The organism is Stenotrophomonas sp. STEN046, assembly GCF_056759755.1.
In genome coordinates this window covers 54,867-112,135 of sequence record NZ_JBRRDR010000004.1, presented here as the reverse complement: position 1 = coordinate 112,135, position 57,269 = coordinate 54,867, and the positions used below count along the sequence as shown (strand labels likewise).

50 protein-coding genes (1 of these 50 only partly in view) are annotated in these 57,269 nt (G+C 66.7%); 19 read left to right on the top strand and 31 right to left on the bottom strand.

What is annotated here, in order from left to right:
• The first annotated feature begins 25 nt into the window (after window positions 1-25).
• Complete coding sequence (gene fis / locus ACVOLJ_RS03680) at window positions 26-301, top strand: DNA-binding transcriptional regulator Fis (RefSeq protein ID WP_006397198.1); 276 nt, start codon at window positions 26-28, stop codon at window positions 299-301.
• A 123-nt stretch (window positions 302-424) separates the two neighbouring features.
• Here fis and ACVOLJ_RS03675 read toward each other — a convergent pair whose 3' ends face one another.
• Genes ACVOLJ_RS03675 through ACVOLJ_RS03645 form a run of 7 tightly spaced genes read right to left on the bottom strand, consistent with a single transcriptional unit; the run spans window position 425 to window position 6,906 of the window.
• Window positions 425-1,420: a phosphatidate cytidylyltransferase gene (locus tag ACVOLJ_RS03675; RefSeq protein ID WP_475278513.1), complete on the bottom strand. Its 996-nt coding sequence runs from the start codon at window positions 1,418-1,420 to the stop codon at window positions 425-427.
• On the bottom strand, window positions 1,417-2,046 hold the full coding sequence (locus tag ACVOLJ_RS03670; RefSeq protein ID WP_025878621.1) for a lysophospholipid acyltransferase family protein: 630 nt from the start codon (window positions 2,044-2,046) through the stop codon (window positions 1,417-1,419). The genes ACVOLJ_RS03675 and ACVOLJ_RS03670 overlap by 4 nt, the downstream gene beginning before the upstream one ends.
• A 12-nt stretch (window positions 2,047-2,058) precedes the next feature.
• A complete protein-coding gene (locus ACVOLJ_RS03665; protein ID WP_475278514.1) occupies window positions 2,059-2,496 on the bottom strand; it encodes a hypothetical protein in 438 nt (145 codons plus the stop codon).
• Complete coding sequence (locus ACVOLJ_RS03660) at window positions 2,493-3,827, bottom strand: phosphatase PAP2/dual specificity phosphatase family protein (protein ID WP_481563474.1); 1,335 nt, start codon at window positions 3,825-3,827, stop codon at window positions 2,493-2,495. The genes ACVOLJ_RS03665 and ACVOLJ_RS03660 overlap by 4 nt, the downstream gene beginning before the upstream one ends.
• On the bottom strand, window positions 3,827-5,578 hold the full coding sequence (locus ACVOLJ_RS03655; RefSeq protein ID WP_475278516.1) for a bifunctional alpha/beta hydrolase/class I SAM-dependent methyltransferase: 1,752 nt from the start codon (window positions 5,576-5,578) through the stop codon (window positions 3,827-3,829). Before ACVOLJ_RS03655 ends, ACVOLJ_RS03660 begins: the two co-directional genes overlap by 1 nt.
• A gap of 37 nt (window positions 5,579-5,615) precedes the next feature.
• Window positions 5,616-6,236 (bottom strand): CDP-alcohol phosphatidyltransferase family protein, encoded by a 621-nt coding sequence (locus tag ACVOLJ_RS03650; RefSeq protein ID WP_475278517.1) that lies wholly within the window; start codon window positions 6,234-6,236, stop codon window positions 5,616-5,618.
• A 46-nt stretch (window positions 6,237-6,282) separates the two neighbouring features.
• A complete protein-coding gene (locus tag ACVOLJ_RS03645; RefSeq protein WP_481563473.1) occupies window positions 6,283-6,906 on the bottom strand; it encodes a hypothetical protein in 624 nt (207 codons plus the stop codon).
• 187 nt (window positions 6,907-7,093) lie between these two features.
• Here ACVOLJ_RS03645 and purH point away from each other — a divergent pair, with 187 nt between their 5' ends.
• From purH to purD, 3 genes are read left to right on the top strand one after another with little or no spacing between them, the layout of a single operon-like run.
• The gene (gene purH / locus ACVOLJ_RS03640) at window positions 7,094-8,677 is read left to right on the top strand and encodes a bifunctional phosphoribosylaminoimidazolecarboxamide formyltransferase/IMP cyclohydrolase (RefSeq protein WP_475278519.1); all 1,584 of its coding nucleotides are present in this window, start codon (window positions 7,094-7,096) and stop codon (window positions 8,675-8,677) included.
• A gap of 17 nt (window positions 8,678-8,694) precedes the next feature.
• A complete protein-coding gene (locus ACVOLJ_RS03635) occupies window positions 8,695-9,573 on the top strand; it encodes a hypothetical protein (RefSeq protein WP_481563472.1) in 879 nt (292 codons plus the stop codon).
• A 58-nt stretch (window positions 9,574-9,631) separates the two neighbouring features.
• Window positions 9,632-10,915, top strand: a complete 1,284-nt coding sequence (gene purD, locus ACVOLJ_RS03630) for a phosphoribosylamine--glycine ligase (RefSeq protein WP_475278521.1) — start codon at window positions 9,632-9,634, stop codon at window positions 10,913-10,915.
• Window positions 10,916-10,966: 51 nt separating this feature from the next.
• Here the strand turns inward: purD and ACVOLJ_RS03625 are convergent, their stop codons facing one another.
• The 8 genes from ACVOLJ_RS03625 to rhlB form a co-directional block, all read right to left on the bottom strand.
• On the bottom strand, window positions 10,967-11,287 hold the full coding sequence (locus ACVOLJ_RS03625; protein WP_475278522.1) for a hypothetical protein: 321 nt from the start codon (window positions 11,285-11,287) through the stop codon (window positions 10,967-10,969).
• A gap of 90 nt (window positions 11,288-11,377) precedes the next feature.
• On the bottom strand, window positions 11,378-12,253 hold the full coding sequence (gene rpoH, locus ACVOLJ_RS03620; RefSeq protein ID WP_481563471.1) for an RNA polymerase sigma factor RpoH: 876 nt from the start codon (window positions 12,251-12,253) through the stop codon (window positions 11,378-11,380).
• Window positions 12,254-12,507: 254 nt separating this feature from the next.
• Window positions 12,508-13,233 (bottom strand): uracil-DNA glycosylase, encoded by a 726-nt coding sequence (gene ung / locus ACVOLJ_RS03615; RefSeq protein ID WP_481563470.1) that lies wholly within the window; start codon window positions 13,231-13,233, stop codon window positions 12,508-12,510.
• On the bottom strand, window positions 13,230-14,072 hold the full coding sequence (locus tag ACVOLJ_RS03610; RefSeq protein ID WP_475278525.1) for a response regulator: 843 nt from the start codon (window positions 14,070-14,072) through the stop codon (window positions 13,230-13,232). The genes ung and ACVOLJ_RS03610 overlap by 4 nt, the downstream gene beginning before the upstream one ends.
• Window positions 14,073-14,079: 7 nt before the next feature.
• Window positions 14,080-15,027, bottom strand: a complete 948-nt coding sequence (gene ftsX / locus ACVOLJ_RS03605) for a permease-like cell division protein FtsX (RefSeq protein ID WP_475278526.1) — start codon at window positions 15,025-15,027, stop codon at window positions 14,080-14,082.
• 3 nt (window positions 15,028-15,030) lie between these two features.
• Window positions 15,031-15,717, bottom strand: a complete 687-nt coding sequence (gene ftsE / locus ACVOLJ_RS03600; RefSeq protein WP_475278527.1) for a cell division ATP-binding protein FtsE — start codon at window positions 15,715-15,717, stop codon at window positions 15,031-15,033.
• Between the two features lie 99 nt (window positions 15,718-15,816).
• Window positions 15,817-16,611: a class I SAM-dependent methyltransferase gene (locus ACVOLJ_RS03595; protein WP_481563469.1), complete on the bottom strand. Its 795-nt coding sequence runs from the start codon at window positions 16,609-16,611 to the stop codon at window positions 15,817-15,819.
• A gap of 167 nt (window positions 16,612-16,778) precedes the next feature.
• Entirely contained in the window at window positions 16,779-18,506 is a 1,728-nt protein-coding gene (gene rhlB, locus ACVOLJ_RS03590; RefSeq protein WP_475278529.1) for an ATP-dependent RNA helicase RhlB, read from the bottom strand.
• A gap of 510 nt (window positions 18,507-19,016) precedes the next feature.
• On the opposite strand from rhlB, the gene trxA reads away from it, so the two are divergent.
• From trxA to ACVOLJ_RS03575, 3 genes are all read left to right on the top strand, one after another.
• Window positions 19,017-19,346 carry a thioredoxin gene (trxA, locus tag ACVOLJ_RS03585; RefSeq protein ID WP_025878607.1) on the top strand — a complete coding sequence of 110 codons (330 nt, stop codon included), beginning with the start codon at window positions 19,017-19,019 and terminating at the stop codon, window positions 19,344-19,346.
• Window positions 19,347-19,575: 229 nt separating this feature from the next.
• Window positions 19,576-21,339 carry a transcription termination factor Rho gene (gene rho, locus ACVOLJ_RS03580; protein WP_475278530.1) on the top strand — a complete coding sequence of 588 codons (1,764 nt, stop codon included), beginning with the start codon at window positions 19,576-19,578 and terminating at the stop codon, window positions 21,337-21,339.
• A 205-nt stretch (window positions 21,340-21,544) separates the two neighbouring features.
• Window positions 21,545-23,119, top strand: coding sequence for a sensor domain-containing diguanylate cyclase (locus ACVOLJ_RS03575; RefSeq protein ID WP_475278531.1), 1,575 nt, complete (start codon window positions 21,545-21,547; stop codon window positions 23,117-23,119).
• Window positions 23,120-23,158: 39 nt separating this feature from the next.
• Here ACVOLJ_RS03575 and ACVOLJ_RS03570 read toward each other — a convergent pair whose 3' ends face one another.
• From ACVOLJ_RS03570 to ACVOLJ_RS03515, 12 genes are all read right to left on the bottom strand, one after another.
• Entirely contained in the window at window positions 23,159-24,031 is an 873-nt protein-coding gene (locus ACVOLJ_RS03570; protein WP_481563468.1) for an energy transducer TonB, read from the bottom strand.
• A gap of 89 nt (window positions 24,032-24,120) precedes the next feature.
• A complete protein-coding gene (locus ACVOLJ_RS03565) occupies window positions 24,121-25,008 on the bottom strand; it encodes an energy transducer TonB (protein WP_475278533.1) in 888 nt (295 codons plus the stop codon).
• Window positions 25,009-25,070: 62 nt separating this feature from the next.
• Window positions 25,071-26,801, bottom strand: a complete 1,731-nt coding sequence (gene aceK / locus ACVOLJ_RS03560; protein ID WP_481563467.1) for a bifunctional isocitrate dehydrogenase kinase/phosphatase — start codon at window positions 26,799-26,801, stop codon at window positions 25,071-25,073.
• Between the two features lie 179 nt (window positions 26,802-26,980).
• Entirely contained in the window at window positions 26,981-27,340 is a 360-nt protein-coding gene (locus ACVOLJ_RS03555) for a hypothetical protein (RefSeq protein ID WP_475278535.1), read from the bottom strand.
• A gap of 51 nt (window positions 27,341-27,391) precedes the next feature.
• Window positions 27,392-27,808, bottom strand: a complete 417-nt coding sequence (locus ACVOLJ_RS03550) for a roadblock/LC7 domain-containing protein (RefSeq protein WP_481563466.1) — start codon at window positions 27,806-27,808, stop codon at window positions 27,392-27,394.
• Window positions 27,801-28,349, bottom strand: a complete 549-nt coding sequence (locus tag ACVOLJ_RS03545) for a GTP-binding protein (RefSeq protein WP_475278537.1) — start codon at window positions 28,347-28,349, stop codon at window positions 27,801-27,803. Before ACVOLJ_RS03545 ends, ACVOLJ_RS03550 begins: the two co-directional genes overlap by 8 nt.
• Window positions 28,342-29,289 (bottom strand): hypothetical protein, encoded by a 948-nt coding sequence (locus ACVOLJ_RS03540; protein WP_475278538.1) that lies wholly within the window; start codon window positions 29,287-29,289, stop codon window positions 28,342-28,344. The genes ACVOLJ_RS03545 and ACVOLJ_RS03540 overlap by 8 nt, the downstream gene beginning before the upstream one ends.
• A 308-nt stretch (window positions 29,290-29,597) precedes the next feature.
• Window positions 29,598-31,820, bottom strand: a complete 2,223-nt coding sequence (locus tag ACVOLJ_RS03535; RefSeq protein ID WP_481563465.1) for an NADP-dependent isocitrate dehydrogenase — start codon at window positions 31,818-31,820, stop codon at window positions 29,598-29,600.
• A 374-nt stretch (window positions 31,821-32,194) separates the two neighbouring features.
• Entirely contained in the window at window positions 32,195-32,698 is a 504-nt protein-coding gene (locus ACVOLJ_RS03530; protein ID WP_475278540.1) for a hypothetical protein, read from the bottom strand.
• Window positions 32,699-32,753: 55 nt separating this feature from the next.
• Window positions 32,754-33,047, bottom strand: coding sequence for a LysM peptidoglycan-binding domain-containing protein (locus ACVOLJ_RS03525; RefSeq protein WP_108751066.1), 294 nt, complete (start codon window positions 33,045-33,047; stop codon window positions 32,754-32,756).
• A 207-nt stretch (window positions 33,048-33,254) separates the two neighbouring features.
• A complete protein-coding gene (gene queF / locus ACVOLJ_RS03520) occupies window positions 33,255-34,073 on the bottom strand; it encodes an NADPH-dependent 7-cyano-7-deazaguanine reductase QueF (protein WP_481563464.1) in 819 nt (272 codons plus the stop codon).
• A 533-nt stretch (window positions 34,074-34,606) separates the two neighbouring features.
• Entirely contained in the window at window positions 34,607-35,926 is a 1,320-nt protein-coding gene (locus tag ACVOLJ_RS03515; RefSeq protein WP_475278542.1) for a M20 family metallopeptidase, read from the bottom strand.
• A 186-nt stretch (window positions 35,927-36,112) separates the two neighbouring features.
• On the opposite strand from ACVOLJ_RS03515, the gene ACVOLJ_RS03510 reads away from it, so the two are divergent.
• The 12 genes from ACVOLJ_RS03510 (at window position 36,113) to ACVOLJ_RS03455 (ending at window position 54,269) form a co-directional block, all read left to right on the top strand.
• A complete protein-coding gene (locus tag ACVOLJ_RS03510) occupies window positions 36,113-37,357 on the top strand; it encodes an efflux RND transporter periplasmic adaptor subunit (RefSeq protein ID WP_475278543.1) in 1,245 nt (414 codons plus the stop codon).
• Between the two features lie 74 nt (window positions 37,358-37,431).
• Entirely contained in the window at window positions 37,432-40,665 is a 3,234-nt protein-coding gene (locus ACVOLJ_RS03505; protein WP_481563463.1) for an efflux RND transporter permease subunit, read from the top strand.
• Window positions 40,666-40,696: 31 nt separating this feature from the next.
• On the top strand, window positions 40,697-43,801 hold the full coding sequence (locus tag ACVOLJ_RS03500; RefSeq protein WP_481563462.1) for an efflux RND transporter permease subunit: 3,105 nt from the start codon (window positions 40,697-40,699) through the stop codon (window positions 43,799-43,801).
• Between the two features lie 253 nt (window positions 43,802-44,054).
• Window positions 44,055-46,112, top strand: coding sequence for a TonB-dependent siderophore receptor (locus ACVOLJ_RS03495; RefSeq protein WP_481563461.1), 2,058 nt, complete (start codon window positions 44,055-44,057; stop codon window positions 46,110-46,112).
• A 134-nt stretch (window positions 46,113-46,246) separates the two neighbouring features.
• On the top strand, window positions 46,247-48,424 hold the full coding sequence (yccS, locus tag ACVOLJ_RS03490) for a YccS family putative transporter (RefSeq protein WP_481563460.1): 2,178 nt from the start codon (window positions 46,247-46,249) through the stop codon (window positions 48,422-48,424).
• A gap of 124 nt (window positions 48,425-48,548) precedes the next feature.
• Entirely contained in the window at window positions 48,549-49,346 is a 798-nt protein-coding gene (locus tag ACVOLJ_RS03485; protein WP_481563459.1) for an SDR family NAD(P)-dependent oxidoreductase, read from the top strand.
• 118 nt (window positions 49,347-49,464) lie between these two features.
• Window positions 49,465-51,354 (top strand): MFS transporter, encoded by a 1,890-nt coding sequence (locus ACVOLJ_RS03480; protein ID WP_475278549.1) that lies wholly within the window; start codon window positions 49,465-49,467, stop codon window positions 51,352-51,354.
• Window positions 51,355-51,438: 84 nt separating this feature from the next.
• Window positions 51,439-52,221 (top strand): HEAT repeat domain-containing protein, encoded by a 783-nt coding sequence (locus ACVOLJ_RS03475; RefSeq protein ID WP_475278550.1) that lies wholly within the window; start codon window positions 51,439-51,441, stop codon window positions 52,219-52,221.
• Entirely contained in the window at window positions 52,221-53,174 is a 954-nt protein-coding gene (locus ACVOLJ_RS03470) for a hypothetical protein (RefSeq protein WP_475278551.1), read from the top strand. Before ACVOLJ_RS03475 ends, ACVOLJ_RS03470 begins: the two co-directional genes overlap by 1 nt.
• Before the next feature lie 81 nt (window positions 53,175-53,255).
• Window positions 53,256-53,378 carry a hypothetical protein gene (locus ACVOLJ_RS03465; protein WP_303637005.1) on the top strand — a complete coding sequence of 41 codons (123 nt, stop codon included), beginning with the start codon at window positions 53,256-53,258 and terminating at the stop codon, window positions 53,376-53,378.
• A 112-nt stretch (window positions 53,379-53,490) separates the two neighbouring features.
• Window positions 53,491-53,850 (top strand): CD225/dispanin family protein, encoded by a 360-nt coding sequence (locus tag ACVOLJ_RS03460; RefSeq protein ID WP_475278552.1) that lies wholly within the window; start codon window positions 53,491-53,493, stop codon window positions 53,848-53,850.
• Entirely contained in the window at window positions 53,850-54,269 is a 420-nt protein-coding gene (locus ACVOLJ_RS03455) for a DUF2752 domain-containing protein (protein WP_481563458.1), read from the top strand. The genes ACVOLJ_RS03460 and ACVOLJ_RS03455 overlap by 1 nt, the downstream gene beginning before the upstream one ends.
• Before the next feature lie 93 nt (window positions 54,270-54,362).
• On the opposite strand, the gene ampE is transcribed toward ACVOLJ_RS03455, so the two are convergent.
• The 4 genes from ampE to ACVOLJ_RS03435 form a co-directional block, all read right to left on the bottom strand.
• A complete protein-coding gene (ampE, locus tag ACVOLJ_RS03450) occupies window positions 54,363-55,250 on the bottom strand; it encodes a regulatory signaling modulator protein AmpE (RefSeq protein ID WP_481563457.1) in 888 nt (295 codons plus the stop codon).
• Between the two features lie 146 nt (window positions 55,251-55,396).
• Window positions 55,397-56,302, bottom strand: coding sequence for an NAD(+) diphosphatase (gene nudC / locus ACVOLJ_RS03445; RefSeq protein WP_481563456.1), 906 nt, complete (start codon window positions 56,300-56,302; stop codon window positions 55,397-55,399).
• A gap of 101 nt (window positions 56,303-56,403) precedes the next feature.
• Window positions 56,404-56,796 (bottom strand): iron-sulfur cluster insertion protein ErpA, encoded by a 393-nt coding sequence (erpA, locus tag ACVOLJ_RS03440; protein ID WP_475278556.1) that lies wholly within the window; start codon window positions 56,794-56,796, stop codon window positions 56,404-56,406.
• Between the two features lie 31 nt (window positions 56,797-56,827).
• Window positions 56,828-57,269 carry the 3' portion of a bactofilin family protein gene (locus tag ACVOLJ_RS03435; protein ID WP_475278557.1) on the bottom strand. 23 nt of this gene lie beyond the right edge of the window, so only the last 442 of its 465 coding nucleotides appear in the window; its start codon lies beyond the right edge, outside the window; the stop codon is at window positions 56,828-56,830.

Here is a 57,269-nt window from a genome sequence, read left to right as displayed (position 1 = left end):
TGGACCAACCAGATCGGGAACCCCCTTGAACGCTGTCCTCTCTCGTCCTGACAACAGTCGTGGCGCTGCCCGGCCACCGCTGCGTGAACACGTGGCCCAGTCCGTGCGCCGTTACCTGCGCGACCTCGATGGCTGCGATGCGGACGATGTCTACGAGATCGTGCTGCGCGAGATGGAAATCCCGTTGTTTGTGGAAGTGCTCAACCATTGCGAAGGCAACCAGAGCCGCGCAGCGGCGATGCTGGGCATCCACCGCGCCACGCTGCGCAAGAAGCTGAAGGAATACGGCATCAGCGCGTAGGCTGATGCCCGCCGGGCATGGCCCGGCGCTACCAACCCCGGTTCACCGCGGTTGCGCTAGATCCACGCCCTGCGTGCGCACCACCAGTAGATCCACGCCATGCGTGGATGAAGCCCGGCGAATTCAACCGCCGCCGCCAGCCTTCCAGTAGTACCGCACCACATGGAAGAACACCGGTGCGGCAAAACACACCGAATCCAGCCGGTCGAGCATGCCGCCATGGCCCTCGATCATGTTGCCCCAGTCCTTGATGCCGCGGTCGCGCTTGATCGCCGACATCACCAGGCCGCCCCAGAATCCCATCAGGTTGATCAGCAGCGACAGGCCGAACGCCTGCAGTGGCGTGAACGGGGTGATCCACCACAGCGCCGCACCCAGTGCGCTGGCACACAGCACGCCGCCCACGAAGCCCTCCACCGTCTTTGAAGGCGACAGTTTCGGCGCGATCAGGTGCTTGCCCAGCAGCTTGCCCCAGATGTACTGCAGCACGTCCGAGGACTGCACCACGATCACCAGGAAGGCAAACAGCAGCACGTTGCGCGCCGGGTCGTAGCCGGGCACGCGCAGGTTCAGCAGCAACGGCACGTGTGAAATGCAGAACACGCAGATCATCAGGCCCCACTGCACCTTGGAGGTACGTTCCAGGTAGTGGGTGGTATCGCCGCCGATGGTGGCCAGGATCGGCAGGAACAGGAACGCGTAGACCGGGATCAGCAGCGTGTACATGCCGTACCAGTCGATCCACACCAGGTAGTACTGCCACGGCAGCACGATGTAGAAGGCGGCAAGCAATGCGTAATAGTCACCTGACCGGGTCGGCGCCAGGGTGATGAACTCGCGCAGTGCGAACAGCGAGATGATGGCAAACAGCACGATCACCCCGGCACGCCCGAAGAACAGCGCCAGCCCGACCACGATCGCCATCACCCACCACGCGCGGATACGCGACACCAGGTTGGCGATAACAGCGCTGGGCGCGCCGCGCTGGCGCCACCGCAGCGTCTCGGCCACCAACGTGGCCAGCACCAGCACCGCGCCCACACCGGCAAACAGCAGGCCGGTCTGCTGGCCGACGCTGCGTGCGGCAAGGTCACCGGATACATCGATCATGAAACTCATGCGCGGCCCCCGTTCGGCGCCAGCGCCAGCAGCGCCTGCCGGCTGCGCGCAAGGAACGCCGCCTTGTCCTCGTCGGCCTGCAACCGCAACGGCGTACCGAAGGTGGCCGTGCACAGCAACGGCAACGGCAGGAAACGCCCTTTGGGCATCACCCGCTTCAGGTTGTCGATCCACACCGGGACGAACTCCAGCTCGGGTCGCTGCCGGGCCAGGTGATAGATGCCGCTCTTGAACGGCAGCAGCGGCTCATCGCCGATGTTGCGCGTACCTTCCGGAAACAGGATCAACGAACAGCCCTCGTCCACCGCATCACGCAGTACCTGCAGCGGATCCTGATGGCGGTTGCCCGCCTCGCGTTCCACCAGTACGCCATTGAACACCGCATCGATCAGGTACCGACGCAGGCCATCGCGCTGCCAGTACTCGGCGGCGGCCACCGGCCGCACCTGTCGCCGCAGTGCCGGCGGCATCGACGACCAGATCAGCACGAAGTCGCCATGGCTGGCATGGTTGCCGTAGTACACGCGATGCTCGCTGGACGGCGCACAGCCGACCCACAGCGCGCGTGCACCGGTCACCACATGGATGGCCGCACTGCAGGCCCGGGCGATCAACTCAGCAAACATCATCGTCTCCCATCAGGTCTGCGGCCACAGCACGGCCAGCAGCAGTGCGGCAAACTGCAGCAGCGTAGCCGCGAACTGCCGTACCAGCAGGCGGCGCATGCCCATCCAGCGTGCGTCCCAGCCGCGCAGCGGCGCCTGCGCGTCCAGCCTGCGCAGGCCGGCCGTGTGCAAGGCCTGGTCCACACGTTGCGCGGCCAGCTCACCCTGCAGGCCTTCCTGCTGCAGCAGGCGCAACAGGCTGGCATCAAGATGCACACGCACCGCGTAGTACGCCTGCAGTACGCCGGCCACCACACTCAGCAACAGCAGGCCGGCAGCCACCATCGCCAGCCCGGGCTCGATGCCCAGCAACACCAACGCTACCAGCAGCAACCCCAGCGACAGTGCCGCAGGCAGGCGTCCCTGGCGCAGCAGCAGGTGCATCATCGGCAGATCGGGTCCGGCACTCATGCTGTTCTCTCCTGCGCGGCGGCGGCCGCGATGGTCTGCAGATGAACCTCGTGCAGCACGATGGACGGCCGCGCGGCACGCACCCTGGCCACCGCATCGGCCACGTTGCCCACACGACTACTACGCAGCAACCAGGTCGCCACGCTGGCGGCACTGCGCGAATAACCCAATGCACAGCAGACCAGCACCGGCCCCTGCGCGCGCAGGCGCTCGATGGCATCGGCAGCGTCGCGCAGCTGCGCGGGGGTCGCCACCACCAGGTCCAGCATCGGCACGCCGGCATACGCTGCACCCGGCGCGCAGCAGGAAAGCTCGGCACAGGTATCGATCACGCCCCGCAGCGGCGCCGGCAGCGCGTTGCACGGCAGGCGTCCCAGCCAGACATCATCGGCCACCTGGACCGGCTGCGGCGCGCGTCGCGTCCACAGCCGCGAATTGATCCAGGCAGCGGCCAGATACGGCGCCAGCAGCCAGCGCGCGGCCATCGTCAGCCGGCCATCGCTGCGCTTCTGGAACACGGCCGTGCCCAGGCCGGCGTAGGCCAGCGCCACCAGCAGCAGCGATACCACCGGCCACAGCAGCCAGAGTGCGGCACCGCGCAGCATCACCACCGGCACCAGCAGCAGGCCGGCACCAAGCAGGTAGAACGCTGCCAATCGCCAGCGCCTGGGGTCACGTGCGGTCTGCCAGGCGCGCAGGGGCGGCATGCCCTGCTCCGGCCACAGCCACACGCACAGCCAGCCGGCCAGCAGCCCGGTGGGAATGTCGATGAAGTGATGCTGGAAGGTGGTGAGCACCGAAATGCCGATCAGCAGCGCCCAAGCGTGCAGCACCCAGCGCCAGGCGCCATGCAGGTACTGCGCGAACTTCACCCACAGCACGATCAGCAGCACGATGTGCAGCGAGGGTGCCTGGTTGAACGGCTTGTCGAAGCCCAGCAGCACATCGAACAGCCAGCCGAACACACCGCCGATCTCCGGCCGTTGAAAGCTGAATCTCAGGGGCCACAGCAGGAAACACGCCACTGCGATCACCTGCGCGCTGAGCAGGCGAAGCGCATGCCGGTCCAGTTCCAGCCGGCGCCTGCACAGGAAGAACGAGATCGCATAGAACAGGTCGATCGACCAGTACGGCACGATTGTCCACGGCACGAACGGAATCTGCGTTTCCCAGGCGAACGCCATCACCGGCAGTTCGGCATGGCGTCCGGCCATCCAGTTGGCAAAGCCATAACTGGCGAAGAAGAACGGTCCCAGCAGTGCCAGCCACAACAGGGCGCGTCGCCAGGGACGCGCCTCGCTGGCCAGTGGGGTTGCTGCCAGCGTCGCCATCACGCGATCCGGCGCGCCAACGACACGGTGAAGATGCCGAAGTCATCGATGCGCTGGGCCACCTTCTGGAAGCCGGCCAGACGCACCAGCTCATCCATCTCGTGCTGGGTGCGACGGCGCATCACCCATGCCACGCCATCGCGATGGCTGGTCAGCGCACGCGCGATGAACTCCAGCTGCGGATGCCACGGCTGGCCGGTGTAGGCCAGATAGCCGCCGACCGGCACCGTCGCGGCAATCCCCTGCAGCGAGCGCAGCACCGCATCGTTGTCCGGGAACAACTCATACAGGCCCGATACGACTGCCAGCGTAGGTGCGGGGTCCACGGTCGCCAGCTGCGCCGGATCGAACGCGTCGCCCTGTTCGAAGCGGGCAATGTCGGTCGCGCCGAGGCGCTCGATCAGCGCCCTGCCCTGGGTGACGTTCAGATCGCTGAAATCACGCAGCACGATGCGGTCCGCACGCTGCTCGCCCGTTCCCAGCGCTTCCAGCACATAGCGGCCATGGCCGGCGGCCACGTCCAGCACGCGTACCGGCGCGCCCTGCCCGCGCAGGCGCTGGGCAGCATCGCGCAGCAGTTCCTGCAGATGCTTGCCGCGTACACGGATGCCACGCCAGCCGATCGCATCCAGATAGTTGCGGTCGACCATGCGGCCCAGCGGCCCCTTGCCGCGCGCCTGGTCGCGATAGATGTAATCCAGCGTGCTGCCCGAATCGAAACCGGTCTGCAGGCCCAGCGCGATGCCTTCAGACAGCGTGCCGCCGAAGCGCAGGCCGCCACGCACCACGCGCCAGCGCAGGTCAGCCAGGCTGTTGCGCTCTGGCGGCCAGGCCAGGATCTCTGATTCCTCGAAGGTCGGGCCATGCCGATGCGCGTCGCGCCGTGAAAGTTCGCGCAGCGGCTCGGCAAAGCGCGCCTGGATGAAGCTGCGGATGCGCGCCAGCGCCGGTGCACGGTCACGCTCGCCCAGGGTGTCGTGGAAGAAGCCGGGCAGATGCACGCGCTCCTTGATCGGGCTGGACAGGCGCTCGTAGAAGCGATCCTGCGGACCGCGATGGACCACGAAATCCGAGCCGGAGACCAGCAGCTGCACCGGTACGCTGATCGCCTGCGCATCGGCCACGATGCGGTCGGCCGCCTCGTACAGGCCCAGCAGCACGCGCACCGAAATCGGCCGGGTGATCAGCGGATCGGTGCGGTAGCTTTCCACCCGCGCCGGATCGTGCGTGAGCCACTGCGGCTTGACGTAGCTGTTGACGAAGAAGTTGCCGCGCAGCTTCTGCATCAGCGTCAGCCCAGCGCGTGCGAACGGCACGTACAGCTTCACCTTGAACGCCGGCGAGGCCATCACCAGCGCACGCAGGCGCGGTGCGTAATCGTGCACCCAGGTCGCGGCCACCACCGCGCCCACGCTCTGCGCGATGACCACGATGTCTTCCACCGCGATGCCGTGCTCGGCGCCGATGTGGGCGATGAAGCTGTCCAGGTCGCGTACCAGCGCCGGAAAACCGGGCGCATCGCCGCGGGTGCCGGGCGAGCGGCCATTGCCGCGCGCGTCCCAGGCAAAGAAGGCGGTGTCGGGCAGGTCGAGCTCATCGACCAGATGGGTCACCCGTCCCGAATGCTCGTGCCCGCGATGCAGCAGCACGATGGCCTTCGCTGGCGTGGTTGTCGTGGTGCCCGGCCAGTACCGGTAAAACAGCGGTACCTGGTCGAAGCTGTGGAATTCCCGTTCCTGCGCCTGACGCATGCAATCTCCGTATTGGTATGGCGTGTAGTCTTGCTGTTTACCGCTGCGGAGTCGCCGCGGCTTCCTTCAGTCCCTGCCGCACGCGGTTGATCATCGTCACCGCACACAGCACTGCCGCAAGCGTGGCCACCGCGCTGACCGTGGTCGCACCGGCCCAGCCGAACGCCAGCGCCAGGCCCAGCACACCGATCACGAAGGCGCGGTCGCTCTTGCCCATCGGGCCGTCGTAGCGTCGGCTGGCACCGACCATCAATCCCAATACACCGGCGTACTCGCTCAGGGCCGCGGCCCAGGCCAGCAGCCACAGCGCCTGCGCATGCACGCCCGCCACGCTGAGCAGGCTCAGGTACAGCGCCGCATCGGCGATCACATCGCACAGCTCATTCAGATAGGCGCCCAGCTTCGACTGCTGGCCGAACTCGCGCGCCAGCATGCCGTCGACGGCGTTGAGTGCCATGCGCAGCAGCATCCACAGCGGCAGGGCCAGGTACAGCAGCGGTCGGGTGGGCGCGTAGTACCAGACCCCGGCAGCCACCAGCAGCGAAACCACGGCCGCAGCCACGGTCACCGTGTTGGCGGTGATCCCCATGCGGTACAGCCCGCGTACGGCCGGACGCAACAGGTCCTGGAAACGTCCTTTCAATGCATAGATCGACACGATCTGAACCCGCTAATCCTTGGCAGTGCGGGCACAGCCTACCCCATCAAATGCAGGTACCGGCAAATTCCGGCCGAGCCAGCCAGTCCTGCCACGGCAGGTCGGGATCGATATGCCGGCGCAGCCAGGCCACATCGGGGCGCTGCTGCAAGGCATTGCGTACCGCCTGTGCGGCCCGTAGCTGCGCCCCCGCATCGGCGAACCCGCCCTGCAGCATCAGCAGCCGGTACACGCCACCGGGTGAGCGCTGGAAGTGGATGATGCCGCCGGCAGGCAGCACGATCGCGCCCTCATCCAGGCCACCGGCATACAGATGCAGCTCGAAGGGGTCCAGCCAGCGCCGCGCGTGCATCACCTGCAGCAGCTCGGCCAGGCTCGGCGCGCGCCGATGCAGCCCGATGGCATCGCCGTACCAGCGCTTGTCGTCGTCCAGGTAGACCTTGAACGTCAGCCGCCGCCAGCGCCGGTGCTCGCGGCGCTGTACGTCCCAGGACAGGATCTCCGCATGTTCGCCCCAGCGCTCCCCGGCTTCGGCCTGCAGCGTGGGTACGTCGGCCGGGCCGACCCATGCCGCGCCCTGGCCGCAGCGCGCGTGGCGCACATAGCGGGCCAGCAACAGCAGCGCGCCCTCGGCGTCGAGAGCGGCCTGCAGGCGGGTGGCGACGGTCATGGAGCGGCATCCTGCGCGTGGAACAGGACGCACCGTGCCGTCCCAGACCGCCGCTGGCAAGCCCGCCGGCGGTGCCCCTCGCGGCCAACCCGGCCCTGCACGCGGCGAATCTGCCCCTGCGGCACCCGCCAACGCCCCCCACCGCCTACAATATCGGCCCCGCTCCGCTGCCGATTGCCCTGTCCCCATGACTGCTGATCTGTTGCCCGTCCGCCGGGCCCTCCTCTCCGTTTCCGACAAGACCGGCCTGGTCGAGCTGGCCACCGCGCTGGCTGCACGCGGCGTGGAGCTGCTCTCCACCGGCGGTACCGCCAAGGCGATCCGCGATGCGGGCCTGGCCGTGAAGGATGTGGCCGACGTCACCGGCTTCCCGGAAATGATGGATGGCCGGGTCAAGACCCTGCATCCGATGGTGCACGGCGGCCTGCTAGGCCGTTCCGGGCTGGACGATGCGGTGATGGCCGAGCACGGCATCGGCGCCATCGACCTGCTGGTGCTGAACCTGTACCCGTTCGAATCGGTCACCGCCAAGGCCGACTGCAGCCTGGCCGACGCGGTGGAGAACATCGACATCGGCGGCCCGGCGATGCTGCGCTCGGCGGCCAAGAATTTCGCCCGCGTGGCCGTGGCCACCGACCCGTCGCAGTACGCTGAACTGCTGGCCTCGCTGGAGGCCAACAACGGCCAGCTGAGCGCCGGCACCCGCTTCGCGTTCTCGGTGGCCGCGTTCAACCGCGTCGCCCAGTACGATGCGGCCATCAGCAACTACCTGTCTGCGGTCACCGCCACCGACGCTGCCGTGCCGGTGCGCGCCGAGTACCCGGCGCAGATGAATTCCACCTTCGTGAAGGTGATGGACCTGCGCTATGGCGAAAACCCGCACCAGAGCGGCGCGTTCTACCGCGACCTGCACCCGGTGCCGGGCACGCTCGCAACGTTCCAGCAGCTGCAGGGCAAGGAGCTGAGCTACAACAACCTGGCCGATGCCGATGCAGCGTGGGAATGCGTGCGTCAGTTCGATGTGCCGGCCTGCGTCATCGTCAAGCACGCCAACCCGTGCGGCGTGGCCGTCGGCGCCGGCAATGGCGATGCCTATGAGCTGGCCTATGCCACCGACCCGACCAGCGCTTTCGGCGGCATCATCGCCTTCAACAAGCCGCTGGACGCGGCCACCGCGCAGGTCATCCTGGACCGCCAGTTCGTGGAAGTGCTGATCGCCCCGGACTACGAGCCGGCTGCGCTGGAATATGCGCAGAAGAAGGCCAACGTGCGCGTGCTGCGCATTCCGCATGGCGACGGCCTGAACAACTTCGACAACAAGCGCGTGGGCTCGGGCCTGCTGCTGCAGTCCTCGGACAACCGCGGCATGACCCGCGACGAATTGAAGGTGGTCAGCAAGCTGGCACCGACCGACAAGCAGTTCAGCGACCTGCTGTTCGCCTGGAAGGTCGCCAAGTTCGTGAAGTCCAACGCGATCGTCTACGCCAGGGACAACCGCACCATCGGTGTCGGCGCCGGCCAGATGAGCCGCGTGTATTCGGCACGCATCGCCGGCATCAAGGCGGCCGACGCGAACCTGGTGGTCGAAGGTTCGGTGATGGCCTCCGATGCGTTCTTCCCGTTCCGCGACGGCATCGATGCCGCTGCTGCTGCCGGCATCAAGGCCGTGATCCAGCCGGGCGGTTCGATGCGCGATGCTGAAGTGATCGCCGCCGCCGACGAACATGGCCTGGCCATGGTGTTCACCGGCGTCCGCCACTTCCGCCACTGATACCGGGATCGACACGGATGTCTGCACTGTCCTTGAAACCGCTTGCCATGCTGGCCTTCGCTGGCACCGCCCTGCTGGCCGGCTGCAAGCCAGCCGCCGAGCCGGCCGCCGACGCCAAGCCCGAACAGGCGCCGGCGGCGGCGGCCGAACCTGCCACGCATGTCAGCCGCACCGCGCGCCTGCAGGCGTTCCTGGCCACGCGCTATGGCAGCAATGCCAAGCTGTCCGGTGAATGGCGCGGCAGCTGGACCCAGGATGATGAAACCCGCCCCATCGACTGGCAGGTCTGCGCCGAGCAACCGGTGGTGACCGGTGACAGCTGGCAGCAGCTGCTGGCGGTGTGTGGCGCGCTGGCCGATGGCGCGCACATCGACCCGGGAACGATCGACTTCTTCGTGCTGCGGCCCAAGGGCGATGGCTTCGAGGTGACCAGCGAACTGACCGGCGAACGCTTCGGCAGCGGCGGCCAGCCGGGCTCGGCCAGTGTCATCCGCGCCGGCAGCGACTTCTACGGCTTCCGTGTCGAGGACGGTTGGTTCGGGCAGGGCTTCTCGCTGCTCTCGCAGACGCTGGTGCTGCCAGGCCCGAACGGACTGGTCGCCACCGGCAACGTGCGCAGCCACATCGACAACGATGCCCAGTACGAATGTGAGAACGTCGACGCGGCCACCGACCCCGACACCGCCAATGACTGCCGCACCCGTCGCTTCAGCATCGATTTCGCGCTGCGTTTCGACGACAGCGACCGCAGCGCACGCGTCTGGCCGCTGCTGATCGAAGAAAGCGGCAACACCTGTGGCGGCAAGCGGGTGCAGCAGCAGCACCGCTTCACCCTGGACCCGAAGACCTGGACCTATTCCTTCCCCGAATCGCTGCGACGCGAAGGCTGCGAGTGAACCACGCGCGCCGCCGGGGATATCGACCTTCCCTTCCCACGCAATCTGGAATCTCGTGATGAACGTACTTGTCATCGGCTCTGGCGGCCGCGAACACGCCCTGGCATGGAAGCTGGCCCAGTCCTCCCGTGTCACCGAAGTGATCGTGGCACCCGGCAACGCCGGCACCGCCAGCGAAGACAAGTGCCGCAACGTGGCGGTCAAGGTCACCGACATCGACGGCCTGCTCGCACTGGCCCAGGCCGAAGGCGTGGCGCTGACCGTGGTCGGCCCGGAAGTGCCGCTGGTGGCCGGCGTGGTCGACCGCTTCCGCGCTGCCGGCCTGCGCATCTTCGGGCCGACCGCCGCCGCCGCGCAGCTGGAAGGCAGCAAGGCCTACGCCAAGGATTTCCTGGCCCGTCACAACATCCCCACCGCGTTCTACGCCGTGCACACCGACGTGGACGCCGCGCTGGCCTACATCCGCGAGAAGGGCGCACCGATCGTGGTCAAGGCCGATGGCCTGGCCGCCGGCAAGGGCGTGATCGTGGCGATGACCCAGGCCGAAGCCGAAGACGCGGTGCGCGACATGCTGTCGGGCAACGCGTTCGGCGATGCCGGCGCACGCGTGGTCATCGAGGAGTTCCTCGATGGTGAGGAAGCCAGCTTCATTTCGATGGTGGACGGCGTACACGCACTGCCGATGGCTACCTCGCAGGACCACAAGCGCGTCGGCGACGGCGATACCGGCCCCAACACCGGTGGCATGGGCGCGTACTCGCCGGCTCCGGTGGTGACGCCGGAGGTGCATGCGCGCGTCATGCGCGAGGTGGTCAACCCGACCGTGCAGGGCATGATTGCCGATGGCATCCCGTTCACCGGCTTCCTCTACGCCGGCCTGATGATCGACGCCAGCGGCGCACCGAAGGTGATCGAGTTCAACGTGCGCTTCGGCGACCCGGAAACGCAGCCGGTGATGCTGCGCCTGCAATCGGACCTGGTCGAGCTGCTGGAAGCGGCCATCGATGGCCGTCTGGACCAGATCGAGGCGCAGTGGGATCGGCGCCCATCGCTGGGCGTGGTGCTGGCCGCGAAGCCGTACCCGGAATCGCCGATCACCGGCGATGTGATCTCCGGCCTCGACGAGGTGCCGGCCAGTGCCAAGGTGTTCCATGCCGGTACCACGCTGGATGCGCAGGGCCAGGTGCTCAGCGCCGGCGGCCGCGTGCTGTGCGTGGCTGCACTGGGTGACAGCGTGCGCGAGGCACAGGCGAACGCGTATGCCGGCGTGGCCAAGGTGACCTGGGCCAATGAGTTCCACCGCAACGACATCGGCTGGCGGGCGATCGCACGCGAGGGATGAACCTCGCATTGCATCCGCCAACACGGACGGCCCGGCAATGCCGGGCCGTTGTCATCGGATGCGGAATGCGGCGCGCAGCGTCACCTCTTCACGGTCATCGCCATCCTCATGACAGAGCACCAACGCTCCGCCCAGCGCATCGCACAGGAGCGCGTGCAGATGATCGGAACGGACGTTGACCTGCAGCCATAGGGAACGCTCGCTTTCGCGCGTCAACCGCACGTCGTAGTCGGCTTCGCTGCACAGTGCCGGATCCCTGAGCCAGAGCTCGCCGCCGTGCGCGGCGACACAGGCGGCATCCCCGGCCAGTGCATCCATCGCCCGCCGCATCGCCGTTGCATCATCGAACACCAGTCTGTACTCGTAGCTCATTTCGACCATCCAGCACGTGCGATCCTGCACGACGGAAAAAGAAAGGCCCGGCAGTGCCGGGCCTCTTCAACATCGCAGCGCCTGACCACCTTACGCGGTGAACAGCGCCTTCATCTTCTTCAGCGCATTCGCCTCGACCTGGCGGATACGCTCGGCCGACACGCCGTACTCGTCGGCCAGTTCCTGCAGCGTCACCTTGCTGTCGGCATCCAGCCAGCGACGACGGATGATGTCGCGCGAACGCGCATCCAGTTCGGCCAGGCCTTCGCGCAGCAGCTGCATCTGGTTGTCTTCGCTGTCGGCACGCTCGTACGCCATCGACGGGTCTTCGTCGTTGGCCACCAGGTACGCAGCCGGCGACGGCGGCGCATGATCGTTGTCCTCGTCGGTCGGCGCATCGAAACCGATATCGCGGCCGGACAGGCGCGACTCCATTTCCATGACCTCGCGCTCGGACACGTTCAGGTCCTTGGCCACCGCGCTGACTTCGGCCGCGTTCATCCAGCCCAGGCGCTTCTTCGACTTGCGCAGGTTGAAGAACAGCTTGCGCTGCGCCTTGGTCGTGGCGACCTTCACGATGCGCCAGTTCTTCAGGATGAACTCGTGCATCTCGGCACGAATCCAGTGCACGGCGAAGGACACCAGGCGCACGCCCATGTCCGGGTCGAAGCGCTTGACCGCCTTCATCAGGCCGATGTTGCCTTCCTGGATCAGGTCACCCAGCGCAAGGCCGTAGCCGTTGTAGCCACGGGCCACATGCACCACGAAGCGCAGGTGCGAATGCACCAGCTCGCGGGCAGCGTCCAGATCGTTGCCGTCGCGGAAGCGACGGGCCAGGTCCTGTTCGTTATCGACCGACAGCACCGGGATCTGGTGCACGGCACCGATGTAGGCGTCCAGCGAACCGAGCGCACTGGGAATCGGCAGATTGTTTGCCACAAGGGCAGTAGAGGTGTTCTGGCTCATAGGCACCCATCTTAGCAGTCCGGGATTTGGACTGCTAAAGGAGGAAAAAGTTCCAGCGTTCCGTGAATGCAACACTGGCCCCAAACAGAGCCCTACCGTAACGCGATTTGATGACAGTGGCGAGTGCGCTTTTCGGGATGGACAATCCCTTTCAATTCAGCCCGTTAGCATCAGAAACCCGGCCAATTCGGGTCAAAACCAGCTGAACGGGCGGTCTTTCCACCCATTCAGCTGCGGGGAACGTTGCCCGTCGTTCAGCCCGAGGCGGCCAGCGCCGCCCGCGGCGGAAGCGACCAGTCGATCGGGGCCTGCCCGCGACGCTGCAGGTACTCGTTGGCCATCGAGAAATGGCGGCAGCCGAGGAAGCCGCGATGGGCCGACAGCGGCGAGGGATGCGGCGACTTCAGCACGCGGTGGCGGCCGCCATCGATGACCTTGCCCTTCTGCTGCGCGTACGCGCCCCACAGCATGAACACCAGGCCCTCGCGCTCGCGGTTGAGCACATCCACCACGTGGTCGGTGAAGCCTTCCCAGCCACGTCCCTGGTGGGCGCCAGCCTTGCCCTCTTCCACCGTCAACACCGCATTGAGCAGCAGCACGCCACGTTGCGCCCAGGGAATCAGGCAGCCGTGATCGGGCCGCGGCAGGCCGAGGTCACCCTCGATCTCCTTGTAGATGTTCAGCAGCGACGGCGGCACCGCTGTGCCGGGCTGCACCGAGAAGCTCAGGCCGTGCGCCTGGCCGCGGCCGTGGTACGGGTCCTGGCCGAGGATGACTACCTTCACCTGATCGAACGGGGTCGCATCGAACGCGGCGAAGATCTGCGGGCCCGGCGGGAACACTGCCGCGCCACTGGCCTTGCGCTGGCGCAGGAAACTGGACAGCTCGCGCATCTGCGGCTGCAGCAGGTAATCACCGACACGCTGCTTCCAGCTCGGTTCCAGCTGGATCGCCGGGGTGTCCACTACTTCATCGATCATTTCAACACGGGTCCATCAGTCAATCGGGCCAGCCGCAGCTGGAACAGCACCTTGGTGACCAGCAGGCGTTCTTCGATGGGCTTGAGCACCAGGTCGTTGGCACCGGCCTGCAGCAGGCCGGTCTGGTTGTGCGGATTGCCATCGCCGGTCATCACCAGCACCGGCAGCCGGCGCTTGCCGTAGCCGAAGTCCACGCGCACGCGCTGCACCACGTCACGACCGCTCAGTTCCCCCTTCAGGGTGACGTCGGTCAGCACCAGATCGATGCGATGCCGGCTGCGGCCCAGCGATTCGGCCGTCAACAGGATGAACGCCTCTTCAGCGCTGACCACGTGCATCACGTTGAGCTGCTGGCGCTCGAGCATGCGCTTGGTCGCCTCGGCCACCACCCGGCTGTCCTCGATATACAGGATGGTCGCGCCGGGAATGGTCTGCGGCTGTACATAGCCGCGCACGAAGGTCGCCAGGGCTTCGTGCCCCAGCGACTTGTCGAAATAATCGGTGACGTATTCGGTGAAGCGGCGCTGTTCGAGATGCTGCTGGGCGTCACCGGAGACCACGATGACCGGCACGTAGGCCTGGCCGGCGGCTTCGCGGACCATCCGCGCCAGTGCCAGGCCGTCGCCATCGCGCAGGGTCAGCGAGGTGGTGACCAGATCGACCGGCCCCTGCGCCAGTGCATGCTGTGCGTCCTCGATGCTGTCGCAGCCGATCACCTCCACGCCCGGCAGATCGCGCTGCAGGACATCGGCAATCAGTTTGCGTACCAGCTTGGAACCGTCGACCACCATCACCCGCGTCGCGGGCCCTTCAAGGTGCTTCAGCGCTTGCGGTTGCATGCCGGTCTCAGGTGTCGGTCGGTCGGGTCTGGCGGAGGAAGTGGCCGGTGACCAGCCAGGCGCCCAGCCACCCCAGCAGCAGGGTGCCAAGCAGGACCAGGCTGCCGTGCAGCAGGTCCAGGCCATGCAGCACGAACGGGCTGCCATAGCTGCGTGACAGTTCGGCCAGCGGTGCACGCAGCGCGGCACCGGCAATGCCGATCAGGCCCAGCGCCACCGCACCGGCGCCCAGGCCGTACCACGCACCCAGGTACAGGAACGGGCGGCGGATGAAACCGTCGCTGGCACCCAGCAACTGCAGCACGCCGATTTCCTCGCGGCGGGCCTGGATGTCCAGGCGCACGGTATTGCCGACCACCAGCGCAGCGCCTACGCCAAGCAGCACCGACAGCACCTGCACCAGCCGTGCGCCGAACGCCAGCCATGCATCCAGGCGCTGGCGCCACAGTGCATCATGCTGCACCAGGTCGGCACCCGGCAGGCTTTCCAGCGCACGCGCCAGGCGCGCATCGTCCTGGCCCTGGCCGGGGGTGATCACCAGCAGTGACGGCAGCGGATTGTCGTTGAGCGCATCGATGGCTTCACCCAGACCGGCCTGGCGAAGCTCCTCCAGGCCCTGTTCCGGCGTACGCACGACGACGTTGCCGACATCCGGGCGATCGCGCAGCTCACCGGCCAGACGCAGCGCAGCCGGTCCATCGACATCGGCTTTCAGGAATACATTGATGTCACGCGACTGCTGGACGCTGCCGGCGAACTGCTTGAGGTTGTCCAGCGCGATCGACAGCCCCAGCGGCAACGCCAGCGCCAGCGCCATGACCATCACCGTCAGCAGGGTTGCCCAGGGCTTGCGGCAGGCACGGCCGAGACTGAACACCACGCTGTGCACGTGATGCTGGAACCAGACACCCAGGCGCGACGGCGCGGCAGCTTCGGTATTTTCGTTCTTGGCCATGGGTTACTCCGCCAGATCCTGCGGCGAGATGTCATCCACCAGCCGGCCGTGGTCGAGGATCAGCACGCGCTTGCGCATGTGACGCAGCAGCGGCAGGTCATGGCTGACCACCAGCACGCTGGTACCGCGTGAAGGCAGCTCGGCGAACAGCGCCATGATTTCCGCGGCGAGGGTCGGGTCAAGGTTGCCGGTCGGTTCGTCGGCCACCAGCAGCTTGGGCTCACCGACAATCGCGCGGGCGATGCCCACGCGCTGCTGCTCACCGGCTGACAGCTGCGAGGGCAGCGCCTTCTCGCGGTGGCCCAGGCCCATCCGTTCGAGCACCGAGCGCACGCGCTTGTTGATGTCGCCCCGGCGGGTGCCGCGCAGGATCAGCGGCAAGGCCACGTTCTCGGCAATGGAGCGGTCCATCAGCAGTCGGTGGTCCTGGTAGACCGCACCCACCGCACGCCGGTGACGGGGTACATCGCCGCCGCGCACCTTCAGCAGGTTGCGCTCGTCGAACACCACCGCGCCACGGCTGGGCCGCTCGTCGAGGTGGATCAACTTGAGCAGGGTGCTTTTGCCCGCCCCGGAATGGCCGGTGACGAACAGCATTTCGCCCGGGGCCACCTCGAAGCTGACATCGGTCAGTGCTTCATGGCCACCGGCGTACTGTTTGCTGACATTGTCGAAGCGCAGGACACTCATGCCCCGATTATGCAGGAGCGGCGTGGCGGATCGGTAGCGCCGGGCCATGCCCGGCGGAATCTTCGATCTGCCGCTGCGCTGGCCGGTCCTGCCCGGGCGCTATCCCTCGCTGCGGGCGTGAAGGACCACTAGCGCGTTGTTGTCCAGGTATTCATCCCAGAAACCGGATGGGCGCTCCTGGCGCTCCGCCGCCGTTGGCACCGGTACCTGCCACTGCAGCCCATGCAGGCCGGCGCGAGCTGCCGCCCACTCGTGCTGGTCCGCACGCCATTGATGGTCGGTGACGCGGGCCGCCGCTGCATCGGCGAACGCTACCTCCACCACGTGATGATCATCCAGCGTCTGCTGCCGGACGATGCGTGCGCCGTAGCGGGAGAAGTCGCCTCTGGCGAGCCGGAAAGCCGGATGGGTGACGATGCCCAGCAGCAGTCCCCCCGGCCTGAGCAGCTTGGCTGCGGCCCGGTACATGCGCTCCAGTTCCTGCTGCGTATCGGCGTGGTTGAACAGCCAGACCGCCACGGCAATGTCGAAGCGGGCCGGCATGTCCAGGCGGGTGGCGTCGCCGTGCTGGAACTGCATGGCATCACCGCCCTGCCGGGAAAGCACGCGTGCCTGGTCGATCATCGCGGCGGACAGATCGACACCGAGGGCACTACGTGCGCCGTGCAACAGGAGGTGGCGGCCAAAATCGCCTGAACCGCAGGCCAGATCGACGACATCCCGCCCCTGCAGTGGACCAGCCAGCTCCAGCAGGGTCCGGCGCTCGAGCGGTCGGGATGCGGACGCCGCCACATGCTGCGCGTAGTGCAGATCGAATGCGTCGTAGCACGGTACGGATGCCATCGCGTGATTCCTTCGGATGCGGGAGGAATCAGCTTGAATGGAGGCGGGCAAGCGCGGCCAGAGCCAGGTGCGACAAGGCACCTGCCCGGCGGCATCGTGGCTGTAGAGCCGAGCCCGTGCTCGGCTCAGTGCGGACCAGGGGGGCCGACTGTTAGTGGGTGCCGACCGTTGGTCGGCACACCCTTGATGTCGCCCGACCAACGGTCGGGCGCTACCACTCAGCTGCCCGACAGCATCCGGCGGATCTTGCGGCCGATGCGGGTCAGGAACGAGTCGCCGACATCAGCGCTGGTGCGCACCGGCTTGGCGACGACCTGCACCGGCTTGACCGGGCTGGCGCCGTTGCCGGTGTTGGCCACGCCCTCGGCACCTTCGACCGGACGGCCATGGCGACGACGACGGCGCTTGCGCTGCTTGTGCTCGCCGTCCTGGGCACCTTCCGGCGCACCTTCGGCGCGCGGCGGGCGGGGCGGACGCGGAGCCTGGGCCACTGCGGCCTCGGCGCCCGGCACGGGCGCGGCAGCGGTCTGCTCGCCTTCCACGCGCGGCTTGCGCGGGCCACGCGGACGGCGTTCGCCGCTGCGCTCGCCATCACGCCCACCACGACCCGCGCCACCACCACTGCCGGAACGGCTGCCACTGCGGCCACCACCACGACGCTCTTCCTCGGCCGCACGCGCTTCACGTGCTTCGCGGAAGATCTGGCCGACGCTTTCGTTCTCTTCGCCTTCCTCACCCGGTGCCGGCGCAGCGCGCTCGGGACGCGGCAGCGAGGTCAGGATCTCGCTGGTGACCGCTTCCACCGGAATCTTCTGTTCGATGTACGCCTCGATGTCCGGCAGGCCCATCGCATAGCGTTCGCAGGCGAAGCTGATCGCATCGCCTTCCTCGCCCAGGCGGGCGGTACGGCCGATGCGGTGCACGTAGTCTTCAGCGTCGAACGGCAGGTCGTAGTTGTAGACGTACTTGATGCCATCGATGTGCAGGCCACGGGCAGCCACGTCGGTGGCCACCAGGATTTCCAGCTGGCCCTTCTGGAAGCGGTTGAGCAGGCTCTCGCGCTTCTTCTGCGGCACGTCACCGGACAGCACGCCCACGCGGTAGCCGGAACGTTCCAGCGAACGGGCCACACGCTCGACGAAGACCTTGGTATTGACGAAGACCATGGTGCGCGCGCCTTCGCTGCGCGACAGCAGGCCCAGCAGCAGCGGGATCTTCTCTTCGTCGGCCGGGAAGTAGATGCGCTGGCGCACGCGCGCAGCGGTGATGGTTTCGGCTTCGACCACCAGCTTCTGCGGCTCGTTCATGTGCTCATAGGCCAGCTCGAGCACGCGGTGGCTCAGGGTGGCGCTGAACAGCAGGGTCTGGCGGGTGGTGCGCTCGGGCATGCGGCGCAGCAGGAAGCGGATGTCCTTGATGAAGCCCAGGTCGAACATGCGGTCGGCTTCGTCCAGCACGCAGATTTCGCAGGCGTGCAGCGACACCACCTTGTGCTGCTTGACGTAGTCGATCAGGCGGCCCGGGGTGGCGATGATGACGTCCACGCCCTGCTGCAGGATCTCGCGCTGCTTGTCGTAATCCACGCCGCCGTAGACCAGGGCGAAACGCAGGCCCAGATCGGAACCGAACTTCACCGCATCCTTGTGGATCTGGATGGCCAGTTCGCGGGTCGGTGCCAGGATCAGCGCGCGCGGGTCCTCCGGCTTGCGGTCGGCCAGCGCCGGACGCGTCAGCAGGCGGTTCACGACAGCGACCAGGAAGGCCAGCGTCTTGCCGGTGCCGGTCTGGGCCTGGCCGGCAACGTCGCCACCGGGTAGAGCCACCGGCAGGGTCAGCGCCTGGATCGGGGTGCAGCGGGTGAATCCGGCTCCTTCAAGACCAGCCTGCAGGGCCGGATGCAGATCGAAGGAGGAAAAGGTCAAATCGGTCAGCGGTTTGTCGCTCATGTGTCCGTCTTGGTATGGCCACGCGCCTGCAGGCGGCGGCACTGGAATCTGTTGGGGCTCCGTCGCAAACTGCGGCCCCTGCGGCGGGTCGGGCTGGCCGGGACCCCTCGGGTCCGCGCACCGCACAATGCCCCAGTTTACCGCACTCGGGCCGGCAAACCGGAATCGTCCGTCTCACCCCCAAAGGAGACAGCGCGCCTTCACAGCGCGATACCGCACTTGAACAACCCGCCGGCAGGCATTTGCCTGGCAGAGCCGCACCCCCATCTGGTGATGGACAGGGAAACAGGCCCCATGCGGTGCGCCATACGATCCCGATACGCTGGGTTCCAGCCAGCACCTGTACCCGCCCCGCGATAGGGGTACACTGCCGGCCGTGAGCGTCCAGGCATCCCGCCGAACGCACCGCGGCACCCCGTCGCGAGGCAACGACGAGGGTCACGCCACCGGGCATGGCCCAGTTCACCCACCTCCGGCCTGGCCGGGTGCAATCCAAGACGAGAAACCAAGATGAGCGACAAGGTTGTACATGTCGGCGATGCCGACTTTGATAGCGCCGTGCTGAATTCCAAGGAACCGGTGCTGGTCGATTTCTGGGCCGAATGGTGTGGCCCGTGCAAGATGATCGCCCCCGCGCTGGACGAACTGGCCGATGCCTACCAGGGCCGCGCCAAGATCGCCAAGGTAAACGTGGACAACAACCGTGCACTGGCCGCCAAGTACCACGTGCGCTCGATTCCCTACCTGGTCGTCTTCAAGGACGGCGAGAAGGTGGGCGAGCAGATCGGTGCCGTCGGCAAGGCCCAGCTGGCCGGCCTGCTCGACAAGGCCCTGGCCTGATCCTGCGCGTTACCGGCAGCCGTTCAGCACGGCTGCCGGGCGGGCGCCCCGGCGCCTGACTGAATACCGTACCCGGCGACCCTTGCGTGGCGCCGCAGGCCGATGATAGTGTCGGCACATCCGGCCGCGTTCGCGTGCCGCATCTTCTGGACGCAGTTTCTTCCAGACCCATTCCCAACGTTCGCCGCCCCAGCCGGGCGCTCGCACCTTCAAGCGAGGAATAACGCTCTTGTCCGATAACACTTCCGAAACCGGTAGCGCTGAAGCGCCCGCCGAAAAGCGCGTGCGCAAGCCCCGCGTAGCCAAGGCTGCCGCTCCGGCCGCCGCCGAAACCAGTGCTGCTCCGGCGCAGCCTGCCCTGCCGCTGGCCGCCGCGCCCGAGGCACCGGCACCTGCCGCGACACCTCCCGCGCCGAGCGCACCCGCTTCCGAAGCATCTGCCAGCAGTGGCGGTGGCGACGGTGGCGAGGGTCGCGAATCCGGCCAGCCGCGCCAGAACAACCAGGGGGGCGGCCAGAACCAGAACCCCTACAACCAGAACCAGAACCAGCAGGGCCAGGGCAATCGCCGTGACCGCTTCCGCAACCGTCGCGACCGTGATCGCAACGGCGGCGGTGGTGGCGGTGGTGGCGGTGGTGGTCGCTTCCGCGACGACGGCATGCCCAACGACAATGGCGAGCAGCAGCCGTTCGTGCCGCGCCCGCACGCCAACGTGCCCGAAGGTTTCCCGGTCTATTCGCTGAGCGACCTCAAGCGCATGCCGGCGCAGAAGCTGCTGGACATCGCCGAGCAGCTGCAGATTTCCGAAGGTGTGGCCCGTGCCCGCAAGCAGGACGTGATCTTCGCGCTGCTGAAGGTGCTGACCCGCCACGGTGACGGCGTCGCCGCCGACGGCGTGCTGGAAATCCTGCCGGACGGCTTCGGCTTCCTGCGCGCGGCCGAAGCCAGCTACCTGGCCGGCCCGGACGACACCTACATCTCGCCCAGCCAGATCCGCCGCTTCAACCTGCGTACCGGCGACCATCTGTCCGGCCGCATCCGCTTCCCCAAGGACGGCGAGCGTTATTTCGCGCTGTCGATCGTGGACACCATCAACGGTGAGCCGCTGGAAGCGTCCAAGAACAAGGTGCTGTTCGAGAACCTGACCCCCCTGTTCCCGCGTCGCCGCTTCACCCTGGAGCGCGGCAACGGTTCCTCCGAGGACATCACCGGTCGCATCCTCGACCTGATGGCACCGCAGGGCAAGGGCCAGCGCTCGCTCATCGTTTCCCAGCCGAAGGCCGGCAAGACGATGATGATGCAGCAGGTGGCCACCGCCATCACCACCAACCATCCGGACGTGCACCTGATCGTGCTGCTGATCGACGAGCGCCCGGAAGAAGTGACCGAAATGCAGCGCACCGTGCGCGGCGAGGTCATCAGCTCGACCTTCGACGAGCCGGCCGCACGCCACGTGCAGGTTGCCGAAATGGTGATCGAGCGCGCCAAGCGCCTGGTCGAGCACAAGAAGGACGTGGTGATCCTGCTCGACTCGATCACCCGTCTGGCACGTGCCTACAACAACGTCGTGCCGAGCTCGGGCAAGGTGCTGACCGGTGGTGTGGACGCCAACGCCCTGCACCGCCCGAAGCGCTTCTTCGGTGCCGCACGTAACGTGGAAGAAGGCGGCAGCCTGACCATCATCGCCACCGCGCTGGTCGACACCGGCAGCAAGATGGACGAGGTGATCTACGAAGAGTTCAAGGGCACCGGCAACAGCGAAGTGCACCTGAGCCGCCGCATCTCTGAAAAGCGCGTGTTCCCGGCCATCGACATCAACCGTTCGGGCACCCGCCGCGAAGACCTGCTGATCGAACCGGAACTGCTGCAGAAGATCTGGATCCTGCGCAAGCTGCTGCATCCGATGGATGAAATGGCCGCGATGGAATTCCTGCTCGACAAGATGAAGAACACCAAGTCCAACGACGAGTTCTTCGGTTCGATGAAGCGCTGATCGCGCGTTGTCGATGCACCAGCAAAAGGCCCCGCACTGCGGGGCCTTTTCGTTGCGGCCGGACGACCGACCACGCACGGCGTTGTTCTGCGGGAAGGCCTGCGCGTGCCGGCTTTCACTCCGGACGCGAAAATTGTGGCGATAATGCGACCTCGCCCCTATCGCGCACTGCGCGGCGGGCCCTGCCCGCCCCATGTTGCTCCGCATGCGCACACTCTCCCCCCGCCTCAACCTGGGCAAGCTGATCCTTGCCCTGGCCCTGCTCAGCGCCGTCATCGCCCTGGCCAACACGCTGCTCGCCAGCTATCGCGTGCAGCGTGACCAGCTGGTGGGCAACACGCTGGAAGCCAACCGCGTGTACGCCACCAAGCTGGCCGAGACCACGCAGAACTTCCTGTTGTCGGCGCAGCAGCAGTTGGCCTATGCCGCTGCCCGGCTCGGCGACAGCGACATGGATCCGGTACAGGCACAGGATGAAGCCAGCCGCCTGCAGCTTCAGTCCAGCAGCTTCAATTCATCGCTGGTGGTAGCCAGCGACGGCCGCGTGATCGCCACCTCGCCGCAGACACTGCAGCTGCAGGGCGAGATCCTGCGCAGCGCCGGCAGCAAGGCCGCACTGGACAAGCGCGAGCCGATGATCAGCGATCCCTACCAGTCGGCCACCGGCAAGCTGCTGATCTCCATTTCGCACCCGGTGTTCGACCGCAAGGGCCAGTACCGCGGCTATGTCAGCGGCACGTTGTACCTGCGCCAGCGCAGCGCGCTCAACACGCTGCTGGGAACGCACTACTACCGCGATGGCTCCTACCTGTACGTGGTGGACCGCCACGGCCGGCTGATCTACCACAACAACCCGAAGGAAGTGGGCACCTACGCGCTGAACAACCCGGCGGTGAAGGAAGTGATGCGCGGCCAGCGCGGTGCGCAGCAGGTACGCAACAACCACAGCGTGGCGATGCTGGCCGGCTACGCGCCCGTGGCGGCGACCGGCTGGGGCATCGTTGCCCAGCGTCCGACCGAAGCGACGCTGCAACCGTTGTCACGGTTGATGTCGGCGGTGATCTGGAACGCCATTCCGCTGGGCGTGCTGTCGCTGCTGATCACCTGGTGGTTCGCGCGCCGCATCTCGCTGCCGCTGTGGCAGCTGGCGCGCAATGTGCAGGACGGCGAAGACACCGGCAATGCGATCAGCCACGTCAATGGCATCCAGGCCTGGTACTTCGAAGTGGCACAGCTGAAGCAGGCGGTGCTGTACAGCTTCAATGCGCTGCAGGACCGCATCGGCACGCTCAACCGCGCCAGCCGCACCGATCCGATGACCGGCCTGCTGAACCGCCGAGGCCTGCAGCAGGCGCTCGACGCGCTTCAGGCCCAGGGCCTGCCGTTTGCGATCCTGGCGCTGGACATCGACCGCTTCAAGTCGATCAATGACAGCCATGGCCATGACGTCGGCGACGCCGCCATCGTGCATATCGCCGAACAGATGCGCCGTCATTCGCGTGAGACCGACGTGTTGTGCCGCGCTGGCGGCGAGGAGTTCCTGGTGCTGCTGCCGGGCGTGTCCGTCGATGCGGCACGGCAGACGGGCGAACGCCTGCGGCAGGCGATCGCCGAACAGCCGTTCGAGCCGGTCGGCACGATCACGGTGTCGCTGGGCGTGGCCCACTTCCCCAGCTTCCATACCGACCCGGAACAGGCGCTGCGGTTGGCCGACAAGGCCCTGTACCTGGCCAAGGAACAGGGGCGCAACCGGGTGGTGGTATACCCGCACGCCGACTGACGGCAGCGCCGGGAATGCCCGGCGCCACCTACCGGGGCGTCAGCCCAACGGGGTCAGCAGGCGCGGGCCTTCCTCGCGGCCGACCATGTAAACGCCACCTTCGGGCAGCAGATCGGTTCCCGCGGCCTTCGCATCCTCGCGCGTCTTCCACGGAGCCTGCTGGCGCGGGCCAGGAATATAGGCCGACCAGCGACCATAGCGGTCTTCCCGCCGATCGAACGCATAGTGGACGGGCACCCGCACGGTCCAGAACTCGCGGTCCTTGTCCGCACCGGTGGTGGGCGGACTGAAGGTCCAGTCGCGGGCAGTCTTCACGCTGGCCTTGGCCAGTACATCGCGCAGCATCTGCATCGTGCGCTCGGACCCGACCGCGGTCAGGTTGGTCCGCTCGGCGACCACGTCGGCGACCTTGCCATCACGCCCCACTTTGACCAGCAGCAGCACCACGCCCTGGCCACGGATCGAAGCCGCCTTGTCCGGGTAAACCGGCGGACGCATCTTCACCGCGGTGATGTCATCGCTGGTCAGGTTCTTTTCGTCGCGGATCCTGCCGAAGTTGGCGTCGGCCACCCGGATCTGCATGGTGCTTCCGGTCATGTTGTCGGCCAGCAGGCGCAGGCGGACGGCGGTACGCGCCGGCACCGGCCGGCCCTCGACCATGACCGGCTCGAAGCGCCACCCCTTGACGGTTTCATCGACGAGCGACGCCACATCGGGGCTGACCTTCTCGCGATGATCGAGCTGGAAACCCTCGACTCCGCCGTCACGACCGATGTCGATGACACCACTGAGCGTCATGCTGGCCTCTGTCTGCTGGCGCACCTGCCGCGCGGTCTGCGCCTGGGCGGTATCAACCAGGATCGCACCGCTACCGAGGGCGAGCGTCAGGGCGAGGAAGAGAGAAGAACGCATCACAGCCACTCCTTGTGCATGGAAGCCAGAGCGTACCCGAGGTGACGGGCCCGGGCATCCCTGAAGACGGCAGCGGCCGCGCCGGCCGTTCAGTCCTTGGACAGCGGGGTCAGCAAGCGCAGGCCGCGGTTGGCGCTGTCGACCATGTAGACCCCGCCGGCCGGCAGCAGGTCGCTGCCCGCCTGCTGGACATCGTGCTGGCGCCATGGCGCGGACTGGCGCGGACCGGGGATGAATGCTTTCCACGTGCCGTAGTCCTCCGGTCGCGACTTCAGGTCCTTGGTGATGGAATAGCTGACCGGTATCCGGATCGTCCAATCCGCGTGGTCCTTGTCCTCGCCGGTGGTCGGCGGCGCGAAGGTCCACTTGCGGGCAGCGGTGATGCTGGCCTTGGCGAACAGGTCGCGCAGCTGCTGCATCGTCCGTTCCGGCGCCACCACCCCCATGTTCACCTGCTCGGCAATCACGTCGGCCACCGTGCCATCACGCGCCACCTTGACCAGCAACAGCACGTCACCCTGGGCACCGCCACGGAACGCGGCCTCGGGGTAGCGCGGCGCCGGCATGCGTTTACGGGTGACCGTGTCGGTCGCGGTGTCGTCGTACTGGCTGAAGTCAACGCTGCTCATGCGGACCTGAATGCCACCATCTCCGGACGGTTTGCCCAGCAGCCTCACGCGCAGCGGCGCATGTACCGGAACGGACGCGCCATCGCGCAGCGTGGGTTCGAAGCGCCAGCTGCGGATCGTGCCATCGACGAAGGACGCGATGGACGGCGTAATCATCTCGCGCTGATCCAGCACCAGGTGACTGACCGAACCATCGGCAGAGACATCGATGTTGCCGGTCAGCACCATGCTGGCTTCGGCGGTGGCACGCACCGCCTGGGCGGTCTGGGCAGCGGCATCGGCGCACGCCAGGCTGGTGATGCTGCCAGTGGCAAGCACCAACGCGAGAAACAGGGGAGAACGCATCATGGCCCGATCCTTGGTGATGAGGATCCGAGCCTACCGCAGTTGCGCCGTGCAGATGCAGCCGATCACGCCAGCCGATGACTGCCCGCATATGGCGGCGTGTCCGGATAGTCCCCCAGCGCGAAGCGTGCCTGCAGCCCCTGCCACCACGCCGGGTCGAACAGATGCCGGTACAGCTCGCGCACCGCTGCGAGCTCCTGTGCGGGCAACCCCATGAAAGGCCCGAAGCGTTCGGGGAACACGTCGCGCGGGCCGACGTGGAACCAGGGCTCGTCGGCCATTGCTTCTTCAGGCGTACTGGGCTGCGGCCATGCACGGAACACGCAGTCACTGACCAGGCAGAGTTCGTCATAGTCGTAGAAGACCGCGCGGCCGTGGCGCGAGACGCCGAAATTTTTCGGCAGCATGTCGCCGGGGAAGATGTTGTTGCGCGCCATGTCGGTAATCGCCTGGGCGTAATCGAGCACTGCGGCACGGATCGCCTCACCACTCTGCTCACGCAGATAGAGATTCAACGGGCGGAAGCGACGCTGCACGTAACACAGGTTGATCTCGACCTCATCGCCATCCAGTCGCACGCTCTGCGCGCACTGCTGCAGCAGTTCCTCCAGCAATGCCGGCGCAAAGCGATCACGCGGGAAACGCAGGTGCCGGTACGGCTGTGCATCAAGCAGGCGGCCCACCCGGTCGAGGTTGAACACCAGTGCGTACTTCTCTTCCACCTGCTGCCTCGACATGGCCTTGGGCCAGGCGAAGCGGTCGCGGATCAGCTTGAATACCAGCGGATAGCTGGGCAGCGTGAACACCGCCATGACCATGCCCGGGGTGCCTTCGGCATGCAGCAGGCGCTCCTGCGGGTGCTCATTGAAATGGCGGAAGAAGGTGCGGTAGCGCTCGGTCTTGCCCTGCTTGGCGCGGCCCAGCACGGTGTAGAGCTCGTCGATCGGCTTGCCCGGCAGCAGGCTGCGCAGGAACACCACCGCATCGCCGACCGTGGCCAGATCGGCCTGGAAGTAGCTGCGTGACACGCCGAACAGATGGGCGACATCACGGCGCCGGGTCAGCACGGCATCGGCGCGCAGGCCGCGCTCGTCATTGACCAGCGCGATCACGCAGGGTGAGAAGCGATGCTCACCGAACACGCGGCCGACCAGATAGGCGCGGCGCTCACGATAGAACACGGTATCGAGCAGCTCGATGCTGCGCACCGGCGTATCGCCCCAATGCGCCAGATCGTCCTGCAGGCGTACGGCGATGGCCGCTGCACAGCGCAGCTGGTGCGCATACGGAACATCGAAACGGTAGTCGGCCAACACCCGCTGCAGCGCTTCCACCGGACGTGTCGGCGACACCGCGTAGGTATGCCGCGCGACCGGGTGGGTGATCGCATCGGAAGGTTCGACGTCGAAGGCGATGAACTCCACCTGCGGGTCCACGCCGCGGATGGCGAACAGCCGTCGTGCCAACGTGTTGTAGAAGGTCTTGTACAGTTCGGCATCGATCAGCCCCTGCAGCAGCGCGCTGTAGCGTGCGTGCACCTGCAGCCAGAGCGCTCGCGCACCGACGGCCTCGCCCGCCAGCCGGCGCAGGGCATCCATCTGCTCGGCGATGCACAGATCGTAGAGTGCGATGCGCTCGACCGCGTCCTGCCGCGCCGCGGCCCAGTCACGTCGTTCGAAGCGCACGCGGGCGCGGGCGGTGATCGCGGCAAACCGGGCGTGGTAGTCCTCGAAGCCATCACGGATGGCGCTGGCGATGCGTGGCGCCAGATCGGTGGCGATGACAGGCTCGGACATGCAGGGCTCACCCGGGAGGACCGGCTTCACCATACGCTGGCGTGGGGTGGCTTGTGTAGGGCCGAACCGAGGATGCGCTGGTAGTGCCGGCCGCTGGACGGCACCCCATGAAACAGCGGCTGGGGACTGCAGATGCCGGCCAACGGCCGGCACTACCGCTCTACTGCACGTCGGCCGCCTCAGATCGCCAGTTCCGCCTCCACGTCCTGCACCCTGCGCCGGGCCAGGGCAAGGTTGGACTTGGTCCGGTCCAGCACGATGTAGAAGAACAGGCCCTTCTTCTTCGCCACCGGCCGCATGATGTGATACGCCTTGCCGAGCGAAATCAGGATGTCCTCGATGCTGTCGTTGAGGTTGAGCGAGGCAGCGGTCTTCATCTTGGCGCGGATCACTTCGGTATTGCCGGCCGCGGCCACTTCCATGTCCATGCCCGAGCCGGCCTCGCCCAGCAGCATGCCGCTTTCATAGTCGACCAGCGCAACGGCCTGGGCGCCATCGATGCTCATCAGTGCAGTCAGCGAATCATTCAGTCCAGCCACGTCGCACCTCTCTCGTTGTTGGTTCGAGCCCTCGTTCCCCTGCGGCCGGGCTCACGATCCGCCGAGTTCGGCCAGGATCTCCTGGCCACATTCCCTGCTCTGCCACAGCACCTGGCCGATCACGCTGCGCTGGTCGCATGCCGCCATCAACAGCAACGGCGCACGTCCCTCGGCATGGATGGCCAGCATCAGCACCTTGCCGCCCGCCGCTTCCAGCATCAGCGTCTGCAGATCGCCCAGTACCAGTTCGCGCCCCACCGCGGCCGCCAATGCCAGCATCGCGCTGGTCATCGCCGCCAGCCGCTCGCCGCGGCCTTCGGCCCCGGCACTGACCAGGGCGAAGCCATCGACACTGGCCAGCACCACGGTGCGCACGCCTTCAACGCGCCGTTGCAGGTCCTGCAGCAGCGGCTGCAGGCGTTCGCGCTGCTGCGCGTCCGGCAGCGGCGCACCGTCCCCATCAGCCATGTGCGGCCACCAGCGCATGCGCTTCCATTTCGCTCATCAGTACATCCATCAGCAGCAATCCCTGTTGGCGATCGCGCGCATCCACGGCCAGCAGTGGCAGGGGCTGGTCATCAAGCCGTGCGCAGGCGGCCCAGTCATCCAATGCAGCCGCCGGCGCCTGGTCCAGATGGGTGACGGCCACGACCAGCGCCAGCGCCGAACCGAACGGTTGCAGCACCTGCAGGTAGGTCTGCATTTCCTCGGCAACGCCGGCGCGCCGCGCATCCAGCAGCAGCACTGCACCACGCGCGCCCTGCAGCAGGATCGGCCACAGGAAATCGAAACGCTGCTGGCCGGGCGTTCCATAGAGGCGCAACCGCTCGCCGTTGGGCAGGTCGATATCGGCGTAGTCGAGCGCCACGGTGGTGGACGCCTTGTCCGCACCGGCACGGTCGCTGTTGGCCACGTCGGTGTCGATAACCGCACCAGCCGCGATGCTGCGTACCAGGGTGGACTTGCCGCTGCCCATGCCCCCCAGCACCACCACCTTGTGCTCACGCATCGCGATCACTCCCGCGCAGTGTCCGCCACAGGCGGGCAAGCAGACCGTTGTCGCCGCCTGGCGAACGCGCGGTGGCCATCGGTGATGCCGGTGCGGACTGCAGCTGCGCGTAACCGCACAGATAGGCCGCATGGATGAAATCGCGCACGGCCGCCGCCGGCAGGTCGAGCAGCATCGCGCATTCGTCCACCGTGCAGGCGCGCTTGAGCAACAGCGAGCACAGACGAAAGCCATCGTGATCGTGGCCGAGCACGCGGAAATCCGGCCAACGCAGCAACTTCACCGATGCCCCACGCAGGCGTTCATCCAGTGCCTGCCAATGACCGCTGCGCTGTGCCCATTGCCACAGCAGCGGGCGCAACGGCTGGCGCGCGCGGTCCCCCGCCAGCGATTGCAGCTGCGCCGGCTGCAACGCGTCCAGGTACAGGCGCTCAAAGCCCTGGGCCAGACGCTCCACCAGCGTGCTGGCCGGCTCCTGCAGCAGTACTGCCTGGTCCTGTTCCAGGTCCAGCAGCAGCAGGGGCGTTCCGTCCTCGCCGAGCATGGCCTGCCCCTGTCGCAGCGGCAGGCGCTCGCGCAGCAGGCGGGTGATCGCATGGGCGCCGTCAGCCAGGCGGATTGCCGTCGCCCCGGCCACAGGCTGCATGCCACGCAGCGCGCGGCCGATCGCACCATCGTCCAGCACGTCATGGCGGCCATCGCCTTCGCGCAGTTGACCACCCAGGTCTTCAATCCAGCATTGCAGGCGTGGCCGCTGCTGGCGCATGCGCAGTGCCGCGTTGCGCAACGCTGGCGTATCGCGGATCACCAGCAGATCGCAGTCGTCCAGATCCTGGCTGCGGCGGATCTGGCCATCCGGCAGCGCCGAGGCCAGGCGCAGGCGTTGCAGCAGGGCCTGCTCGCCCTGGATGTCGGTTCCCACTACCAGCACGCGTGCCATCCGTGTTCCCCGTGCGACCGCCTCCCCGGCGGTCTCGCAGCGCCAAGGCTAGGCCATGGTTTGCCGCCACCGTCGTGATCGACTGCTCATATTGATGGCAGTGGTGGATTGGCGCAGATCGGTTCTGCGACGGCGATCGGGGGCAAGTTTCATGCCGTGTTGACGGCATTCCGACAACCGATGGATGTCACGGTTCTGGACCGCCGGCTGATGCATGCCATGCGCGGATGCCCGCTCGGCCGCCCTGCGCAGAAAAAGAAACCCGCGCCGAAGCGCGGGTTCCGATGTCACGACCGCACGGCGATGGATCAGCCGCGCAGCTGCTCCAGTGCGGTGTTGAAGGTCGCACTCGGGCGCATGGCGGCCGCCGCCTTGGCCACGTCCGGACGGTAGTAGCCGCCGATGTCCACGGCCTTGCCCTGCACGGCGATCAGCTCGTCGACGATCTTCTGCTCGTTGTCGGCCAGGGCCTTGGCCAGCGGTGCGAAGCGGGCCTGCAGTGCGGCGTCTTCGGTCTGCACGGCCAGGGCCTGCGCCCAGTACAGCGCGATGTAGAAGTGGCTGCCACGGTTGTCGATGCCGCCGAGCTTGCGCGACGGCGACTTGTCGTTGTCCAGGAACTGGCCGTTGGCTTCATCCAGCGCCTTGGCCAGCACGCGGGCGGCAGCGTTGTCGTAGCGGTTGCCCAGGTGTTCCAGCGACGCGGCCAGGGCCAGGAACTCGCCCAGCGAATCCCAGCGCAGGTAGTCCTCTTCAACGAACTGCTGCACGTGCTTGGGAGCCGAACCACCGGCGCCGGTCTCGAACAGGCCGCCACCGGCCATCAGCGGCACGATCGACAGCATCTTGGCGCTGGTACCCAGCTCCATGATCGGGAACAGGTCGGTGAGGTAATCGCGCAGCACGTTGCCGGTCACCGAGATGGTGTCCTCGCCCTTGCGGATGCGATCGAGCGAGAAGGCGGTGGCTTCCACCGGCGGCAGGATGCGGATATCCAGGCCGTTGGTGTCGTGGTCCTTCAGGTACTGCTCGACCTTGGCGATGACCTGCGCGTCGTGGGCGCGGGCGGCATCCAGCCAGAACACGGCCGGGGTGCTGCTCAGGCGGGCGCGTTCGACGGCCAGCTTGACCCAGTCCTGGATCGGCGCGTCCTTGGTCTGGCACATGCGCCAGATGTCACCGGCTTCCACGGCGTGCTCGAACACCACGTTGCCGGCGTCGTCGGTGACCTTGACCACGCCATCGGCAGCGATCTGGAAGGTCTTGTCGTGCGAGCCGTACTCTTCAGCCTTCTGCGCCATCAGCCCGACGTTCGGCACCGAGCCCATGGTGGCCGGGTTGAAGGCACCGTGCGCCTTGCAGTCGTCGATGACGGCCTGGTACACGCCGGCGTAGCAGCGGTCAGGAATGACGGCCTTGGTGTCCTGCAGCTTGCCTTCGGCGTTCCACATCTTGCCGGAGTCGCGGATCATCGCCGGCATCGAGGCGTCGACGATCACATCGCTCGGCACGTGCAGGTTGGTGATGCCCTTGTCCGAGTTGACCATGGCCACGCCCGGACGCTGCGCGTACTCGGCAGCCAGGTCGGCTTCGATCGCAGCGCGGGTGGCTTCAGGCAGCGACGGCAGGCGCGCGGCCAGGTCACCGATGCCGTTGTTGGCATCGAAACCGGCCTGCTTCAGCACATCGGCGTGCTTGGCCAGCACGTCCTTGTAGAACTCGTTGACCGCCACACCGAACATGATCGGGTCGGAGACCTTCATCATGGTCGCCTTCAGGTGCAGCGAGAACAGCACGCCCTGGGCCTTGGCATCGGCAATCTGCTCACCGATGAACGCAGCCAGTGCCTTACGGCTCATCACCGCGGCATCGACGATCTCTCCCGCCTTCACCGCAGTCTTTTCCTTCAGCACGACGGTGCTGCCGTCCTTGCCGTGGAAGGTGATCTTCAGCGCGCCGGCGTTGACCAGGGTGGCAGACTTTTCGCTGCCGTAGAAATCACCGGCGGCCATGTGCGCGACGTGCGACTTCGAATCCGAGGCCCAGGCGCCCATGCGGTGCGGGTGCTTGCGCGCGTAGTTCTTCACCGACAGCGGTGCGCGGCGGTCGGAGTTGCCTTCGCGCAGCACCGGGTTAACCGCGCTGCCCTTGACCTTGTCGTAGCGCGCCTTGTAGTCGCGCTGCTGGTCGTCGGCCGGGGTTTCCGGGTAATCCGGCAGCGGGTAGCCCTGGTCCTGCAGTTCCTTGATGGCCGCCTTCAGCTGCGGCACCGAGGCGGAGATGTTCGGCAGCTTGATGATGTTGGCGTCCGGGGTGGTCGCCAGCTGGCCCAGCTCGGCCAGGTCGTCGTTGACCTTCTGCGCATCGCTCAGCAGTTCCGGGAACAGCGACAGGATGCGGCCGGACAGCGAGATGTCACGGGTTTCCACCGCGATGCCGGCAGTGGAGGTATAGGCGTCGACGATCGGCAGCAGCGACTGGGTGGCCAGGAACGGTGCTTCGTCGGTCAGCGTGTAGAGGATCTTGGACATGGGGGACTTGGACTCTGTAGCAGTGCTCAGGGGAAGGCCGGCGCCAGCGCCGGGCCACGTGCAACCGTGTCACTTCCCCCGCCGCCGTCAGGGTGGGCGCGCGGCGGGGAAACCCCTGCATTGTCGCGTTTTCAGCCGCGCGGGGCAAAGCCGGGCCATACGCGGCGGTATTGCAACGCAGTGATCCACTGGGCCGGTGTTGTGCGTCGGTGATGCGTTCCCGGCAGATCCACGCCATGCGTGGATGAGGAAGAACCCGCCGTTTCAGTAGATCCACGCCACGCGTGGATGAGAGCCCGCCATCGCCCCAAAAAAAAGACGCAGCCTCGCGGCTGCGTCCATCGTGAGCCCTGCCGGGAGAGAGTCGGCAGGACTTACTTGACCTCGAACTCCTGCGGCGTTCCGGCCGCCTTACCATCGACCATGACTTCGGCGCGGTACTTGCCCGCCGGCCAGCCATTGGCATTCTTGAAGGTGATGTTGGTGGTTTCTGCGCCACTGGTGTTCAGGGTCGCGTTCTGTTCGCCGGCCACCTGGCCATCCTGGAAGGTCAGCTTGGCGCCGACCGCAACATTGTTGGCGGCGCCATCGGTCTTGACCGAGACGACCACGTCATCCTTCGGTGCGAACAACGCTGCCGGGGCTACCGACTTGTCTGCCGCAGCGGACTTGCCCACGGTAACGGTGGAAACGGCAACCGCAGCGGCAGCCATCGGCGGCGGCGCGCCGGTCATCGGAGCCGGAGCTTCGGCCGGTGTGGTCGCTGCCGGTGCCGCATTGTTGTCAGCGGTTTCTTCCTTCTTCTTGCAGCCCACCAGGGCGACACTGCCCAGCAGTGCGGCCAGCAGGGCGTTCTGGAGCGGGGTGGTCTTGATCATTCGGGGTTCCTCCCAGGATTGTCGGATGGCGATCAATGGCCTGCGCGCGGCAGGCTTACTTCGGCGGAAGCTTCAGGGTCTGGCCCGGAAAGATCTTGTCCGGGTCATCAAGCACATCGCGGTTGGCCTCGAAGATCTTCTTCCAGGCATTGGCATCGCCAAGATGCTGTTTGGCGATCTTCGACAGCGAATCTCCCTTCTGCACGGTATAGGTGCCGCCACTGACGACTTCGGCGGTACTGTCCACCGAAGCGCTGACGCCGGAAAAGTCCGCCTTGGGAACCTGTTGGGCGGTACTGTCGACGCTGGCGCTGACGCCGGAGAAATCGGCCTTCTTCTCGGTACTCATCCACACACTCCCGTCTGCATGACTACGTAGCGTGTACGGTGTCACAGCAGTTGTTAAATGGGGATGGTGCAGATGTGAAGCCGCCCCCGGGAGCGGCTGAACAATCGGGGCGGAAGGCCGTAGCGCCGGGCCTGGCCCGGCGGCTTTGGTTCTGGCCGCTGCGCTCGCCGGGCATGGCCCGGCGCTACCAGTAGCCGCCTGCGGCGGCTACTGGCGCAGCTCGCGGTAGGTCGCAGCCGGTGCGGCGATGCCGGGACTGGCACGCCACGGGTTGATGTCCAGGCCACCGCGGCGGGTGTAGCGGGCTTCCACTTCCAGCCACTGCGGCTGGCAGCGCGCGGATACTTCGCTGAAGATCCGCTCCACGCACTGCTCATGGAACTCGGCGTGCTCGCGGTAGCTGACCAGATAACGCAGCAGGCCGACGCGATCGATCTTCGGGCCACGGTAACGCAGGCTGACCGTGGCCCAGTCCGGCTGGCCGGTGACCGGGCAGTTGGACTTCAGCAGGGCCGAGACCAGGGTTTCCTCCACTACCTGATCAGCATCGGCCGCCAGATAGTCCGCCTGCGGCGGGCCATAGCAATCGATTTCCACGTCCAGCCCGTCGATGGACTCGCCCAGCGGAACCTCCCGCAGGGTCGGCAAGCCAAACTCGACCTGCACCGGCGCGCCGGCGCACGCAGACAGATCCGCCACCAGGCGCTCACGCAGCGCGTCGGCGCTGTCGATGCGGGTGCTGTTGAGGGAATTCAGATACAGCTTGAACGACTTCGATTCGATCAGGCGCGGCGAGGTGCATGGCACCTGCACCGTTGCCACGGCAACCTGCGGCTTGCCGCGCGGGTCGAGCCAGCTCAGCTCGAAGGCGTGCCAGCGGTCGTGGCCGACGAACGGCAGCGCGGCGTCATCGAGGCCGATCTCGGCACGGGCACCGCTGCGCGGGATGGGAAACAGCAGGCCGGGATCGTACTGCGACGGGTAACTGACCTCGCGACCGAGGCTGGAATCCTGTGGGGTGTTCATGCTGCTTATTGTATCGCGCGGAAGGCGGGCCTTCGGCCTGCGCGGCCAACGGCGGAGCCCCTCCGTGGTGGTTCAGGGCAGGATCTCGGGATCGGCCGGGAGGGTGGGTTGGCTGGGGGCCGCTGCAAGTACGTCCATGTAAGCTCGGTCGCCGCATCCATGCGGCTCACGCCCCCAGCCAACCCACCCTCCCGGCCACGGACAATTTCCCGCGCCACCACGGGAAAGATCAGGAAAATCAAGATCAAAAGCAGAAACCGATCCTTCAGACGTTCATGACGCCTGCCGTGCCGACCAACGGTCGGCCCCCACCAAAGCAGAAGGCCGTTCCAACAGCTCGCAGGAAACTGTCGAAGGCGGGGTGGGTCCGGTTGAGGGGGTGTGAGCGGCATGGATGCCGCGACCAAGCCTACATGGACGTATTTACGGCGTCCCCCTCAACCGGACCCAGCCCGCCTACCCTCAGGAAACCAGCTTCTGACTTTGACGTTGATCTGCAGCGGGTGCAGGGCTGCAAGCCCTGCCGGAAACCCTCACCCCGCAGGAGTACCCGCACCGTGCAGGTAATCCAGGCTCACCTGCAGCAGCGCGCGGAATCCAACATCCAGTGCCTTCTCATCCAGCAGGAACTTCGGCGAATGATTCGCCGGTGCCGTCGCCGGATCGATGCCCACGCTGGTGGAACCGACAAAGAAGAACATGCCCGGCACTTCCTTTGCGTACAGCGAGAAATCCTCCGCGCCCATCTGCAGCGGCGGCTCGTACACGTTGTCCTTGCCCACCACGGCCTGCAGGCTCGGCAGCATCTTCGCCGTCAGCGCCGGGTCGTTCACCGTGGCCGGGTTGCCTTCGGCTTCATAGATGTCGGTCACCGCCTTGGCGCCGTGCGCGGCGGCGGTGTGCTCGGCCACGTTGCGCAGGTCGGCGAAGATCTGCTGGCGCATGCCTTCATCGAAGGTGCGGATGGTGCCGACCATTTCCACTTCATCAGGAATGATGTTGTAGCGGATGCCACCGTTGATCGCACCGAAGGTGAGCACGGCCGGCTGCTTGGACAGGTTCGCGCGGCGGCTCACGATGGTCTGCGCGGTGCCGATCAGGTCGGCGGTGGCCACGATCGGATCCACCCCGTTCCAGGGCGCCGAGCCGTGCGTCTGCCGGCCAACGACCTTGATGCCGAAGCGATCGGACGCTGCCATCAGCGGGCCACCACGCACGGCGATCTGCCCGGCCTGCACGCTGGAGAACACATGCAGGCCAAACACCGCCTCGGGTTTGAAGTCGGCAAACAACCCTTCCTTCAGCATCAGCGCGGCACCGCCCTCCTCCGGCGGCGGCGCACCTTCCTCGGACGGCTGGAAGATCAGCATCACCTGGCCGGGCAGATCCTTCTTCATCGCCACCAGCGCCTCGGCCACGCCCAGCAGGGTAGCGGTGTGCGCATCATGGCCGCAGGCGTGCATGACGCCCACGGTCTGCCCGCGGTACTGCGCGGTGGCCTTGGAGGCGAACGGCAGGCCGGTCTGTTCGGTCACCGGCAGCGCATCCATGTCTGCACGCAGGGCGATCTTCGGGCCCGGCTTGCCGCCTTCGATGATCGCCACCACGCCGTGATGGGCGATGCCGGTCTTCGGCTTCAGGCCCATCGCGCGCAGGCGCTTGGCCACTTCGGCGGAGGTGCGCTCTTCGCGGTTGGACAGCTCAGGGTGCTGGTGGAAGTCACGTCGCCATTCCACCACTTTGGCCTGCAGGCGCTGCGCGGCAGCGGTCACTTCCGGGCGCTGCGCGTCCTCGGCGTGGGCAAGGGCCGGCAGGGCCAGCAACAGGGCGGACAGCAGCAGCGAACGGCGCATCTCGATCTCCACGGAAGGGGTCTGCACCTGAATGTAGGGCAACACCGCCGTTACGGGAACCTCTCCGGCGGCCATCGGTCATAGCGCCCGTCCCATCCGTCATGCAGGAAACGTGATGTGGCACAGGTATGCTTTGCGCATTGCCATCCGGGGCACCGCCCCGACCAGCCCTCTTGGAGTCCTTGAATGTCACGTGTTTGGAAGATCGTGCTGCTGGTCGTGGCGGTACTGGTGCTGGCTGTGGTTGGCCTGCGCGTACTGGGCGGCGGCAAGGACAAGGCCAAGGCCAGCGGCCCTGCGGCAGGTGCCAGCCAGGACGGTGAAGACCCCAACGCCGGGCCGGTGCCGGTGACCGTGGTCGACGCTGCGCGCCAGGACGTGCCGGTGTATGCCAGCGCACTGGGCACGGTAACGGCGATGAACACCGTGACCGTCAGCCCGCAGGTCGGCGGTCAGCTGATGAGCCTGAACTTCCGCGAAGGCCAGGAAGTGAAGAAGGGCGACGTGCTGGCGGTCATCGACCCGCGCACCGCCCAGGCCAGCTATGACCAGGCGGTGGCGTCCAAGCGCCAGAACGAGGCCCTGCTGGCCACCGCGCGTTCGAACTACCAGCGCTCGAACGCACCGGAGTACCGCCAGTTCGTGGCCAAGACCGATCTGGATACACAACGAAACCAGGTGGCACAGTACGAAAGCGCGGTGGCGGCCAACGAGGCCAGCATGCGCTCGGCGCAGGTGCAGCTGCAGTACACCAGGGTCACTGCGCCGATCACCGGCATCGCCGGTATCCGCGCGGTCGATGCTGGCAACGTGGTCAACGCCGGCACCGCGCTGGTCACGCTGACCCAGATCCACCCGATCCACGTGCTGTTCAACCTGCCTGAGCGCCAGCTGGGCGATGTGCGCCAGGCGCAGGCCGCCGGCGAGGTGCCGGTGGCAGCGCTGGACCGCGCCGATTCGCACGTGCTGTCCGGCGACGGCAAGCTGGACGTGGTCGACAACCTGATCAGTGCCGACAGCGGCACCTTCAAGGCACGTGCGGTGTTCGACAACGCCGACAACGGCCTGTGGCCGGGCCAGTTCGTCAACGTGCGCATGCAGCTGCGCACCCTTGCCGGCGGCGTGGTGATCCCGACCCAGGCGGTGCTGCGTGGCCCGGACGGTGAGTACGTCTATATCGTGCAGGGCGACAACACGGTGAAGATGCAGACCGTGCGCAGTGGCGTGGAAGTGGGTGACAGCCACGTGCAGATCGCCGAAGGCCTGAAGGGTGGCGAGCGGGTGGTCAGCGAAGGCCAGTTCCGCCTGAAGCCGGGCAGCAAGGTGACCGCGCTGAAACCGGGCGAGACCCCGGCTGCACCGACCGAGGCCGAACTGAAGGCCGCCGAACAGAAGAGTGGCGGCAGCCGCCGCGGTGGTGGCCCGCGCTGAGCGCAGGCCCCTGCTCTTCCCCGCGCCGGCGATCCCGCCGGCGCTGCCATTGAAGTGCCAGCAAGGATCAGTCCGTGGGCTTTTCGACGATCTTCATCCGCCGCCCGATCGCCACCTCGCTGTTGATGGCGGGTCTGTTGCTGCTGGGCATCCTCGGTTACCGCAAGCTGCCGGTGTCGGCGCTGCCGGAAATCGATGCGCCCAGCCTGGTGGTGACCACCCAGTACCCGGGTGCCAACGCCACCACCATGGCCTCGTTGGTGACCACGCCACTGGAGCGCCAGTTCGGCCAGATCTCCGGGCTGGAGCTGATGACCTCCGATTCCTCGGCCGGGTTGTCGACGGTCATCCTGCAGTTCTCGATGGATCGCGACATCGATATCGCCGCGCAGGATGTACAGGCGGCCATACGCCAGGCCACCCTGCCCTCTTCGCTGCCGTACCAGCCGGTCTACAACCGGGTGAATCCGGCCGATGCGGCCATCGTCACCCTGAAGCTGACCTCGGACACGCGCCCGCTGCGTGACGTCAACAACTACGCCGACTCGATCCTGGCCCAGCGCCTGTCGCAGGTGCAGGGCGTTGGCCTGGTTTCGATCGCCGGCAACGTGCGTCCGGCCGTGCGCATCCAGGTGAACCCGGCGCAGCTGTCCAACATGGGCCTGACCCTGGAAGAGCTGCGCAGTGCGCTCACCCAGGCCAACGTCAACGCGCCCAAAGGCTCGTTGAATGGCAAGACCCAGTCCTACAGCATCGGCACCAACGACCAGCTGGCCAGCGCCGCCGAGTACCGCGACACCATCATCAGCTACAAGAACGGCCGCCCGGTGCGCCTGTCCGACGTGGCCGAAGTGGTCGACGGGGTGGAGAACGACCAGCTGGCCGCATGGGCCGATGGCAAGCCGGCGGTGCTGCTGGAAGTGCGCCGCCAGCCGGGCGCCAACATCGTGCAGACCGTCGAACGCATCCGCGCGCTGCTGCCGCAGCTGCAGGGCGTGCTGCCGGCCGACGTGCACCTGGAGGTCTTCTCCGACCGCACCGAGACCATCCGCGCCTCGGTGCATGAAGTGCAGTTCACCCTGATCCTGACTATCGGCCTGGTGGTGGCGGTGATCTTCGTGTTCCTGCGCCGCTTCTGGGCCACGATCATTCCCTCGGTGGCGGTGCCGCTGTCACTGGCCGGCACCTTCGCGGTGATGGCCTTTGCCGGCATGTCGCTGGACAATCTTTCGCTGATGGCGCTGGTGGTGGCCACCGGCTTCGTGGTCGACGATGCGATCGTGATGATCGAGAACATCGTGCGTTACATCGAACAGGGCAAGAGTGGCAAGGAAGCCGCCGAGATCGGCGCGCGTCAGATCGGCTTCACCGTTCTGTCGCTGACGGTCTCGCTGGTGGCGGTGTTCCTGCCGCTGCTGCTGATGCCCGGTGTCACCGGTCGCCTGTTCCACGAATTTGCCTGGGTGCTGAGCATTGCCGTGGTGCTGTCGATGCTGATCTCGCTGACGCTCACCCCGATGATGTGCGCCTACCTGCTCAAGCCCGACGCGCTGCCCGAGGGCGAGGACGCACACGAGCGTGCGGCCGCCGCCGGCAAGCAGAACCTGTGGACACGCACCGTTGGCCTGTACGAGCGCAGCCTGGACTGGGTGCTTGAACACCAGCCGATCACGCTGGCGGTCGCCGCTGCCGCACTGGTGCTGACCGTGCTGCTGTACGTGCTGATTCCCAAGGGCCTGCTGCCCGAACAGGACACCGGCCTGATCACCGCGGTGGTGCAGGCTGACCAGAACATCGCCTTCCCGCAGATGGAACAGCGCACCAAGCAGGTCGCCGAGGCACTGCGCAAGGATCCGGACGTGACCGGCGTGTCGGCGTTCATTGGTGCCGGCAGCATGAACCCGACGCTCAACCAGGGCCAGCTGTCGATCGTGCTGAAGGAGCGTGGCGAGCGCGATGGCCTGGATGAGATCCTGCCGCGCCTGCAGAAGTCCGTCGCCGGCATTCCCGGCGTGGCGCTGTACCTGAAGCCGGTGCAGGACGTCACCCTGGATACCCGCGTGGCCGCCACTGAATACCAGTACTCGCTGTCGGACGTGGACAGCGCCGAAGTGGCGCTGCAGGCCAACCGCTTGACCCAGGCGCTGCGCCAGCGCCCGGAACTGGCCGACGTCGACAACAACCTGTCCAACCAGGGCCGGGCGCTGGAGTTGAACATCGACCGCGACAAGGCCAGCGTGCTCGGCGTACCGATGCAGACCATCGATGACACCCTCTACGATGCGTTCGGCCAGCGCCAGATCTCCACCATCTTCACCGAGCTCAACCAGTATCGGGTCGTGCTGGAAGTGGCGCCGCAGTTCCGTACCAGCACCGCGCTGATGGAACAGTTGGCCGTGGCCTCCAACGGTGCCGGCGCACTGACCGGCACCAATGCCACCAGCTTCGGGCAGGTCACTTCGTCCAACTCGTCCACCGCCACCGGCATCGGTGCCCAGAACACCGGCATCACCGTGGGCGCGGGCAGCATCATTCCGCTGTCGGCGCTGGCCGAAGCCAAGGTATCCAGCGCGCCGCTGCTGGTCAGCCACCAGCAGCAGCTGCCTGCGGTGACGGTGTCCTTCAACGTCGCCCCGGGCTACTCGCTGTCCGATGCGGTCAAGGCCATCGAAGAGACCAAGGCCAGCCTGGACATGCCGGCGCACGTGCATGCGCAGTTCATCGGCAAGGCCGCCGAATTCACCGGCAGCCAGACCGACGTGGTGTGGCTGCTGCTGGCCTCGCTGGTGGTGATCTACATCGTGCTGGGCGTGCTGTATGAAAGCTACATCCACCCGATCACGATCATCTCGACCCTGCCACCGGCAGGTGTCGGCGCGCTGCTGGCACTGATGGTGTGCGGCCTGAGCCTGTCGGTGGACGGCATCGTCGGCATCGTGCTGCTGATCGGCATCGTCAAGAAGAACGGCATCATGATGGTCGACTTCGCCATCGAGGCACGACGCACTGGTGCCAACGCGCGTGACGCCATCCGTCGCGCCTGCCTGCTGCGCTTCCGTCCGATCATGATGACCACCGCCGCGGCGATGCTCGGTGCGTTGCCGCTGGCGCTGGGCACCGGCATCGGCTCGGAGCTGCGCCGCCCGCTGGGCATTGCCATCGTCGGTGGCCTGCTGCTGTCGCAGCTGGTGACCCTGTACACCACGCCGGTGATCTACCTGTACATGGAACGCTTCTCGGAATGGCTTGCACGCCGCCGCGAACAGCGCGCGCTGCGCGATGGCACGCTGCAGGAGCCGCAGGCATGATCCAGGCCCCGCAGCTGCGGGGGGCCGCACGATGAACCTGTCCGGCCCCTTCATCCGCCGCCCGATCGGCACCGCCCTGCTGGCCATCGGCCTGTTCATGGTCGGGGTGATCTGCTATCTGCGGCTGGGTGTGTCGGCGTTGCCGAACATCGAGATCCCGGTGATCTTCGTGCACGCCAGCCAGTCCGGTGCCGACGCAGCGACCATGGCCTCGACGGTCACCGCGCCGCTGGAACGCCACCTCGGCCAGCTGCCGGGCATCGACCGCATGCGTTCGTCGAGCTCGGAAGGCAGCTCGCTGGTGTTCATGATCTTCCAGAGCGACCGCAACATCGACTCGGCCGCGCTGGATGTGCAGACCGCGATCAATTCGGCGCAGGCCGACCTGCCGTCGGGCATGGGTTCGCCGATGTACCAGAAGGCCAACCCGAACGACGACCCGGTGATCGCCATCGCGTTGACCTCGCAGACACAGTCGGCCGACGAGCTGTACAACGTGGCCGACTCGTTGCTGGCCCAGCGCATCCGCCAGATCGGCGGCGTCGCTTCGGTGGACATCGCCGGAGCCTCGACACCGGCCGTGCGCGTGGACGTCAACCTGCGCCTGATGAACGCGCTGGGGCTGACCGCCGACGACCTGCGCAATGCCGTACGCGCGGCCAACGTCACCTCGCCCACCGGATTCCTCAGCGACGGCAATACCACCACGGCGATCATCGCCAATGATTCGGTGGCCCGCGCGGCCGACTTCGCCGACCTGGTGGTCAAGACCCAGGGCGATGGCCGGGTGATCCGCCTGAAGGACATCGCCAACGTCTACGACGGCCAGCAGGACGCTTACCAGGCCGCGTGGTTCGACCACAAGCCGGCGGTGGTGATGTATGTGTTCACCCGCGCCGGCGCCAACATCGTGGAAACCGTGGACCGGGTGAAGGCGCAGATTCCCGCCCTGCGCGATTACCTGCAGCCGGGCACCACGATGACGCCGTACTTCGACCGGACCCCGACCATCCGTTCGTCGCTGCATGAAGTGCAGATCACCCTGCTGATCAGCCTGGCGATGGTGGTGCTGACCATGGCGCTGTTCCTGCGCCGCCTGGCACCGACGCTGATCGCCGCAGTAACCGTGCCGCTGTCGCTGGCCGGTGCTGCACTGGTGATGTACGTGATGGGCTTCACCCTGAACAACCTGAGCCTGCTGGCGCTGGTGATCGCGATCGGTTTCGTGGTCGACGATGCGATCGTGGTGATCGAGAACATCATGCGCCACCTGGACGAAGGCATGCCGCGGATGCAGGCCGCGTTCGCCGGTGCGCGCGAGATCGGCTTCACCATCGTCTCGATCACCGCTTCGCTGGTGGCGGTGTTCATCCCGCTGCTGTTCGCCAGCGGCATGATGGGTGCGTTCTTCCGCGAGTTCACCGTGACCCTGGTTGCAGCGATCGTGGTGTCGATGGTCGTCTCGCTGACGCTGACCCCGGCGCTGTGCAGCCGCTTCCTCAGCGCGCATGACCACAAGGCGGCACCGTCGCGCTTCGGCCGCTGGCTGGATGCCGGCCATGAGCGGATGCTGCGCGTCTATACCGTGCTCCTGGACTTCTCGCTGCGCCACGCGCTGCTGCTCTCGCTCACCCCGCTGATCCTGATCGGCGTCACCATCTTCCTGTTCGGTGCAGTGAAGAAGGGCGCGTTCCCGCCGCAGGACACCGGCCTGATCTGGGGCCGCGCCAATTCCAGCGCGACGGTGTCCTTCGAGGACATGGTCAGCCGCCAGCGCCGCATCACCGACATGCTGATGTCCGATCCGGCGGTGAAGACGGTGGGCGTGCGCCTGGGCAGTGGCCGCCAGGGCTCCAGCGCGCAGTTCAACGTCGAGTTGAAATCGCGCAAGGACGGCCGCCGCGAAACCACCGCACATGCACTGGCACGCCTGAGCGCCAAGGCCGACCGCTACCCGGACCTGCAGCTGCGCCTGCGTGCGATCCAGGACCTGCCCAGCAATGATGGCGGTGGCAGCAGCCAGGGCGCGCAGTACCGTGTCTCGCTGCAGGGCAACGACCTGGCCGCGCTGCAGGAATGGCTGCCCAAGCTGCAGGCCGCATTGAAGAAGAATCCGAAGCTGCGCGACGTCGGTACCGATGTCGACAACGCCGGGCTGCGCCAGAACATCGAGATCGACCGTGCCAAGGCCGCACGCCTGGGCGTCTCGGTGGGTGCCATCGACGGTGCGCTGTACGGCGCCTTCGGCCAGCGCCAGATCTCCACGATCTATTCGGACATCAACCAGTACAGCGTGGTGGTCAACGCGCTGCCCTCACAGACCGCCACCCCGTCGGCACTGGACGAGGTGTACGTGCGTGCACGCAACGGCGAGATGGTGCCGATCACGGCGGTGGCCCGGCAAACGCCAGGGCTGGCACCTTCGCAGATCACCCATGAAAACCAGTACACGACGATGGACCTGAGCTACAACCTCGCCCCCGGCGTCAGCATGGGCGAGGCCAAGGCCATCATCGACAGCACCGTGGCAGGCATGCGCATGCCCGGTGACATCCGCCTGGCCGATGACGCCGGATTCGGCTTCAACTCCGACCCCAGCGACATGCTGATCCTGGTGCTGGCAGCGATCCTGACCGTGTACCTGGTGCTGGGCATGCTGTACGAGAGCCTGATCCACCCGGTGACGATCCTGTCGACACTGCCGGCGGCCGGCGTGGGTGCGTTGCTGGCGCTGTTCGGCACCAACACCGAGCTGTCGGTGATCTCGATGATCGCACTGGTGTTGCTGATCGGCATCGTCAAGAAGAACGCGATCATGATGATCGACTTCGCGCTGGTGGCGCAGCGCGAACATGGGCTGACCCCGCGCGAGGCCGCACGCGAGGCCAGCATCGTGCGTTTCCGCCCGATCATGATGACCACGATGGTGGCCATCCTGGCAGCCGTGCCGCTGGCGATCGGCCTGGGCGAAGGGTCGGAACTGCGCCGCCCGCTGGGCATCGCGATGATCGGCGGCCTGCTGTTCTCGCAGAGTCTGACCCTGCTGAGCACGCCGGCGCTGTATGTGATCTTCTCGTGCCTGGCCGAACGCTGGCCCGCACGCCGCGTACGCCGGCGCGAGGCAATGCTGCTCTAGCGCGCTCAGGGGGCGTGATGCCGTGCCGCGGGGGATGGACCGGCGCTACCAGGTGGGCGCGGGCCGTTGGTCCGCGCGGCGTTGGGTTTGACGCAGCCTAACGAAAAGAGAACAATTCTCATCCAGCCATGGTCCTGCGCCCCGTTGCGGCGCCCCGCTGCCGGTTTCCGGCACGCCTGCGTGATCCCAGCCATCGACCTTTCCCCCATGCATGGGTGGACGGCCCGTGGCCGTCCGCCGAGGACTTCCATTGATGCAGCCCAATCGCTCCCCCCGCCTGGCCGTACTGGCCATGGCCCTTTCCGCCGCGTGTGCCGCACACGCCGAAGCGCCGGCCGATGCCCGCAGCGCGACCGATCTGGACGCAGTGAAGGTCACCGCCGAGCGCACCCACACCGAGGCAGGCGCGCTGGGTGACCGCGCCCTGCGCGATACCCCGTTTGCAATCACTGCGGTCGGCCGCGAGCAGATCGAGCAGCGCCAGGTGGTCTCGCTGGGCGAGGCCTTCCTGCTCGATCCCTCGGTCACCACCCAGGTCAGTGCCTATGCCAGTGGCTGGAGCTCACCGATCCGCAACCGCGGCATCGATCTGAATTTCGACAGCTATCGCGTCAATGGCCTGCAGGTCTCTTCGTGGGGCACCGAATGGCCGCTGGAAGTGATGGAACAGGTCGATCTGCTGAAGGGCCCGGGTGGCTTCCTGTACGGCTTCGGCGCGCCGGGTGGCATCGTCAACTACATCACCAAGAAGCCGACCGACGTCCCAACGTTTTCCGCCCAGCTCGGCTGGCGCGAGCAGGGCATCGTCAGCGGCGGCATCGATGCCGGTGGCCGCTTCGGCAACGAGCAGATGTTCGGCTACCGTTTCAACGCCTTCCAGGAAAAGGGTGAGACCTTCAACGGCGGGCATGTCGATCGCAAGGTGGGTGCCCTGTCGCTGGACGCGCGCCTGAGCGATGCACTCACCTGGACCTTCGATGGCGTGTTCCAGTCGCGCGACCTGCGCGAGGAATCGCCGCAGTACTATTTCCGTGGCCTGACCTCGCTGCCGCGACCGATCGCCGGCGATGTCGACAACAGCGTGCCGGGCACCTACTACGACACCCGTTCCAGCCTGCTGTCGACCGCCCTGAACTGGCAGATCAACAGCGACTGGAAGGCCAGCCTGAGCTACGGAGTCACCACCTCGTGGAATGACGTCAACAAGATCTTCGCCTATATCGACGATCTCAACGGCGACTACGACGTCAATGTCTACGAGCTGGGTGGCAAGAGCGAGTGGAAGCTGGCCCAGGCCCTGGTACAGGGCAGTTTCCGTACCGGCCCGCTGCAGCACCAGGTGGTGGCCGGCATCAGCCACCAGACCGGTCTGGGCTGGGACCGTCCGTACGAATGGAACCTGATCGGCCGCGCCAATCTGTACCAGCGCCACGGCATCCGCCATGATGCCGTCGGTTCCCGGGTAATGACCCGCGGCGACGAAACCGTGCAGCAGGCGGTGTTTGCCAGCGATACCGTCGATCTCGGCAGCGGCTGGTCGGTACTGGCCGGCTGGCGCTACAACGACTACGAGACCAAGGGCCGCTACCACACCTACCCGGTCACCCCGACCTATGCGGTGATGTTCAAGCCCAGCGAGGCCGTCACGCTGTACGCCAGCTACATCGAATCGCTGGAAGCTGGCAGTCGCGTGGGCAACAGCTACATCAATGCCGGCGACGTGCTGGATCCCACCATCAGCAAGCAGTACGAGGTGGGTGCCAAGGTCGAAGCGGTGCGCTGGAATGCGAACGTGGCCGCGTTCCGGCTGGAACGTGGCGCGAATATCGACCAGCTGACCGACGCCGGAAAGCGCCTGGTGCAGGACGGCATCACGCTGTATGAAGGTGTCGAAGCCAGCGCCGACCTGCATCTGAGCGACGCGCTTACCCTGGGTGGCGGCGTCACCTGGCTGGACCCGACCTACGACAAGCTGTCCCCGTCCAGTGCCGCGCAGCAGGGCAACCGTACTGCCGGCGCGGCGCGCTGGAGCGGCGTGCTGCATGCCACCTACCAGCTGCCGTGGGTGGACGGGCTGGAGACCTATGCCGCCGTGCGCTACTACGGCGATGTCTGGTACGACGCCGACAACACCCTGAAGCTGCCCGACTACACGCTGGTGAACGCCGGCATCGGCTACCGCCTGCTGGCATCCGGTCATCCGGTGACCCTGCGTGCCAGCGTGGAGAACCTGGCCAACCGCAGGTACTGGTCCAATGCCGGCGTCGGCCTGCCGCGTACGTTCGCGTTGAGCGTGCGCTGGGAGATGTAACCCTGCTTCGTGGGTGCGGACCGTTGGTCCGCACATCGGCTGCTGAAGGGTGGGTGCGCACCGTTGGTCCGCACATCGCCCCCCATTTCACGCGCGGACCGCAATAATGGGGGCATTCCGCCTCCCGAGCCTGCATGTCCGCCCGCCAATCCAGCCTCAGCCGCCTGTGGGCCCACGAAAAGGCCAGTTATGGCCTGCGGGTGTTCATCGCCCTCACCGCTGCCGTCGCTGTGTGCTGGCATCTGGATGCACTGACCGCGCTGCCTGGTGTGTTCCTCGGCATCATCGCCAGCGCGATCGCCGAGACCGATGACAACTGGTGGGGCCGTACCAAGGCCGTGCTGCTGTCGTTGCTGTGCTTCTGCCTTGCGGCCGCCTCGGTGATCTGGCTGTTCCCATGGCCATGGATCTTCATCGCCGCGCTGGCGTTGTCCACCTTCGGCCTGACCCTGCTCGGCGCGCTCGGCGAGCGCTATGCCTCCATCGCCCAGGCCACGGTCACGCTGGCCATCTACACCATGATCGGGCTCGAGCAGCACGGTGCGCGCGATCTGCACAGTGCACTGGATGCGGTCAGTCATCTGCTGGCCGGCGCGGTCTGGTACGGCCTGCTGTCGATCCTGTGGACCACGCTGTTCGCCAATCGACCGGTGCGCGAACGGGTGGCGCGCCTGTATGTGGAACTGGGCCGTTACCTGCAGTTGAAGGCTGCATTGTTCGAACCGGTGCGTGAAGCAGACCTGCAACGTCGCCAGCTCGACCTGGCCGAACAGAACCGCCGGGTGGTGGGTGCGCTGAATGAAGCCAAGACCGCCATCCTGGCCCGTTTCGGCCGCTCCGGCCGCCCCGGCGTCAATTCCGGCCTGTACCTGCGCCTGTACTACATGGCGCAGGATTTCCACGAGCGCGCCAGTTCCTCGCACTATCCGTATGGCGCGCTGGTCGATGCGTTCTTCCACAGCGACGTGCTGTACCGCTGCCAGCGCCTGCTGGACCTGCAGGGACAGGCCTGTGCGCGGTTGGGCGAAGCGATCCGGCTGCGCCGGCCGTTCATCTATGGCGAAGCCAACCAGCAGGCAGGCCGCGACCTGGCCGATGCGCTGGGCTACCTGCGCGACCAGCAGCGCCCGCAGTGGCAACGCCTGCTCGGGTCGCTGGACCTGCTGGTGCACAACCTGCGCAGCATCGAGCGCCGCCTGCTGGACGCGGAGCGCTCCGAGGCCAGCCTGGACAATGTCGACACCCGCCTGCGCGACAGCAACCCGCACACCCTGCGCGAGATGGGCGTCCGCATCCGCCAGCAGCTCACGCCAGGCTCGGTACTGTTCCGCCACGGCCTGCGCATGGCGCTGGCACTGATCGCCGGCTTCGCTGCAATCCGCCTGTTCAACGCGCAGAACGGCTCGTGGGTGCTGCTGACCATCGTCTTCGTGTGCCGGCCAAACTTCGGTGCCACCCGCCAGCGTCTGGCCCAGCGCATCGTCGGCACCCTGGTCGGCCTGGTGCTGACCTGGGCGCTGCTGCAACTGTTCCCGCAGCTGGAAATCCAGCTGCTGATCGCACTGCTGTCGGCGCTGCTGTTCTTCTTCACCCGCACCGACCGCTACCTGGTCGCCTCAGCGGCCATCACCGTGATGGCGCTGACCTGCTTCAACCTGATCGGCGACGGCTTCGTGCTCATCGTGCCGCGCATGGTCGATACGATCCTCGGCTGCGCGATCGCCGCAGCGGCCGCGTTCCTGATCCTGCCGGACTGGCAGGGGCGCCAGCTGCACCGCGTGCTGGCGCGGGTACTGGATACCGCCGCACGCTACCTGGAATCGGTGCTGGGCCAGTACCGCAGCGGCATGCGCGACGATCTGGCCTACCGCATCGCCCGCCGCGACATGCACAACGCCGATGCCGCACTGTCCACCGCCTTGTCGAACATGCTGCGCGAACCGGGCCACGTGCGCCGCAACCTCGACGCGGGGTTTCACTTCCTGGCGCTGTCCAACACCTTGCTGGGGCACCTCTCGGCACTGGGCGCGCATCGCGACCAGGTAGACAGCTATGCAGGCGATCCGCTCGCGCTGGCAGCAGGTGAACGGGTGCGCAAGGCACTTCAGCAGGTGGCGTCGGCGTTGACTGCGCAGCAACCGGTAGCGGAGGACGACAACGATGCCGATCGCGCAGTGGCTGCCGAACTGGAACAGCTCGACGAGGGCATGCCACCCAAGCTGCAGTTGATCCGGACCCAGATGGCGCTGGTACTGCGGATGCTGCCCAAGGTGCGGGCGGCCGCCAACGGCGCGGTGCAGGGCCTGACCTGACATCGGTAGCGCCGGGCAGGGCCTGGCGCTACCGCCAACGCAACATCCTGTTGCATCCAGCGCTGCACCCCGCTCACGGTCGGCAGCCGATACTGCGCCATTCCCCCGTGCAGGCCCCTCCCCCATGAAGATCGAACTCGGCAACCGCACCGCGCTGGTCACCGCGTCCACCGCAGGCATCGGCCAGGCCATCGCCCACGGCCTGGCGGCCGCAGGCGCGCAGGTCATCCTCAACGGCCGCAGCGTCGAGAGCATCGAGCGCGCGCGGCAGCGTCTGCTGGCGGCGGTCCCGGGCGCCAGGGTGCTGGGCGTTGCCGCCGACCTCTCTGACGCCGCTGGCGTGGACACGCTGCTGGCAGGCCTGCCTGCGAAGGTCGACATCCTGGTCAACAACGCCGGCATCTTCGGCCCACAGGATTTCTTCGAGACCGACGACGCCACCTGGGAACGGTACTGGCAGACCAACGTGATGTCCGGCGTCCGCCTGTCGCGTGCGCTGCTGCCAGCCATGGTCGATGCCGGCTGGGGTCGCGTGCTGTTCATCTCCTCCGAATCGGCGCGCAACATTCCCGCCGACATGATCCACTACGGTGTCAGCAAGACCGCGCAGCTGTCGCTGTCGCGGGGCCTGGCCAAGCGCGTTGCCGGCAGCGGCGTCACGGTCAACGCAGTGTTGCCCGGCCCCACCCTGTCTGACGGCTTCGCCACGATATTCGAGGAAGAGCGCGCGCGCAGCGGCAAGCCACTGGAACAGATCGGTCGCGAGTTCGTCATGGCCCACCGCCCGGCATCGGTGATCCAGCGCGCCGCCACCGTCGAGGAAGTGGCCAACATGGTCGTTTACCTTGCATCAGCGCAGGCCTCGGCCACATCGGGCGCCGCACTGCGGGTGGATGGCGGGGTGGTCGACGATATCGTCTGACATCTTCGGGCAGAGTGCGGACCAACGGTCCGCACCCACCACCGATCCACACCCACCACTGTCGGCACCCACGGCAGATGGGCAGGAATGCTAGGCTGCGCCGGTCCAAGGAGGTTCCATGTCCGGTCACAACCAGTTTGCCCTGCTGCGCCAGCGCCGCTTCCTGCCGTTCTTCATCGTGCAGGGACTGGGAGCCTTCAACGACAACGTTTACCGGCAGGCGATCATCGGCCTGTTGTTCTACCTGGGCGTGGCCGAAAGCGAGCGCACGCTCTACACTAATCTGGCGCCGGCGCTGTTCATCCTGCCCTACTTCCTGTTCTCTGCCCTTGCCGGGCAGATCGCGGAAAAGCTGGAGAAATCGCGGCTGATCGTGATCACCACCACCATGGAGATCGTGATCATGACGATGGCTGCGGTGGGCTTCCTCACCGAGAGCCTGCCGGTGCTGCTGGTGGCCCTGTTCTGCACCGGCCTGCAATCCACGCTGTTCGGCCCGGTGAAGTACTCGGTACTGCCTTCGGTACTGCGTCCGGAAGAACTGACCGGTGGCAACGGGCTGGTCGAGATGGGCACCTCGATGTCGATCCTGACCGGCATGATCGTCGGCGGCCTGGTGTTCACCCTGGCCGGTACGCATGGCCCGATCGTGGCCGCCACCGCGGTCATCGCGCTGGCGATCTGCGGCAACCTCGCCGCACGCATGATTCCCAAGGTCGATGCCGGCGCGCCGGACCTGAAGATCAACTGGAACCCGATCCCCGAATCGCTGGCCGTGCTGCGCATGGCGCGCCGGCAGAAGTCCGTGCGCAACGCCATCCTCGGCGTTTCCTGGTTCTGGTTCGTCGGCACCATTCTCACCGCACAGCTGCCGTCCTATGCGGTCACCAATCTGGGCGGCGAGCCGACCCTGTACATCTTCGCGCTGGCGCTGTTCTCGGTAGGTACCGGGGTCGGCTCGCTGCTGTGCGAAAAGCTGTCGGCGCGCACGGTCGAGATCGGCCTGGTGCCGCTGGGTGCGTTCGGCATGACCGCCTTCCTGCTGGACCTGTACTTCGCACGCGCCGGCGAAGCCACCGCGCAGGGGCTGTCGGTCACCCAGTTCGTGCACCAGGCCGGCAGCGTACGCATCATCATCGACCTGCTCGGCATCGGCCTGTTCACCGGCTTTTTCGTTGTACCGCTGTTCGCGCTGATCCAGAGCCGCACGCCGAAGTCGGAGATGTCGCGCGTGTTCGCCGCGCTGAACATCCAGAACTCCGGCTTCATCGTCGCGGCGGCCGTGCTCGGCCTGCTCACCCAGCGCCTGCTCGGCTGGACCATTCCGCAGCTGTTCCTGGCGCTGGCCATCGCCAACGCACTCGTTGCGATCTACATCTTCACCATCGTCCCTGAATTCCTGATGCGGTTCCTCAGCTGGGTGATGGTGCGCACGCTGTACCGGCTGCGCCCGCACGGCATCGAGACGCACGTGCCCGATGAGGGTGCCGCGCTGCTGGTCTGCAACCACGTGAGCTACATGGACGCGTTGATCCTGTCGGCGACGATTCCGCGTCCGGTGCGCTTTGTCATGTACTACAAAATCTTCAACATCCCGGTGATGCGCTGGATTTTCCGTACCGCCAAGGCCATCCCGATCGCCGGTGCGCGCGAAGACCCCGCCCTGATGCAGCGCGCGTTCGACGAGATCGATGCGGCGTTGGCTGAAGGCGAGCTGGTGTGCATCTTCCCCGAAGGGGCGCTCACCCGCGATGGACAGATGGCACCGTTCAAATCCGGGGTCGAGAAGATCCTGGAACGCCGCCCGGTGCCGGTGGTACCGATGGCGCTGCGTGGCATGTGGTCGAGCATGTGGAGCCGGCGCGATACACGCCTGGGCCGCATGCGGGTGCCGCGCCGCTTCCGCGCCACCATCGAAGTGGTCGCTGCCGCTGCGGTGGATGGCCGTGCGACCGACGCCCCGGCCCTGGAGGCACAGGTGCGGGCGCTGCGCGGTGACAACGCCTGAGGGCCTTGCGCGCGTTCAAAAGGTGGACGTAGACTCGGCTGAGGCCACGGAAGCGGCTTGGCATCCACCACAGGGACGGCATCAATGGACTGCAGGGTAGATTTCACCCGTGGGATCGAGCAGCATCTGCTCTCGCCTGGCGGCTCGCTGGCCAGCTGCATCGGCATGCTGCGGCGCGAAGAACTGATCGAGTGGATGCGCAGCTGCATCCTTGAAGAGCTTTCCGGCCACGGCCAACCCAGTCAGGAAGCCTTCGCCGTGACGTTGGCGCAGGGCCCTTCGTGGCAGTTGAAGGTGGTCCAGCAGTCGATCAATACGCGATTCCTGTATACGCAGCCGTTCGAACTGATCGTGATGCCGTTGAACGGCGCACTGACGGTTGAGACCTACCAGATCGATCGTCCTCCAGCGCTGGCTGAAGGGAGCCGGATCCAGCACCAGGGTCGCAGTGTGCTTGAGCCGGGAACAGCCCTGCTCTGCGGCGCATCGGGTACTGTCCACGATCTGCGCATCCAGCAGCCCACGCTGGTGGCCAAGCTGATCGGCGCGGTACGTGAACCGCTGCAATGGATGATCGATCGCGGCAGCGGCGAGGTCATCCAGGCCATTTCTTCCAGCCCGGTGCACTCAGAGCTGGAGATCATGGCCCGCACTCTGGGCGCCCTGCGCGACGGAGGTGCCGACACCTTGGCCAGCCTTGCCACCCATGAGAGTCATTTCGTGCGCTGGTCCGCGATACAGGCGATGGGCCGTGTCGACGCGCAGCGTGCGCTGCAGCTGCTCGACGGCGCACGCGCTGATGCGCACCCACAGATCCGGCAGAGCGCCAGCACTGTGCTCGCCCGCCATGCACAGGCGCGTTGCTGATGGCCATCACCCCGCAGCTTTCGGACGACATCGCTCCGCTCGGCCTGGAGGAATTCATGGCCCTGGCGCGCAGGCGGGTGGACGTGAACGAGCCGGAGAGCGCCCTGCAGCTGGCCGATGCGCTGGCGGGCCTGGCCCTGCACCCGCACCTGATGCGCGATGCGATCCAGAAACAGGTGCAGGCCTTCCTGCAGGGAAACCGCCAGGTCAGCTACACCCCCCAGTCGATCATCCTTGGCGGTTCCGAGAGTTTCTACGTACGTGCCAACATCTGGACACCGCCACGGCTGGCCGGCGCGATCCGCGAGCAGGAGGAGCGGATCTTCTCCTACAACCTGGCGCACGACCACAACTTCGCATTCCTCACCGCAGGCTGTTTCGGCTCCGGCTACCGCACCGAGATCTTCGACTATGACCCCACCCGGGTGGTGGGCTATGTGGGTGAACGCGTTGAACTCACCCGCCTCGAAGAAACCACACTGCCCAAGGGCAAGGTGATGTTCTACCGGGAGCGCCGCGACATCCACATACAGCACGCGCCGACCGAACTGTCGATCTCGCTGAACCTGATGCTGTTGTCACCCCGCAGCCAGCATACCGAGCAGTACTTCTTCGACACCGCCCAGGGCGTGATCTCCGGCATTCCGGAAGCCGCCTACGTGTATCGCCGCGCCTCCCTCGCCGCGCTGCTCGGCGCGGTAGGCGACGAGCACGCACTGCCGACCCTGCATGGGCTGCTGGACGAACATTCCAACCGGCGCGTAAGGGTGTCGGCACTGCAGGCCATCCATCAGCTGCAGCAGCGGTCCAATCAACACTGCGACATTGCCGGTCGCTTCGTCGACGACAGCGACCCGTTGATGGCGATGGCCGCGCGCAGTCTTCACGACGGAGCCGCACTGGATGCGGGTCTGGACCTGGCGAGCGCCGCAGACCTCTACAAGCGCGATTGACGCGCGTGCAGCCGGGCACCGATACCTCTCGGCGGTGCCTGTGCTTCTTCACGAGAGGCTTTTCATCCAAAAGGACTGCGAATGAACAACGAACTGCTGCTGGAAATCGAAGACCTGCCGACCACCGTCGCTCCGACCGGCGTGTCCGACGGCGTGATCGGGCTTTTCCAGATCCTGCTGCTGTGGCCGCAGGAAGCAAACTGAGTGATCCCGCGGCGGCCGGGCACCTGCCCGGCCGCTGCACGCGGGCGGTTGCGATGGACGACCGGTGTCAGGGGTGCCAAGATTGCGCGCACCCTCATTCAAGGAAAGACCCATGAGCACCCCCCAGCCGCCGCAGGCCCATAGCGGCGCCATCCCGACCTACATGACGCCGTCGATCATCCTGACGGTCGCCTCCTTCATCGTGTGCTGCCTGTCGTGCGTCAGCATCATCGGCATCGGCACCGGCATCGTGGCCATCGTGTTCGCCAACAAGACCAGCAAGGCGCTGACGCTGGGCGACATCGCCGCCGCCCAGGCCGCATCGCGCACCGCGAAGATCTGGATGTGGGTCACCGCCGGCCTGCTCATCCTGGGCCTGCTGGTCTGGATCATCTCGCTGGCAACCATGGGCGTGGACGGCTACATGATGCAGCTGCAGCAGTTGCAGCAGCAGCTGGAAAACAGCAAGTAATGCGCCCGTTCCAGCTCCCGCGCTGGAGCTGGCTCGCACTGCCGCCGGCGCTTGTAGTCGCCGGCGGCGGTGCGTGGTTGCTGTACCGGATCGACCCGAGCGGCACCGACAGCCCGTTTCCGCCCTGCGCCTTCCGCGCAGTGACCGGCTTCTACTGCGTCGGCTGCGGCGGCACCCGCTGCGCGCACGCACTGCTGCACGGGGACATCGCAACCGCATGGTCGATGAACCCGCTGCTGGTCATCCTGGTTGCATTGCTGCCCGTTGCAGCGGCCTGGTGGATGGGCTATCGACCGCGCTGGCTGCAGCCACTGATGCACCTGCTGCAGAAGCCGGCATTCTGGCTGACCCTGCTGCCCCTGTTCTGGATTGCGCGCAACCTGCCGTGGTCACCGTTCACGTCGCTGGCGCCGCTCTAGCAGACTCGCTCAGTGGGCGTGCGCTGCAGCAAAGCGCGCGGCATCCACGCATGGCGTGGATCTACAGATGCCAGTCACCGCGGGGATGCCGGCTCAGGTCACCCAGCCGGCAATTACCAGCAGCGCCAGCACGGCCAGCCACAGCAGCAGCATCCGCCACACCAGGCTCATTGCATCGCGCAGGTCCGGCAGCCGCTGCCACACCGGCAGCAGGCCGGCCTCGGTGTAGTCATGGGCATCTTCGCGCAGCTCGGCGCTGACGCTGGCACGTGCCACCGCGCCCAGGAAGCCGATGCCACCCGCCAACCGCTCGCCATGGGCCTGGCGCCATGCCTTCCAGGCCGTGTCGAAGTTGCCGACCAGGGCCATCGAGAACGCCATCAGCTGCGCCACCGGCCACTCCATCCAGCCCAGCAGGCGCTGCGCCAGCGCCAGCGGCTCCACCGGCACCCTGGCGCGCATCGGGCTCTCTGCCATCAACGCCAGCAGGCGGTAGCCGAGGGCACCGACCGGGCCCAGCAGCAGGAACCAGAACAGGACGGCGAACCAGCGGCGCAACGCGTTGAGCACGGTCGCCTCCACCAGCGAAGGAACATCCTCGCGCAGGCTGCCACCGGCCGCCTGCAGGTTGCGTACGGCGGCCTGGCGCGTAGGTGCATCGTCGGCGTCGATGATGGCTTCGATATCGCGATCAAGGTCGCGCGGGCCCCAGCACCAGGCCAGAACTGCCACGCCCAGCAGCAAGCCCGGCAGGCCAAACAGCACGCCATGCAGCAGCCAGGCCAGCAGCCCCATCAGCAGCAACGGTGGCACGATCGCCAGCGCCACCCCCACCGCCGCCTGCCAGGCGCGGCCACCGTGTGCATCCAGCCAGCCCAGCCAGCTCCGGAAGCCGTCGAAGCGGCGCAGCGAGGCAGCAGCGGCTGGGGCAACATGGCCCAGGGCCAGTGCCACCAGCACGGCAACCAGGGTGGTGAACATGGCAGGTCTCTCCCGGGAAAGCAGCGTTCGGCGCCGCTACCTTACCTGTCGCAGCGCCGTCGTCAGCGGTGAACCGCACTGTAACCGGTGGCGTGTTCAGGTGGCGGCAATGCTGGCGCCAGGCGAGGTCAACCCGGCGCCTGCATTCAATGCTGCTGCTGTTGGTACCAGTGCTCGATCAGGCTGCGCGAGATCGAGATCGGTGGTGACAGGCGGATGCCTTCGCCGTCATCTTCCAGGTCGCGTGCAAGCGCGGCGCCCACCTCATCGGCAGTGAACCAGCGCGCATCCTCCAGCTCGCCATCCACGGTCGGCAGATCGTCCTGCGCCTGGGCGCGGAAGCCGACCATCAATGCCCCCGGGAACGGCCAGGGCTGCGAGCCGAGATACTGGCAGGCGGTCACACGCACCTTGCTCTCTTCGTGCACTTCGCGCACCACGGTCTGCTCGAAGGTCTCGCCCGGTTCCACAAAGCCTGCCAGCACCGAATAGCGGCGCGGCGCCCAGTTGGCCTGCCGACCCAGCAGCAGCCGGCCCTGGTTCTCGACGGCCACGATCACCGCCGGGTCCACCCGCGGGTAGTGCTCGGTAGCGCATTGCGGGCAGCGGCCGACGAAGCCACCACGGGCGAAGGTGACGGCGGCGCCACACACGCCACAGAAGCGCGTGCGCGATTGCCAGTAGGACATGCCACGCGCATAGCTGAAGGCCGTCGCATCAGCCACCGTCCACAGCAGTGCAGCCTGGCGCAGGTCGAGCCGGCGCGGTGCGCTGGCCGTCACCTGGGCGGCTTCCAGCGAGAACCAGGCCTGCTCGCCACGCAGCCCGAGGAAGATCGCGGCACCCGGCCCACCGCCGATGTCGGCACCGGTCAATGCCAGTGGCTGATCATCATCCCCGGTGAAGGCGGTACCGTCCTGGTCCAGGACAAGAATGCGCGCATCCGGCCACAGGCGTGCGAGGGCATCTGCATCCTCGCGCATGGCATCGGCGCGCTCCAGCGGTTCGCCGACAAAGGCAAAACCGGAAAGCGGCGAGAGAGTGTTGAGCATCCGACAAGCCTGCCGCCAATCGCGGCGGGTGGCAACCCGCAGAGTGTGCAGAACCTGCCCGGTGGGGGGCTGGGTGCGAGGCGTGCCTCACACCCACCTGCCTACATGCTGAAACTGCTGCCGCAGCCGCAGGTGGTCTTGGCGTTCGGATTGCGGATCACGAACTGCGCGCCGGTCAGGCTCTCGGTGTAATCCACCTCGGCACCCATCAGGTACTGCAGGCTGAGCGGATCGACCAGCAGGGTGACCCCGCTGGTCTGCACCGCCAGGTCATCCTCGGCACGGTTCTCGTCGAACTCGAACCCGTACTGGAAGCCGGAACAGCCGCCTCCCTCGATGTACACGCGCAACGACAGGTCGGGGTTGCCCTCGTCCTGGATCAGTTCCTTGACCTTGGCCGCAGCGGCCTCGGTGAAGTTCAGCGGCCGATCCAGCGACTGGTAGTCAGGCGCGGCGGCCGGCGTGGTGCCGGGGAGGGAAACGAGCGTGTTCATGGGCTCAGCATGGGGGCGCTGGCGATGGCTTTCAAGCCATCGCCTCGGCCAGCTTGCGGCGTGCCGCCGTGCTGCCCTTGCCATCGCCGGCGTCGTCGCTGTCCGGCGCAGGCAGGGCCTGCATCGGCGCACTGGCGTGGATCAGCCGCCCATTCAGCTGGGCGCCCGCATTCATTTCCACCACCTGGTAATGCACATTGCCGTTGACCCGCGCGCTTGGGGTCAGCTCCACCTTCTCGGTGGCGTGCACATCGCCATCCAGGCGGCCGCTGATGACCACGACCTGGGCGCGGATCTCGCCCTCGATCACGCCATGCTCGGCAAGGGTCAGGGTGGCCGCGCTGGCGCCTTCCTGGGCAATCACCTTGCCATGGATGCGACCTTCCACATACAGGCCGCCACTGAATTCCACATCGCCACGGATCACCACCTGGTTGCCGATCAGGGCATCCACCACCAGTTGGCCATCACGG

Excerpts from the sequence above, each read along its gene's own strand:
- ACVOLJ_RS03675 (WP_475278513.1), bottom strand. The coding sequence starts at position 1,420 with ATGAGTTTCATGATCGATGTATCCGGTGACCTTGCCGCACGCAGCGTC.
- ACVOLJ_RS03470 (WP_475278551.1), top strand. The coding sequence starts at position 52,221 with ATGGCCATCACCCCGCAGCTTTCGGACGACATCGCTCCGCTCGGCCTG.
- ACVOLJ_RS03550 (WP_481563466.1), bottom strand. The coding sequence starts at position 27,808 with ATGGCTGATGGGGACGGTGCGCCGCTGCCGGACGCGCAGCAGCGCGAA.
- ftsE (WP_475278527.1), bottom strand. The coding sequence starts at position 15,717 with ATGAGTGTCCTGCGCTTCGACAATGTCAGCAAACAGTACGCCGGTGGC.
- ACVOLJ_RS03565 (WP_475278533.1), bottom strand. The coding sequence starts at position 25,008 with ATGATGCGTTCTCCCCTGTTTCTCGCGTTGGTGCTTGCCACTGGCAGC.
- queF (WP_481563464.1), bottom strand. The coding sequence starts at position 34,073 with ATGAACACCCCACAGGATTCCAGCCTCGGTCGCGAGGTCAGTTACCCG.
- yccS (WP_481563460.1), top strand. The coding sequence starts at position 46,247 with ATGTCCGCCCGCCAATCCAGCCTCAGCCGCCTGTGGGCCCACGAAAAG.
- ACVOLJ_RS03610 (WP_475278525.1), bottom strand. The coding sequence starts at position 14,072 with ATGCAACCGCAAGCGCTGAAGCACCTTGAAGGGCCCGCGACGCGGGTG.
- ACVOLJ_RS03655 (WP_475278516.1), bottom strand. The coding sequence starts at position 5,578 with ATGCGTCAGGCGCAGGAACGGGAATTCCACAGCTTCGACCAGGTACCG.
- ACVOLJ_RS03530 (WP_475278540.1), bottom strand. The coding sequence starts at position 32,698 with ATGATCAAGACCACCCCGCTCCAGAACGCCCTGCTGGCCGCACTGCTG.
- nudC (WP_481563456.1), bottom strand. The coding sequence starts at position 56,302 with ATGCTCAACACTCTCTCGCCGCTTTCCGGTTTTGCCTTTGTCGGCGAA.
- erpA (WP_475278556.1), bottom strand. The coding sequence starts at position 56,796 with ATGAACACGCTCGTTTCCCTCCCCGGCACCACGCCGGCCGCCGCGCCT.
- ACVOLJ_RS03670 (WP_025878621.1), bottom strand. The coding sequence starts at position 2,046 with ATGTTTGCTGAGTTGATCGCCCGGGCCTGCAGTGCGGCCATCCATGTG.
- ACVOLJ_RS03575 (WP_475278531.1), top strand. The coding sequence starts at position 21,545 with ATGCGCACACTCTCCCCCCGCCTCAACCTGGGCAAGCTGATCCTTGCC.
- ACVOLJ_RS03475 (WP_475278550.1), top strand. The coding sequence starts at position 51,439 with ATGGACTGCAGGGTAGATTTCACCCGTGGGATCGAGCAGCATCTGCTC.
- ACVOLJ_RS03510 (WP_475278543.1), top strand. The coding sequence starts at position 36,113 with ATGTCACGTGTTTGGAAGATCGTGCTGCTGGTCGTGGCGGTACTGGTG.
- ACVOLJ_RS03665 (WP_475278514.1), bottom strand. The coding sequence starts at position 2,496 with ATGAGTGCCGGACCCGATCTGCCGATGATGCACCTGCTGCTGCGCCAG.
- ACVOLJ_RS03545 (WP_475278537.1), bottom strand. The coding sequence starts at position 28,349 with ATGCGTGAGCACAAGGTGGTGGTGCTGGGGGGCATGGGCAGCGGCAAG.
- ACVOLJ_RS03645 (WP_481563473.1), bottom strand. The coding sequence starts at position 6,906 with ATGACCGTCGCCACCCGCCTGCAGGCCGCTCTCGACGCCGAGGGCGCG.
- purH (WP_475278519.1), top strand. The coding sequence starts at position 7,094 with ATGACTGCTGATCTGTTGCCCGTCCGCCGGGCCCTCCTCTCCGTTTCC.
- ACVOLJ_RS03535 (WP_481563465.1), bottom strand. The coding sequence starts at position 31,820 with ATGTCCAAGATCCTCTACACGCTGACCGACGAAGCACCGTTCCTGGCC.
- aceK (WP_481563467.1), bottom strand. The coding sequence starts at position 26,801 with ATGTCCGAGCCTGTCATCGCCACCGATCTGGCGCCACGCATCGCCAGC.
- purD (WP_475278521.1), top strand. The coding sequence starts at position 9,632 with ATGAACGTACTTGTCATCGGCTCTGGCGGCCGCGAACACGCCCTGGCA.
- ftsX (WP_475278526.1), bottom strand. The coding sequence starts at position 15,027 with ATGGCCAAGAACGAAAATACCGAAGCTGCCGCGCCGTCGCGCCTGGGT.
- ACVOLJ_RS03625 (WP_475278522.1), bottom strand. The coding sequence starts at position 11,287 with ATGAGCTACGAGTACAGACTGGTGTTCGATGATGCAACGGCGATGCGG.
- ACVOLJ_RS03660 (WP_481563474.1), bottom strand. The coding sequence starts at position 3,827 with ATGGCGACGCTGGCAGCAACCCCACTGGCCAGCGAGGCGCGTCCCTGG.
- ACVOLJ_RS03540 (WP_475278538.1), bottom strand. The coding sequence starts at position 29,289 with ATGGCACGCGTGCTGGTAGTGGGAACCGACATCCAGGGCGAGCAGGCC.
- ACVOLJ_RS03495 (WP_481563461.1), top strand. The coding sequence starts at position 44,055 with ATGCAGCCCAATCGCTCCCCCCGCCTGGCCGTACTGGCCATGGCCCTT.
- ACVOLJ_RS03570 (WP_481563468.1), bottom strand. The coding sequence starts at position 24,031 with ATGCGTTCTTCTCTCTTCCTCGCCCTGACGCTCGCCCTCGGTAGCGGT.
- ampE (WP_481563457.1), bottom strand. The coding sequence starts at position 55,250 with ATGTTCACCACCCTGGTTGCCGTGCTGGTGGCACTGGCCCTGGGCCAT.
- ACVOLJ_RS03480 (WP_475278549.1), top strand. The coding sequence starts at position 49,465 with ATGTCCGGTCACAACCAGTTTGCCCTGCTGCGCCAGCGCCGCTTCCTG.
- ACVOLJ_RS03460 (WP_475278552.1), top strand. The coding sequence starts at position 53,491 with ATGAGCACCCCCCAGCCGCCGCAGGCCCATAGCGGCGCCATCCCGACC.
- ACVOLJ_RS03485 (WP_481563459.1), top strand. The coding sequence starts at position 48,549 with ATGAAGATCGAACTCGGCAACCGCACCGCGCTGGTCACCGCGTCCACC.
- trxA (WP_025878607.1), top strand. The coding sequence starts at position 19,017 with ATGAGCGACAAGGTTGTACATGTCGGCGATGCCGACTTTGATAGCGCC.
- ung (WP_481563470.1), bottom strand. The coding sequence starts at position 13,233 with ATGATCGATGAAGTAGTGGACACCCCGGCGATCCAGCTGGAACCGAGC.
- ACVOLJ_RS03515 (WP_475278542.1), bottom strand. The coding sequence starts at position 35,926 with ATGCGCCGTTCGCTGCTGCTGTCCGCCCTGTTGCTGGCCCTGCCGGCC.
- ACVOLJ_RS03525 (WP_108751066.1), bottom strand. The coding sequence starts at position 33,047 with ATGAGTACCGAGAAGAAGGCCGATTTCTCCGGCGTCAGCGCCAGCGTC.
- ACVOLJ_RS03465 (WP_303637005.1), top strand. The coding sequence starts at position 53,256 with ATGAACAACGAACTGCTGCTGGAAATCGAAGACCTGCCGACCACCGTC.
- ACVOLJ_RS03455 (WP_481563458.1), top strand. The coding sequence starts at position 53,850 with ATGCGCCCGTTCCAGCTCCCGCGCTGGAGCTGGCTCGCACTGCCGCCG.
- rpoH (WP_481563471.1), bottom strand. The coding sequence starts at position 12,253 with ATGAGCCAGAACACCTCTACTGCCCTTGTGGCAAACAATCTGCCGATT.
- ACVOLJ_RS03500 (WP_481563462.1), top strand. The coding sequence starts at position 40,697 with ATGAACCTGTCCGGCCCCTTCATCCGCCGCCCGATCGGCACCGCCCTG.
- ACVOLJ_RS03635 (WP_481563472.1), top strand. The coding sequence starts at position 8,695 with ATGTCTGCACTGTCCTTGAAACCGCTTGCCATGCTGGCCTTCGCTGGC.
- rhlB (WP_475278529.1), bottom strand. The coding sequence starts at position 18,506 with ATGAGCGACAAACCGCTGACCGATTTGACCTTTTCCTCCTTCGATCTG.